Here is a 57671-nt window from a genome sequence, read left to right on the forward strand (position 1 = left end):
CGGCCTCGCTCTGGGTTGGCACCGTTGCATATCCCTTATACCCCTGGGCAAATAAAATCCATTCAGTACTTTCTTTATAATATTCTAAAGGTCAAGGGGAGTTCTGAGACGTTAAGAACGATACTGAAAGATCCGTTTTTCGAATTGAATTCGGATTTGATGCATGTGCTGTTTGAGTACGGCGTTGATATTGACGATTTGCGCAAGTTCTATCCTCGGAACCCGGAGGGCTATATATTTTATGATGAGACTGTCCACGGGGATATCAGCGTCTCTGATTTCAAGGCAAGTAATGGCGGTGCGGAGCCCGTGTATTTATATCATCTGCAGGCGGTTGCAAACCGGTGGAGAGAAGATACAGGCGTGATTGTTTCTGATATTCCTCGATTGATGAGAGTTTACCGGTATGAAGAGCAGGTCAGGCGGACGGTTGGCTTGCTTCGGGCCACGTTTCGCAAACGATTGTTATTGGAGTTCGTCGAAACCCTTCTAACGTCCTCGGTTATTTCAAGTCATTTGGGAGGCCGCTTGCCTGTACCCGTGTTTGCCCGATGGGTGAGTCATCCTTCGCTCAACAAGCGCAAACTCCGTGCTATTGCCAAATATTCCATGACGCGCGTAACTGAGCTGTTCGCGTCTGGAACCATTGATATCAAATGGATCCATCAATTTGACCAAACGAACGCGGCGAAGGTCGTTAATAACCTGGACATGCTCGTGAGTTTCTACAAGTTTCTGGTACCGTCTTCAACCGAGACGGGAATGCCAGCGGCCGTCAGTTTATTCAGTGCTGCCGGCGCGCCTCCGGTGAACTCCAGGGTTAAATTGCTGCTCGACATTCCGGACCTGTTCGATCGCCTCAGGAATAACTTTACCCCTGAGCAAGCGCAGAGTGTCTGGCGGGAGCTGATCAGCCCGAACTATAGCGGTGGCAATATCAACAGTACACTTGCTCAAGAGGGTTCGTTGAATTCCGAGGCGGAATTTACATCCGCATTGATCAACAGTCTTGTGCTCGACGCTCGCCGTGCGGATGGTATCGCTACGAGCATTCTTGCCGATCATTCAACATCCGAACGGTTGAGGAATTCGTTGTACCAATTCGACTTGTCAAACAATCGTGTGGAGTATAACTGGTTGAGTTTCGTCACGTACGTAAGGCGTCACGGACACATACCGTCTTGGGCTTGGCTGTATAAAAAGACCAACGGCTGACGGAACATCGTTATCACGACGGTCGTGGTAGCGATGCCGTTCATATGGCGGTTTGCATGGGTTGTACTTATGATCGTCGTGGGTCCACCCACGAGATTGTCATGAGGAACGCAACGCCGCCATTGTCCTTCAACCCTGCCGGGATCGAACTGGACCGCCGCCAAGGGCTCAGCCGTCAGCTTTACCAGGCGTTACGTGCCCGTGTGCTGGACGGGCGCCTGGCGAGCGGCACGCGGCTGCCGGCCAGCCGTGATTTGGCTGCGGCTTTGTCGATCTCGCGCAACAGTGTGGTGCGGGCATACGACCAGCTCTACGCCGAGGGTTTCATTGACGGACGCATCGGCGACGGTACTTACGTGGCACAACTGTCTTCAGCCATGCTGCCGCTGAAAAACATATCCACAAAACTATCCACAGAGATTCCCACAGGGTTATCCCCAAGCTTATCCACAGATTGGCTCGATTTACCTGTGGGTTCATCCAGTAAAATCGCCCGTAGCAATGCACTGAACCGTGTCGAAGAGCATTATCTGGCGCAGCCATCCGGTGGGCCGCCGCGGGCGTTTCGGGTCGGTGTGCCGGCCTTCGATCTGTTTCCATTCGACGTCTGGGCCAAGCTGAATGCGGCTTTCTGGCGCAAACCGGATCTGGAACAACTCTGCTATGGCGATTCACAAGGGGACGCACGTCTGCGCGGGCTGATCGCAGCTTACCTGCGTAGCTCTCGGGGTTTGCACTGTACGGCTGAGCAAATTGTGATCACCAGCGGTGCGCAGCAAGGCATTAGCCTTTGTGCACAGCTATTGGTGGATCCAGGGGACATCGTCGCGGTGGAAAATCCGGGTTATCGCGCGGCAGGGCATGCGTTTTCGGTAGCGGGTGCCGATGTGAAGGGCGTTCCGGTAGATAGCGAGGGTTTGGACTGCACGGTGCTCGGTACGTTGGCGCATTGTCGGCTCGCTTACGTGACACCGTCCCATCAATATCCAACCGGGGTTGTCATGAGCCTGGCAAGGCGACTGGAACTCCTGGCCTGGGCTGAACGCAACGATGGCTGGATCGTCGAAGACGACTATGACGGTGAATACCGTTACAGCGGCGCGCCGTTGGCGCCCTTGGCTGCGCTCGATAGCCAGGGCCGGGTGCTCTACGTCGGTACGTTCGGCAAGGTCGCCTTTCCGGCGTTGCGACTGGGGTACCTGGTGTTGCCGCCTGGCTTGGTCAATGCATTCGCCCGCCGGCGCGCCGTGGACGTGCGTCACTCGGAAGTCAGTACCCAGGCAGTCATGGCGCAGTTCATGGCTGCCGGCCATTTCCAGCGGCACATCCGACGCATGCGCAGGGCCGCCCTGGCTCGGCGAGATGCGTTGCTCGCGGGTTGGCCAAAGGCTGTGGCGGGTGTCGGCACCCTGCCCACGGTCGTCGCAGGGTTGCACGTCACAGTGCCTGTGGACACTGTCGAACGTGAACACGAGCTGATCGCTCAAGCGGCAAGCGTAGGGGTCGAGATCAATGGCCTGAGCGATTATTGGCTACCCGCCACACCTTCACCCGTGCGAGCCGGCCTGGTGCTGGGGTTTGCCGCGGTCCCGCCTGCGGCGATCGGCACCGCGTTGGCGAGCCTGGCAAAGGTCTGGAAAGCCTGAGGGCCTGCCGCACGGTGCCGACCGCAGGCCCGGCTATGAGCGTACTTTTGGAAAGAACACCTGCTGGGCCTGGTCCACGGCGATTTCGCTGCGGTAGTGATCAATCAATTGCCGTTGGCTGAATCCTGTCGTAGAGACTTCGATGGCTCCTGAATTGACCTGCTCCGCCGTTCTCAGGCGCGCTGAGAGAAATGCCCGATCAGACACCCAATACTGTGAATAATGAAAGTCCGCGAACCAGAGCGTTTTACCGGTTCCCTTTTCCTTGATTTCGTATCGGTCGAGGTAGCCCTTGAACGGGGTTCTGATGCGTTCTCGGTTAGTCCGCTTGCTGATTCGAATCCGGTTTCGGTCGTTGAGCCAGACAACGCCACTCATGGTGGGCGGGCTCTGTTTGATTATGCTCAGTACGGTTTCGAATTCCTCCGCGTACAGTGTCTTCGATTCCTTTTTGAGCTGTAATCGCAAGGCTTCAGCCGTACGCTGCTCTTCCTGTGGAAGTTCTACCGTTTCGTTCGTGACGACACTTTCTGCCAGGTCCAATGCCTTTCTGATCGCCACGCCGACGGTTTCCATTCGGCTTGCATGCGCATTCATGAGCATGGCGATACCGGCAGGCGTGCGGTGGGGGTCTTGTGTATAGGTTTTGATTTGCTTCTTGAAGGCAGCCAGTCCGTCGATCAGGGCTTTACCTTTTTGAACGCTCGCTGCCAACGCAGGGATTGTCGCAGGAATAGAGGGCAGCACGTGGGGCACCCACTCACCGTTTTCCTTGTGATGAAAGGTAGCGATGATTTCATCCGAGAACGGATTTCTCACGTCGAGCCAGCCTGTTTCTTCGCGCGAGCTGGATAGGCGAGGCTCTCCGCTGACAAAGCCCCAGAAGCGCGTCCTGATGAATTTTTTCCTGGAGCGTGGACGCTGCTCATAAGGACGGCCAGATCGTCTCTGGCTGCTTCGCTCATCGAGAGCCTGTGCCAAGTTACGTAGCGCCAGTTTTTTTGAATCGCTTATCCGTCGTCGCAGTCGCGTGAGTTGCAGGGGAACACTGCTGTCTTGATACTCGCGTTGCATGTAGTCGAGGTGTTCCTGGATGGCCGCGAATTGTTCCGTCAGGCTGCCCAGTGCGTCGACTTTTTCATCCAGACGAATCGCGCTTCGCTCATCGATCGCGTCACGCAGGCTTTGGAAGGCCACTGTAGCGTTGTCGACCAAGCGGTTTATTTCTACCCAACCTTCGGGCATCGTCGCGACGCTTTCAACGGAAAGGCAGAGGTGCCGATACATATCCAGTTGGATAAGCCGTAGGTCGTCGCTGGTATAAACGGGCAGCTTTTTACGGTGCTCACGGACCAATTCAAAGCCACCGAAGCCCAGTTGCTTGAGCCGGGTAAATCGAGTCTCGAGGTAATCCAGGCGCTCGATCATCTGGTCGCCGATGCTGATCATGCTATTGGCAGCGTCGATGTGTTGCTGCTCCGACGTCCTGACCAAAGACGTGATCATGCCCTGTGCCTTGGCCATGACGGGGGTAAAACGCTCTTTCAGCAGGTCGATCTCTGCGAAGGTGAAATTTATCTGCGCCCCCAGGTAGCCAATGCTGATCTGAGGGTAATCGGGTCTTGACTGGAAGACTCGCCATTCAACTAACGCCTTCAGTGCTTTTTCATAGTTTTCTCGCTGCTCTCGCAGAGTCGCCAGGTAGGTATTGGCCTGGGTTTCTCTGTCGGCGGGCGAGGTCAGCGCCATGGCTTTAGCCTCCATCGTCAGCATTCGCTCGTTCAACGGTTTCTGTTGTTCAAACGTCCTGAGTTCAGCCAGCAACTGAATGCTGCGGCGTTGTGCGTTGACAACGACTTTTTGCCTGGCGCCTTTGGAACCACTGCCACGTAAACGCAGGCGGCTGTCGACGTGCCATTGGCCGTGCGCATTCCGGGTCAGGGGAGGCCCGGTGCGTTCTCCCTCGATGATGTTGACTTGTTCGCCCGCTATGCTGACCTCGAACCATTTGTCGGCGATGTTCGCGTACCACTTCTCTTCTTTCTGATAGAGCCCCTTGAGTGGTCCTTCGCGCTCGGGCTGGGTAACGTCGGGAGCATTGACACTGAAGCTGCCAAGAAGCGTGGCGTCCTTCCCGGCTTTACCCATCAGGGCGCCGCTGGTATGGACATCGTCGTAGTGCTCTTGTGGCAGCTCAGTTTGGATGAGCGGCGTGAGCGCCTTGATGACCGGTTCGGGTTTGGGCCCTGGCTGGGTTTTCGCCGGGACGACTTCCGGAGCATCGGTCGGACGGCTACGTCTGCTTGTCTTGGTGCGATCTATGGCTATGTTGATGACGCCCAATGCCACGTTGAGCAACACGTCGACGAAGGTTTCCCATTTGGCCTGGCCTTGGGTTGCCCCGTCGTTTTGCGTGAGTTGTTCCAGGTCGTTCAATATCTGCCAGAGCCAGATCGTGGTGTTCGCCGTCGTGCCAAGGTAGGGCAACGCCAGGTTGAAAATCAGCCAGCCCGCTTGCTTGAATGACTCCCAGCGGCTTTCGCTGTTGGAGACGGACTGACGGTCGGCGAGTGTGACCAGCGCGTTAGCGTTGGCCTTGAACAACAGCGACATGAAATCGTCTCCCAGGGCGTCGTCGCTGAGTGTCACGGGGCCGCTGTTGGCCAGAGACATCAGTGGATTCGCCACAAAATCAACAACGGCCCAGGGCGAGGGCATGGTGTTGGGGAAAACGTATCGGCTGTAGTTATCCCGTACCCCATCAGGCAGCCACGCCAGTACCGATTGGCGCAAGTCAGCGTTTTGCTTGATGGCGTACAGCAGGTTGCTGAACGAGGGAAACTGGAGCAGTTGCGGTTCGAGCAAGGGGCGATAAAGCAGGCAAGGTCCGGCACTCGCTGTTTGCGTGCCGATCACGAACATATTGGCAACGATGTCCTCTGATACACCCAGTTGCAGCTCGGGTACAAAGGCTAATTTGCGCAGCACGATAGGTTGTCCATCAACCTTGCGATCGGTCTCCAAAGGCTCCATCAGCGCCGCGACATAACGACAACCGCGATCATCTATATCGCCTTGCCCACGAAGCTTGCCTTCCAGCGCGATCATGGGCAGCTGGATGCGTAGCTGTGAAATGTACAAGCTCTCGCGCAGGGTCGACTCTGCCGGATCATCGAGCAATTTGTGCTTGATCAGCTCGGGATAGACGCGACCGATATCGATTTTGGTGATGAGATTTTCAACGTAGGCCACCGTCATCCAACTCGGCAACTCCGTACCGTCGATGGCGCGAATGGTTTTATTGCCCGATGGGACGGCAATCAGGTTCTGCAAGGCCAACTCGACGAGATTGAACCGCGTGGTATCCAGCTGAAAGGGCACAACGAAGGAGCCCCATACCACGGGACTTTTTATTTCGATCTCAATATTTTCAGGGACCCATGTCGAGGCGTCGGCGTGCTCGGCTTGCATCTGCGTCTTGAGTGCATTCGACGCATAGTTCTTGATAGGCGCAATTCCGTCCAGGTAGGTTTTACCGGCGTGGGAGTTACTCAGCGCCGACAGGCTCTTCATGTACTGAGCGAACAGAACCTGGTCGGCTACCTGCGCGACTTGCAGCCATTCGGGTATCTGTTGGCGGAACCAGTCCTCGCCAGGCCCGTGGGTCAGGCCTGCGGCGGGAGATTCGTTCTCTGCGAGGATCTGTTCTTGCTCGATATTGAGGAGGCCGAGAACCTTGACCTGTGTGGTGATGATTCCGCAGGCCTTGCTGTCAAAGACGTTGCCACTGGGTTCGTAAAGCCGCCATTGCAATACGGTAGGGCGTAACAAGCTGCTCAGATCGGCCAAAAGCGACTTCCCCAACGCCTCGCGAGATTCGTACTTCTGGTAGCCGCTGAGCAGCGAGTGGGCAAGGATGACCTCTTTTTTATCAATTGTGCCAATCAGCACCACCAGCGAGTTATCGCTCACGTGGCTTTTCTGGTTATCGGCGATCGCGTCGATTTCGATCAGATAGGCGTGGCTGTCGTACGCATCCTTTCGGTCCTGTCGATCGGGGTGAAGGTAAAGTTGCCTGGCCATGTCGCATTCAGCCACTGTCCAGCCGTCGACCTGCTTGACGTCCCAGAGTTTGCGCAACGTCAGGGAGAGTTGGTGCCAGCGTGGACCGTAATTGCCAAACGGAATGTTCCAGTACGCCAGTTGTTGTTCCTGGCGGGCTGGCACCATCGCGGGCGCCAATTCATTTATCAATCGTCCAACCTGGTCAATACGCACCGGCAAATGCACTTCGGGCGTGGTGATGGGCAGTTGCGTCAGGAAATGCAGCCCTTCGATCAACAAGGTCGGCTGGCCCTGTTCCTGGTCCATTTGCGCGGCCAGCATATCGCTGAGCGACTCATAAAGAGTGGGGCGCGCAATGATCTCGCTGCCGACAATCTCCCAGGCCGGCTCGCCGACGACGGTTGTGTAGGGGTCGAGATCCAAGTCCGGATAAAGTTGTTTGAGAGCGTCCCGCAGGAGTACGGCGGCCACTTCCGCTGAGGTGGGGCCCGCGAGCAATTGGTTGAACAGCGCGCCCCTGAGGCTTGCTTCGGACGCAGATTCTGTATCGGTAGAGTCGGGTGTCATTTGAATGTCCTCTCTAGCATGAAAAAACCGAAGCCGAACGCTTCGGTTTTTTCATGCTAGAGAGGCAGGGAGCGGGGAAGGTGGTAACTATGTATAGGTTGTCGCGCCACATTGCAGCCCGTCCGAGGCCATCGCCTGCGTGATCACTGGCCGGACTTGATTCGCGTCCAGGCCCGTGTGCGTGCGCGCTCGGCATCCCTGGGCAACGGTTGCAGCGTGTACAGCGAGGCCATGGCGGCTTCAGTTGGATAAAGGTTGGGGTTGGCGCGGATCGCCGGGTCGACCATTTCCGTGGCGTCCTTGTTCGGGTTCGGGTAGCCGACGAAATCGCTGACTGGCGCGATCACCTGCGGTTGCAACAGGTAATTGATGAAGGTGTAGGCATCGTCCGGGTTCTTCGCACCCTTGGGAATCGCGAGCATGTCAAACCAGATCGGTGCGCCTTCCTTGGGCAGTCGCATGTCCACCGTCACGCCATTCTTGGCTTCCTTGGCGCGGTTGGCCGCCTGGGAAAAGCTGCCGGAATAACCGACGGCCACGCAGATGTCGCCATTGGCGATGTCGGCCATGTATTTGGACGAGTGGAAATAGGTGATGTAGGGCCGGATCTTCAGCAGCAGCGCTTCGGCCTTGGCGTAGTCCGCCGGCTTCTTGCTGTTGGGGTCCAGGCCGAGGTGCTGCAAGGCCAGGGGCAGGATCTCCGACGGTGAATCGAGCAAGGCCACGCCGCACTGCTTGAGCTTGCTGATGTTCTCTTCCTTGAAGATCAGGTCCCAACTGTCCACCGGCGCGTTGCCGCCCAGGGCAGCCTTGACCTTGTCCGGGTTGAAGCCGATCAGGATGGTGCCGTACATGTAGGGCACGGCGAATTTATTGCCGGGGTCGTTGGCTTCGATCAGCTTCATCAGCTTGGGATCGAGGTGGTTCCAGTTCGGCAGCTTGCTGCGATCCAGGGGCTGGAACACTCCGGCTTCGATCTGCTTGGCCAGGAACACGTTGGACGGTACCACCACGTCATAGCCGGCGTTGCCCGTCAGCAGCTTGGCCTCCAGTGCCTCGTTGGTGTCGAAGATGTCGTAGATCAGCTTGACCTGGCTGTTCTGCGCCTTGAAATCGTCCAGGGCCTTGGGCGTGATGTAGTCGAACCAGTTGTAGACGCGCAACGTGCGCTCCTCGGCCTGGACAGCGCCGCAAAGCAGCGCGGCGCACAGGGCCGGGGCCATCAGATGCTTGAGTCTGTTCATGCTGTTGTTCCTCATTGGGCGCTTTGGAAACCTTCAAGGACGTTCACGGCATTGATGCCGATTTCTGCCACCGCGTAGCCGCCTTCCATCACGAACAGCGTCGGCTTGCCGAGGGCGGCGATGCGCTTGCCCATCGCCACGTAGTCCGGGCTGTCGAGCTTGAATTGCGAAATCGGATCGTCCTTGAACGTGTCCACGCCCAGGGAGACGACGATGACGTCGGCGTCGTAGCGTTGGACTTCGCCGCAGGCTTGCTCCAGGGCGGCGCTCCAGGTGTCCCAACCTGCGCCGGCCGGCAAAGGGTAGTTGAAGTTGAAACCCGCGCCGGCGCCTTCGCCGCGCTCATCTTCATAGCCCAGGAAGAATGGAAACTCCGCCTCCGGATGGCCGTGGATCGAGGCGAACAGCACGTCGCCGCGGTCGTAGAAAATCGATTGGGTGCCATTGCCGTGGTGGTAATCCACGTCGAGGATGGCGACCTTCTCATGGCCTTGATCGAGGAAAGCCTGGGCAGCGATGGCGGCGTTGTTGAGGTAGCAATAACCGCCCATCAAGTCCCCGGCGGCGTGGTGCCCCGGCGGGCGGCACAGCGCAAAGGCACTTCGCGCACCGCGTTGGATCTCGGCCTGGGCGGTGAGGGCAACCTGGGCTGCGCTATACGCCGCTTGCCAAGTGCCGGCGGTGATCGGCGCACCGCCGTCGAAGCTGTAATAGCCGAGTTGGCCGTGCAGGCTGGTCGGGATCACCGTGCGCAGGGTTCGGGCCGGCCAGGTGTAGGGCAGCAGGTCGCCGTCGCGGTTGAACTCGGTCCAGCGCGCCCACGCGCCTTTGAAGAAGTCCAGGTACGCCGCGCTGTGGATACGCTGGATCGGCGCCAGGCCAAAATCCTTCGGCGCCTCCACCGGCCCCAACGCCCGAGCCTTGACCCACTCCAGCACATGGTCGGCCCGGGACGGCATTTCGAAGCAGGGCATCAACTGCCCGTCCATCAATTCGCAGCGTCCATGGTGCAGGTGGTGATCGTCCGAGTAGATCGTCAGCATTCTTGTTCTCCGCAGGGCTGATTCGTTGGAACACAGTCTTGCGGCGCGCAGGGTTTAGGAGAACGGCAGGAAAGGCCAAAAGGGGATCGAAATGGCCAAAAGGTTTGACCGTAAATCGCCCCTTGTTGGCGCGGGTGTGCGCTGGTTCGGGGCGTAAGTCTACGGCTCCCAAAAATCCCGTGGCGAGGGGATTTATCCCCGCTGGGCTGCGCAGCAGCCCCTAACCAGCCAACCCAATCTGCCTGACCCACCGCGTCGTCTGCATTTTAGGGCCGCTTCGCGCCCCAGCGGGGATAAATCCCCTCACCACAGGTGATGCCGCGGTTATCGAGGATCGACGTTATCCAACACCCGGTTCGCCAGCAGCGAGCTCAGCTCGATCAGTTGTTGGATGCCGAGGAGGACGTGGCGGTTGGAGCCTTCCAGATCGAACGCCAGTTCGTTGACCATCGCATCGGCTGAAGCCAGGGTTTCGCTGAGGTTGGCCAGCAGGCATTCGTTGTCGAGATCTTTTACGACGGTGAATAGCTGGCCGGGCTTGATGGTTTCTTTGGGTTTTGTTGGTTTGGGCTTTAGATAAAAGTCCAATGCGCGGGTAGCGGCTTCTTCGAGTTTTTTGGCGTTTAGGCCGTCCAGGTAAGGAGAGTTGGGATCTGCTTCTGGAGGGTTTGGTGTGATCTTGAACATAGTGAAGCTCCTTTCATATGAGGAACCGTCACCGGCTGCCGCCAAGCAGTTGGGGTGACGGATTACGCAAGGTTGGCGGCCCGGAACGAAAGGAACCCGGTATCCCCGAGGGGATCCTTGCGCAACCCGTCATAACGAATGCCAATGCCAGAAGCATCGCAATAACGCTGAGGGGTATTGTTGCGCCTTTCGAAACCAGGCCGCCAAGCCTATTCGCTGGTGTCAGCGACAGGGAAACGATAGAGCCCGGGTGCAAGGCGCACAAGCCGGCGGATTCTGGCGTAGTTGTAGGCAAAGGCGCAAGGATGCGTGGCTTGGCGGAAGGGGCTGAGCAATCTGTCAGACGCGCCTCACAACTGTGGTGAGGGGATTTATCCCCGCTGGGGCGCGAAGCGGCCCCAAAACAGGACAACCTGGTGTGTCGGGCCGATAGAGTGGCTACTTTAGGGGCTGCTGCGCAGCCCAGCGGGGATAAATCCCCTCGCCACAGGGGCGATGTCGCACAAGCGGCAGGCGGTTCACGCCCTGAACCGACTCGGTGCCACGCCGCTCCAGCGTACGAAGGCATGGCGAAAGCTCGCCGTTTCACTGAAGCCAAGCATTTCGGCAATCCGATAGATCGGCAGTTGATCCTCGCAGAGCATTTGCTTGGCCCGCTCGAAGCGCAGTTCATCGAGCAGTTCCTGGTAGCTGCAACCCAGATCCTTCAAATGCCGGCGCAGGGTGCGTGCCGAGCAGTTCATTTGTTCGGCCAGGCCTTCCAGCCCCGGCGCAGCGTCCAGTTGCGCGACGAGCAGTTGGCGGATGCGTCCCAGCCAGGCCTGGCGGCCGGTGAATTCGGTGTTCTGCCGGCGGCAGCGTTCGGCCATGGCGTGATGGGTGATGGGGTCGGCCAGTGGCAAAGGTTGTTCCAGCCAATGGCGGTCGAAGGCGAAGGCGTTGTCGATGCTGTCGAAGCGCACCGGGCAGTTGAACAGGTTGGCGTAGTGCGCCTGGTAATCCGGTGCCGAATGTTCGAACCGCGCTGCACGCAAGGGCAGCGGGTGACCGAGTAGGTCGTTGCAGATCACCTTCAGCGAGACCATGCAGAACTCGGCGTTGAATACCGCCAGGGCCGGGTTTTCCCGATAGTCGCTGGCGCTGAGCCAGATGTGCTCGCCGTCATCGTCCAAGGCCAGTTCGAAGAGTGTTCCCAACAGCGCCGGATAGCGCAGCGCCAGGCGCAAAGCGTCACCTAAGGTGGCACTGGTGAGCAGGGCATAGCCGAGCATGCCGTAGGACGAAACGTGCATGTTGCGCCCCAGTTCCAGGCCGATATCCCGCTTGAGGGCGACGGCGTTGGCACAGACCTGCATTTCCTGGTTGGTGGTGATGCGCGTGTCGGCCCGGCTCAGATCCGCCGTGCTGATGCCGCTGCCGGCCAGCAATGCATCACGGGGCAGGCCGTCGTGCTTGAAGGCGTCGAGCACCAGGGAGACGGCGTTGAGCGTGGTGAGGTGGGAGTGCAGCATGGTCCGTTTCCAGCCTGGGGAGACGGGAGATGGAGCAAGTTATATGCCGGCCCAGTTTCGCGACGCGAACGCTGGACCCTAGTGGGAGCGAGCTTGCTCGCGATGACGGTGTGTCAGTCGAAGTAGATGTCAACTGTGCCGCCGCTATCGCGAGCAAGCTCGCTCCCACAGGGTTTGGCAGGGTGTCAGATCAACTCACCACACAGATCCAACTCAACCAACCGCCGAACCTCACCCACCGGCAACCCGGCACCAATCAACGCCTGCAACTTGCCGAACGCCGCTTCGCGGGTCATGCCGCCGCCGGACAACACACCAACGCCGCGCAAGCGGCTGCCGGCTTCGTACACGTCCAGCTCGACGCCGCCTTCGTGGCACTGAGTGACCGCGACCACCACCACGCCGCTGTCCCGCGCCCGCTCCAGGCTGGCGAGGAACGCCGGATTGTCGCTCGGCCCGGTGCCGCTGCCGTAGCACTCCAGCACCAGGCCCTGAATGCCACTGCCCAGCAGGCCGTCGAGGATTTCGGCACCGATGCCGGGGAACAGCGGCAGCGCGGCGACGTTCGCCAGGTGTTTCGGCTGGTTGCAATTCAACTGGGTTGGCAGAGAAGCGGCCTTGACGCCACCGCCCTGGCGTTCCAGGCGCTTGAACGGGTGACGACCGAAGCTGCGCACTTTCGCGCAACGGGTCGGCGCCAGCAGTTCACCGTGGAAATAAAGGTGCACGCCCGGCGCCAGGCCTTGGCCGAGGGCGACCAGCGCGCCGCTGAGGTTTTCCCAGGCGTCGCTGTCAGTTACGCCGGCGGGCAGCATCGAACCGGTGAAGCAGACCCGCGCGTGCAGGCCCAGTAACTGGAAGCTCATGGCGGCGGCGCTGTAGGCCAGGGTGTCGGTGCCATGCAGGATCAGCACGCTGTCGCAGCCTTGCACGTCCACGGCGTCGACCACCGCTTCGCGCAGTTGCTGCCAGTAGGCCGGGGTCATGTTGGCGCTGTCGATCAGCGGCGACATCTCCCGGAAGCGCCACTGCGGTACTACCAGCTCAGGCTGGCTGTGCAGGTAGTCGCGCATCCGCGCTTCGAAGCCGGAGGCCGGGGCCAGGCCGCTGGCGCTGGCTTGCATGCCGATGGTGCCGCCGGTGTAGAGCACCATGACGTGCTGGGCGGCAGGGTAGGTCGAGGAATTCATGGATTGTTCTCCGAGGATGAAAACGGCCGCTTGGGTTAGCCGTCACAACATGAGGCCGAGCATGACGCCGACCTCGTGCTGTGTCACGCCGGGCGCAGGGGATGCGCCCGGTTTTTTACGATCAGCCTGCCGCTCAGCGTTGCGCTGCGGCCGCGCCCGCCTGGGCGTTTTCAGGCTTGGCAACCGGTGCCGACGGGGTGGCCGGCCAGGCGTTGCGGTCCAGGTCCAGGTCCGGGAACTTGCTCGAGTCAAAGACCGGAACCTTGATACCGGCCGCACGCTGGTCGTCGTAATCGCGCAGGATGCGCATGCCGACCTTGAACAGCAGGAACAGCGCGATCAGGTTCACGAACGCCAGCAGGGTCATGGTGATGTCGGCGAACGCGAACACGGTACCCAGGTTCTCGATGGCGCCCCAGAAAATCAGCGCCAGGACCAGGGTGCGATACGCCATCAGCGCCTTGCGGTTTTCGCCGAGCATGAAGCGCAGGTTGTTCTCACCCAGATAGTAGTTGTAGAGGATCGAGGTGAACACGAACAACGACAAGGCTACGGAGATGAACACCCGGCCCCAGTCACCGACCACGGCCGCCAGGGAGTTCTGGGTCAGGGCAATGCCGTCGCCTTCGAAGCCCGGGGTGTAGAAGCCCGACAGCAGGATCAGCAACGCGGTGCAGGTGCAGATCACGAAGGTGTCCAGGAACACGCTGAACGCCTGGACCACACCTTGTGCCACCGGGTGCTCGACCGACGCGACAGCGGCGACGTTAGGCGCGCTGCCCAGGCCGGCTTCGTTGGCGAATACGCCACGCTTGACGCCCATGACGATGGCGCTGCCGATCAGGCCACCAAAAGCCTGGTCCAGGCCAAAGGCGCTCTTGACGATGGTCGCCAGCATGCCCGGTACGTGTTCGAACTGCAGCACGATCACGTAGAGGGTCACGCCGATGTACGCCAGGGTCTTGACCGGTACCAGCAGGTCGGCAACCTTGGCGATACGCTTGATCCCGCCAATGAACACCAGGCCCAGCAACACCGCCAGGCCCAGGCCGGTGTAAGTGGTGTCGAGGCCGAAGGCGTTGTTCAGGGAGTGGGTCACGGCGTGGGCTTGCAGGCCGTTGAAGGCGAAGCCGAAGGTGATCAGCAGCAGGAACGCCATGATCATGCCCAACCAGCGTTTCTGCAGGCCGTGCTGGATGTAATAGGACGGGCCGCCACGGAACTGGCCTTCGGAGTCGCAGCGCTTGTAGAGCTGGCCGAGGGAGCATTCGAAGAAGCTGCTGGACATGCCGACCAGCGCGGTCACCCACATCCAGAACACCGCACCCGGACCGCCGAGGGTCACGGCAATGCCGACACCGGCAATGTTGCCCGCGCCGACACGGCCGGCCAGGCTGAGCATCAGGGCCTGGAACGAGCTGAGCTGGTCAGTGCTGCTTTTCAGGCTGTCACGGAATACCGTGAACATGTGGAAGAAATGACGGAACTGGACGAAACGCGAGCGGATCGTGAAGTAGCCACCGAGCCCGACAATGAGCGCGATCAGCACTTTCCCTGAGAGGAAGTCGTTGATGACTTCGAGCATGAGTATTCCTCGCTGTTTTTTGTTTAAGCAATGATGGCCATTTGGAAACATCGTGTTACATCGGTCGGCGCGCGGCTCGACAGATTGGGGATGCTTCGTCCCGGTCCACTTCGCGGGTTTGTTATTAGTTCGGTTTTCGCATGTTGTTGAGGCCTCGTTGACGACGACCACTCATGCGAAGAGGGGCGGCACTATACCTATCAGTGCGACGCCCGTCTGCACAGTTGTGGTGCATGCGACGAAACGAACCCTTGTATCTCCTGGCCTTTCGGTCAGGTTCTTGCGGGAGAGAGCTGGCTCGCGATGGCGAGCGACGCGGGGTACAACGGCAGCGCGGCGCTGTTTATTGCCAGTCGGCTCGGTCCTACAGGTTCTGTCTTGCTTGCATCCTTCTGTCAAAAAAAAGGGCTTGGGGAACGAGTCCCCAAGCCCTCAAAAGGTGAGAGGTGTCTAGTCCCTCGACCTGGTGAGCGGTGGTCGCGTCGATCAAGCCTTCAGTGGGACCAGACGCGGGGCAATCATGTTTTCCGGGCGCAGGATGTCGTCGAGCATGGCGTCGTCGAGCAAGCCTTCTTCGCGCACCAGCTCCAGCACGCCGCGGCCGCTTTCCAGGGCAACACGGGCAATACGGGTGGCGTTTTCATAGCCGATGTACGGGTTCAGGGCGGTGACCAGGCCGATCGAGTGTTCGACCAACTCGCGGCAACGTGCTTCGTTGGCGGTGATGCCGACGATGCAGTGCTCGCGCAGCATGTCCATGGCGCGTTGCAGCAGGCGGATCGAGTCGAAGATCTTGAAGGCGATCAGCGGCTCCATCACGTTCAGTTGCAGTTGGCCGCCTTCGGCCGCCATGGTCAGGGCCAGGTCGTTGCCGATGATCTGGAACGCTACTTGGTTGACCGCTTCCGGGATCACCGGGTTGACCTTGCCAGGCATGATCGAGCTGCCTGGCTGGCGGGCCGGCAGGTTGATTTCGTTGATGCCGGTGCGTGGGCCGCTGGACAGCAGGCGCAGGTCGTTGCAAATCTTCGACAGCTTGACCGCGGTGCGCTTGAGCATGCCGGAGAACAGCACGAAGGCGCCCATGTCGGAGGTGGCTTCGATCAGGTCGGCGGCGGGGACCAGCGGCTGGCCGCTGATGGTCGCCAGGCGCTGCACGGCCAAGGCCTGGTAGCGCGGGTCGGCGTTGATGCCGGTGCCGATGGCGGTGCCGCCCAGGTTCACTTCGGTGAGCAGCTCAGGCGCCAGGGTTTTCAGGCGTGCCAGGTCTTCGCTCAGGGTGGTGGCGAAGGCGCGGAATTCCTGGCCGAGAGTCATCGGCACGGCGTCTTGCAGTTGGGTGCGGCCCATTTTCAGGACGTGGCTGAATTCTTCGCCCTTGGCGGCGAACGCCTGGATCAGGCTGTCGAGGCTGGCCAGCAACGCGTCGTGACCCAGCAGCAGACCCAGGCGGATCGCGGTCGGATAGGCGTCGTTGGTGGACTGCGCCATGTTCACGTCGTTGTTGGGATGCAGGTACTGGTATTCGCCCTTCTGGTGACCCATGGCCTCCAGCGCGATGTTGGCGATGACTTCGTTGGCATTCATGTTGGTCGACGTGCCGGCGCCGCCCTGGATCATGTCTACCACGAATTCTTCGTGGAAATCGCCGCGGATCAATCGTGCACAGGCTTCGCTGATCGCGGCATGCTTGGCTTCGCTGAGCTGGCCAAGTTCGCGGTTGGCGTCAGCGGCGGCTTGCTTGACCATTGCCAGACCGACCACCAGCTTGGGGTAATGCGAGATCGGGACACCGGAGAGACGAAAGTTGTTGATCGCTCGCAGGGTCTGGATGCCGTAATACGCTTGCGCCGGTACTTCGAGTACGCCAAGCAGGTCTTTTTCTGTGCGGAATGATGCAGCGGAGGACATGATGGAAATCATCTCAATAAGGACCCGGTCTAGGCCGGAACGCTGTGAATCCTAGGCTTTCAGAAAAATTTGGGCCAATGCTGTTAAACACTGGGCTATGCATATTCGGCATAATGCCCGTGTGACGCCGACGACACGGCGAACGTGTGACCTGTTTTGGTGCGTCCTTCGGGAGGACGGTGATGAATCTAGAAAGCAAATGGCTCGAGGACTTCAGTGCCCTGGCCGCGACGCGCAGTTTTTCCCAGGCGGCCGAACGACGCTTTGTGACACAGCCCGCCTTCAGCCGGCGGATCCGTAGTCTGGAGGCGGCCCTCGGTCTAACGCTGGTCAATCGCTCGCGCACGCCGATCGAGCTGACCGCCGCAGGGCAACTGTTCCTGGTGACGGCGCGCACGGTGGTCGAGCAGTTGGGCGAGGTGCTGCGGCATCTGCATCATCTGGAGGGCGGGCAGGGCGAAGTCATCCAGGTGGCAGCCGCGCATTCACTGGCGCTGGGGTTCTTCCCGCGCTGGATCGCCCAGTTGCGCAACGACGGCATGAACATCGCCACGCGGCTGGTGGCGACCAACGTGGGCGATGCGGTACATGCCCTGCGCGAAGGCGGCTGCGACCTGATGCTGGCTTTCTATGATCCGGATTCGGCGATGCAGATGGACCCGGAGATTTTCCCGTCCTTGCATTTGGGCCAGACCGAAATGCTTCCGGTCTGTGCCGCCGACGCACAGGGCCGGCCATTGTTCGATCTGGAAGGCGAGGCCAGCGTGCCGCTGTTGGCCTACAGCGCCGGGGCCTTCCTCGGGCGTTCGGTCAATCAGTTGCTGCGCCAGCGCGCGCTGCGTTTTACCACGGTCTACGAGACCGCGATGGCCGACAGCCTGAAAAGCATGGCCCTGGAAGGCTTGGGCATCGCCTGGGTCCCTCACCTGAGTGTGCGCAACGAACTGGCCCGGGGCGAATTGGTGATCTGCGGCGGGGCGCAATGGCATGTCCCGCTGGAGATCCGCCTGTACCGCTGCGCCCTGGTGCGCAAGGCCAACGTGCGGTTGCTGTGGCGCAAGCTTGAGGGTGGCGTGGCGCAGGGTGTGGCCGGTTCTTGAAACCCATGCAGCCCCTTGTGGGAGCGAGCTTGCTCGCGATAGCGGTGTGTCAGCCAGTGTTGATTTGACTGACCTACCGCTATCGCGAGCAAGCTCGCTCCCACAGGGATCTGAGGCGTTTTTCTGCTGACCTGCGAGTCAATAAAACCGCCGCTTCGACGCAAATGACAGATGGTCGGCGAAAGTGCGTTTAATTTACCTTTTTCGGTATACTGCCCGGCCTTCGGTCGGTTAACCCGGCCATCATTCGTACAACAAGCCACGCCGGTTTCCCGCGTGGCTTGTTGTTTTTTGACGCGCCCGAGGGCGCCCAGAGAGAAGAGGCACGACGATGAGTGCACTGGTTGGCGTGATCATGGGCTCCAAGTCCGATTGGTCCACCCTTAGCCACACCGCCGATATGCTGGAAAAGCTCGGCATCCCTTACGAGGTGAAAGTGGTGTCCGCCCACCGTACCCCGGACCTGCTGTTCCAGTACGCCGAAGAAGCCGAGGCACGCGGCATCGAAGTGATCATCGCCGGTGCCGGCGGCGCGGCCCACTTGCCAGGCATGTGTGCGGCCAAGACCCACCTGCCAGTGCTGGGCGTGCCGGTGCAATCCTCGATGCTCTCGGGTGTCGATTCGCTGCTGTCGATCGTGCAGATGCCAGCCGGCATCCCGGTCGCGACCCTGGCCATCGGCAAGGCCGGCGCGATCAACGCGGCCTTGCTGTCGGCGAGTATCCTGGGCGCCAAGCACCCACAGTTTCATACCGTGCTGAAAAAATTCCGCGCTGAGCAGACAGACAGCGTCCTGGACAATCCAGACCCACGCATTGCCTGAGGTTGTTGACGAATGAAGATCGGTGTAATCGGTGGCGGCCAGTTGGGTCGCATGTTGGCCCTGGCGGGAACCCCGCTGGGGATGAACTTCGCTTTCCTGGACCCGGCGCCGGACGCCTGTGCCGCTGCCCTGGGTGAACACCTTCGGGCCGACTACGGCGACCAGGATCACCTGCGCCAGTTGGCCGATGAAGTCGATCTGGTGACCTTCGAATTCGAAAGCGTCCCGGCCGAAACCGTTGCCTTCCTGTCCCAGTTCGTCCCGGTCTACCCGAGCGCCGAAGCCCTGCGCATCGCCCGCGACCGCTGGTTCGAAAAGAACATGTTCAAAGACCTGGGCATCCCGACGCCGGCCTTCGCCGACATCCAATCCCAGGCTGACCTTGACGCCGCTGTCGCGGCCATCGGCCTGCCGGCCGTGCTCAAGACCCGCACCCTGGGTTACGACGGCAAGGGCCAGAAGGTCTTGCGCAACCCTGAAGACGTCGCCGGCACCTTTGCCGAGCTGGGCAGCGTCGGTTGCCTGCTGGAGGGTTTCGTACCGTTCACCGGTGAAGTCTCGCTGATCGCCGTGCGCGCCCGCGACGGTGAAATCCGCTTCTACCCGCTGGTGCACAACACCCACAAGGACGGCATTCTCAAGCTGTCCGTCGCCAGTACCGACCATCCGCTGCAAGCCCTGGCCGAAGACTACTCCAGCCGGGTGCTCAAGCAGCTCGATTACGTCGGCGTCATGGCGTTCGAGTTCTTCGAAGTGGACGGCGGCCTCAAGGCCAACGAAATCGCCCCGCGCGTCCATAACTCCGGACACTGGACCACCGAAGGCGCCGAGTGCAGCCAGTTCGAAAACCACCTGCGGGCGGTGGCCGGGCTGCCGCTGGGTTCGACCGCCAAGGTCGGTGAAAGCGCGATGCTGAACTTCATCGGCAAAGTGCCGCACACCGAGAAAGTCCTGGCGATTGCCGACTGCCACCTGCACCACTATGGCAAGGCGTTCAAAGCCGGGCGCAAGGTTGGTCACGCCAACCTGCGTTGCGCCGATCGGGACACCCTGGCCCAGCAGATCATCAAGGTCGAGACGCTGATCGCCGAACAATAGTCTGCAACACCGGTGGAACCATTCATCGGCTAACCTCTCTCATGGCTAAGTGCCAAAACCTGATCAGGTTTTGGCTTTGCGTCTAATCAGAGGGGAATGCCATGGGAATCATCGGAACCATTTTTATCGGCTTGATCGTTGGCCTGCTCGCGCGCTTCCTGAAGCCTGGCGATGACAGCATGGGCTGGATCATGACCATCCTGCTCGGTATTGGCGGTTCGTTGGCAGCCACTTATGGCGGCCAGGCCCTGGGCATCTACCAGGCCGGTCAAGGCGCGGGTTTCATCGGTGCCCTGGTGGGCGCGATTGTGCTGCTGGTGATCTACGGCCTGATCAAGAGAAACTGATTAAACTTGATTCATCCCTCTCTGCGCGGCGCACAGAGAGGGCTAAACTGCCCGGCGTTTCATTACCCACTCATTGCCGAGCTCTTTCATGCGCCGTCTAGTGTTGACCCTTCTTCTGCTGGGCAGCGGCCTGGCCCACGCCGCCGAACTGCCGGAAACCGACTGGCTCGAACTGATGCCCAAGTCGGACCAGAAAGCCCTCGAGGCCATGCCCGAGATCGATCACAACTCCCCCGAAGCCAACGGCACCTTCACTGAAAAGGGTGGCTTGAAGCAAAGCAAAGGCTTGCCGGCGGTGATGTATTCGACCAAGACCGTGGCGTCGATGAACGACAAGCACATCCGCATCGGTGGCTATCCGGTCCCCCTGGAAAGCGATGCCAAGGGCCGCAGCACGCTGTTTTTCCTGGTGCCTTACCCGGGTGCCTGCATCCACGTCCCGCCACCGCCGCCTAATCAATTGGTGCTGGTGCGCTATCCCAAGGGGCTGAAGCTGGACGACATCTACACGCCGCTGTGGGTGACGGGCACGTTGAAGATCGAGAAGGTCGATAACGACCTGGCGAGCGCAGCGTATGCGCTGGAGGCGGAGAAGGTGAGGGTGGTGCAGGAGGCGGATTTGTAACCAGCTGATTGGCCTGACATAAATCCCAATGTGGGAGCGCGCTTGCTCGCGATGGCGGTGTGTCAGTCGACGCTGAGGGTGACTGTCAGTCCGCTATCGCGAGCAAGCTCGCTCCCACAATGGTTTTTGCGGTGTCAGAGCGGCTTGCTGCAGATGCTCACGCCCAGGGTATGGCTGGCGTCGGGCAACAGCGTCACCACGTCATCCATCACATTCGCCGTCTCGATGCACAACATGCGCTGCCAGCCGTCGTCGGCCATGTCGCTGAAGGCCTTGGCCCGTTCGGTCCAGGGATTCCAGATCACCGCCGAGCGTGAGCCGGTGCTGGTCAGTTGGATTCGGCGTTGCCAGTGCGGGTCAACGATGCTCAGTGTCGGCGGGGTATTGAGGTAGATGCGGTCGGTTTCGCCGGCAAAATGCAGGTCACCGGCCTGGGCGTGGGTCTTCCAATCGTCCAGGGTCTCGATGTAGCTCAAGCCATCCACCCCTTCGACCTGCACGTTGCGCACATCGCTGACAGCGAAATAGCTGTGCAACGCCTGGCTGAGGCTGACGGTTTCACTGCCACGGTTATGGCTGGTGAGGTGGATATGCAGTTGCTCGTTCATCACGATGGTCAACGTCAGGTCGACCTGATGGGGCCAACCCGACAGGCCGTTTTCAGGGTAGGGCAGGACGAATTCGATTTTCAGGCTTTCACCTTCGGCCTCGATGCCCCTCAATTCCCAATCCATCGCCCGCACCAGGCCGTGGGCCGTTGCAGGCTCGTTGCTGACGCGCATGGCCTGGACGCTGTCGGGGTTGCGGGTCAGGTTGCCGAACCACGGCCAGCACACCGGCACACCGGCGCGGATGCTCTTGCCGGCCTTGAAGGTGGCCTGGTCATTGAGCCAGATCAGCGGCGGCTGGCCGTCCACCTGATAACTGAGGATATGCGCGCCTTGCTGGGCCACCAGCAACTCGGCCTGACCGTGGCGGATGCGCCAACCGTTCAGTTCATCCAGTTTGACGGCTTCGACGTTGGGCGTAGGCATGTTGCAAATCTCGTTCAGGAACATGGACTGCAATGGACCGCAAAACGGTTGCCGCGTTTAACGGGCCCGTGGTGGAACCGAACGGGTACGACCGCTACCGTCGATGGCGACGAACACGAACACCGCTTCGGTGACCTTGCGCCATTCACTGGACAGCGGGTCGTCGCTCCACACCTCGACCATCATCTGGATCGAGCTGCGGCCGATTTCCAGCGCCTGGGTATAGAAGGACAACTGTGCGCCCACGGCCACCGGCACCAGGAACGCCATGCGATCAATCGCTACGGTCGCCACGCGCCCACCCGCCACCTTGCTGGCCATCGCGGTGCCGGCGAGGTCCATCTGGGACACCAGCCAGCCGCCGAAAATGTCGCCGAAGCCGTTGGTGTCACGGGGAAGTGCGGTGATTTGCAGGGCCAGGTCGCCTTGCGGAATTGGATCTTCTTGTTCGAGCTCTATCATGCCGGGGGTGCCTCTGACCCGTAACTCTGTCGTGTACTTCAGGTGAATAGCCGTCTTTGAAAAAAACGATTCAGCCCGAACATGCCTCGTTCGTCACGTTTTTCATAAAGGCGTGCCAAAGGGAAACTCTGCGAAACCGGCTGATTTGTACTACATCACCAACGACGTTTTCGCACAGCAACCCCTTACAGAGTGTCGCAAGGTTGCGAGTATATCGGGCGATAGACGTCGATACGACCATCGGGTTCTGATTTTGACTGTCAATTACGCGCCTCTATGTGCTTTTTCGAACAATTTGCTATCGTGCCGAACCGGCCCGGGCTCCCATCCGGTGTTGTCGGGCCGAGAACTGACTATAAGAGAAGCCCTTGCCATGACCACTGCGCCTTCGAGCACGGCGACGCCCGCACAACCCGCCCGTCCGCTGACCCGTAACGACTACAAGACCTTGTCGCTTTCTGCCCTCGGCGGCGCGCTGGAGTTCTACGATTTCATCATTTTCGTGTTCTTTGCCACCGTGGTCGGCAAACTGTTTTTCCCCGCCGAAATGCCTGAATGGCTGCGCCTGATGCAAACGTTTGGCATTTTTGCCGCCGGTTACCTGGCTCGCCCGTTGGGCGGAATCATCATGGCTCACTTCGGCGACCTGCTGGGGCGCAAGAAAATGTTCACCCTGAGCATTTTCATGATGGCCGTGCCGACGCTGATCATGGGCTTGCTGCCGACCTATGCACAGATCGGCATGTGGGCGCCGATCCTGCTGTTGCTGATGCGCGTGATCCAAGGCGCCGCGATTGGCGGCGAAGTACCGGGGGCTTGGGTATTCGTTTCCGAGCACGTTCCGGCGCGGCACATCGGCTACGCCTGCGGCACCCTGACCTGCGGCCTGACGGCGGGGATCCTGTTGGGTTCGTTGGTCGCTACCGCCATCAACAGCATTTATACGCCAGTGGAAGTGGCGGATTACGCCTGGCGGATTCCGTTCCTGCTGGGTGGTGTGTTCGGCCTGTTCTCGGTGTATCTGCGCCGCTGGTTGCACGAAACCCCGGTGTTCGCCGAGCTGCAACAGCGCAAGGCCCTGGCCGAAGAAGTGCCGCTGCGCGCCGTGCTGCGCGACCATCGTGGCGCCATCGCCATTTCGATGCTGCTGACCTGGCTGCTGTCGGCCGGCGTCATCGTGGTGATCCTGATGACGCCAACGGTGCTGCAGACCGTCTACCACTTCAGCCCGACCACGGCGTTGCAGGCCAATAGCCTGGCGATTGTGTTCCTGAGTCTTGGTTGTATCGGCGCCGGTGTATTGGCCGACCGCTTCGGCGCTGGCCGGGTGTTCGTCTTCGGCAGCGGCCTGCTGCTGATCACCTTCTGGACCTTCTACCACAGCCTGTTCGCCCACCCCGAGTGGCTGTTCCCGCTCTACGCCTTGAGTGGCTTGCTGGTGGGTACGATCGGCGCGGTGCCCTACGTCATGGTCAACGCCTTCCCGGCCGTGGTGCGCTTCAGTGGCTTGTCGTTTTCCTACAACCTGGCCTACGCAATCTTCGGTGGCTTGACCCCGATGGTGGTGACGTTGCTGTTGAAGGAGAGCCCGATGGGGCCGGCGTATTACGTGGCGATCATCTGCGGGATCGGGATGGTGATTGGTGGGTATCTCTGGAAGAAAGGGCGCTAAGCAGCGCAGAACAGCCTCTGTGGCGAGGGGATTTATCCCCGCTGGGTCGCGAAGCGGCCCCAACACTGCCAACTCAATCTATCTACCACATCGAGTTATCAGGTTTAAGGGGCTGCTGCGCAGCCCAGCGGGGATAAATCCCCTCGCCACAAGAATCATCTTGCAAAACTCAATACTGGCCTTTCATCCAATTGTCATATTTCAGCCATAGAGTGTTCACACGGCTTACCGATACTTGGCCGACTTAACACACCCTATCTGCTAGGAGTAAGGCATGAAACTGAAGCGTTTGATGGCGGCAATGACCTTTGTCGCTGCTGGCGTTGCGACTGCCAACGCGGTTGCCGCTGTTGACCCTGCGATCCCGAGCTACACCAAGACCACTGGTGTGTCGGGCAACCTCTCCAGCGTCGGCTCCGATACCCTGGCCAACCTGATGACCTTGTGGGCCGAGAACTACAAGAAAGAATACCCGAACGTAAACATCCAGATTCAGGCCGCCGGTTCCTCCACCGCGCCACCCGCACTCACCGAAGGCACCGCCAACCTGGGCCCGATGAGCCGCAAGATGAAGGATAACGAACTGCAGGCCTTCGAACAGAAGTACGGCTACAAGCCAACCGCTATCCCGGTTGCCGTGGACGCCCTGGCCGTGTTTGTGCACAAGGACAACCCGATCCAGCACCTGACTATGGAACAGGTTGACGCGATCTTCTCGTCCACTCGCCTGTGCGGCGCCAAGGCCGACGTGAAGACCTGGGGCGACCTGGGTGTGACCGGCGACCTGGCCAACAAGCCAGTGCAACTGTTTGGTCGTAACTCGGTGTCCGGCACCTACGGCTACTTCAAGGAAGAAGCCCTGTGCAAAGGTGACTACAAGCCAAACGTCAACGAACAACCAGGCTCGGCTTCGGTCGTGCAGTCGATCAGCTCTTCGCTGAACGGTATCGGTTACTCGGGCATCGGCTACAAGACCGCCAGCGTGAAGACCGTGGCCCTGGCCAAGAAAGGCAGCACCGAGTTCATCGAAGACAGCGAAGAGAACGCCCTGAACGGCAAATACCCGCTGTCGCGCTTCCTCTACGTGTACGTCAACAAGGCCCCGAACAAGCCTCTGGCGCCGCTGGAAGCCGAGTTCGTGAAGCTGATCCTGTCCAAGCAAGGCCAGGAAGTCGTGGTCAAGGACGGCTACATCCCGGTTCCAGCCAAAGTCGCCGCCAAGGCACTGGCTGACCTGGGTCTGCAAGAAGGCGGCAACGTCGCCAAGAAGTAACACCTGAACCCGGGCCGACGCCCGGGTTTCCTGTGGGAGTGATGCCTGCTCCCACAGCCCCAATTCCTGTCCGCTGCCGCTCACCGCTGGCGGCGGATTTGTTGCGTCACTGCATTGTCATCTTTCTGTCATACAGGATCGCTAGGGTGTGCGCATGAATGATCTGGCCAACTCCACAATGACTACGACTTCCCCTCCCAAGCGCATTGACTTCAATACGCCTGAGCTGCAACGCAAGCGCCGCATCCGCGCGCTCAAGGATCGCCTGACCCGTTGGTACGTGTTGGTCGGCGGCCTCGCCGTTCTCGCGGCCATTACCCTGATTTTCTTCTTCCTGGCCTATGTGGTGCTGCCGCTGTTCAAGGGCGCGGACCTGACCGCCAAGGATTCGATCACGCCTGCCTGGATGCAAGATGCCGGCAAACCGCTGATGATCTCCATCGAAGAGCAGAACCAGGTGGCCATGCGGGTTTCCGACAAGGGCCAGGCGCTGTTTTTCGACATCACCAGTGGCGCCGAACTGCGCCGCGTCGACCTGCCGATCCCGGCCGGCGCGAGCGTGACGTCCATTGGCGAAGACCAGCCCGGCAGCCCGCTCGTGGCGATCGGCCTGTCCAACGGCCAGGCCTTGGTGTTCCGTCACACCTATAAGGTGTCCTACCCGGACGGCAAGAAAACCATCTCGCCTGCCGTCGAATACCCTTATGGCGAGACGCCGATCGCGTTGAACGAGCAGGGCGCTGCGCTGGAACATGTCAGCCTCAACGCGACTGATTCGACCTTGTTGCTGGCCGGTTCCAGCGGTGCTCAACTGCAAGTGCTGTCGCTGACCAGCGAAGAAAACATGATGACCGGTGAAGTCACCAGCGAGCAGACGCGTATCGATCTGCCGCAAATGACCGAGCCGGTGAAGAACATCTTCGTCGATCCGCGCCAGCAATGGCTGTACGTGGTCAATGGGCGTGCCCAGGCCGATGTGTTCAGCCTGCGGGACAAGAGTCTCAACGGTCGCTACAAGCTGCTCGAGAACGCCGAGGCCCAAGTCACCGCCGCCACCCAGTTGGTGGGCGGGATCTCGCTGATCATTGGCGACTCCAAGGGCGGCCTGGCCCAGTGGTTCATGGCCCGCGACCCGGACGGCGAGCTGCGCTTCAAACAGATCCGTACCTTCCAGATGGGCAACACGCCCATCGTTGAAATCACCGCCGAGGAGCGTCGCAAAGGTTTCGTAGCCCTCGACGCCGCCGGCAAGCTCGGCGTGTTCCACAGCACCGCCCACCGCACCTTGCTGGTGGACCAGGTGGTCGATGGCCAGGGCCTGTTCGGCATGTCGCCACGGGCCAACCGCCTGATCGTGGAGCAGGGCGGCAAGCTGCAACCGCTGACGCTGGAAAACCCGCACCCGGAAGTCTCGTGGAGCGCGCTGTGGAGCAAGGTCTGGTACGAAAACTACGACGAGCCCAAGTACGTCTGGCAATCGACGGCCGCCAACACTGACTTCGAACCCAAGCTGAGCCTGTCGCCGCTGACCTTCGGCACCCTGAAAGCCGCGTTCTACGCGATGCTGCTGGCCGCGCCGCTGGCGGTTGCCGCTGCAATCTACACCGCGTACTTCATGGCACCGGGCATGCGCCGCAAGGTCAAGCCGGTCATCGAGCTGATGGAAGCCATGCCGACGGTGATCCTCGGTTTCTTCGCCGGCCTGTTCCTGGCGCCCTACGTTGAAGGGCACCTGCCGGGTATCTTCAGCCTGCTGATGCTGCTACCGATCGGCATCCTGGTCGCCGGTTTCGTCTTCAGCCGCCTGCCGGAATCCATTCGCCTGAAGGTGCCGGACGGTTGGGAAAGTGCCTTGCTGATCCCAGTGATCCTGTTCGTGGGCTGGCTCTCGCTGTACATGAGCCCGTACATGGAAGCCTGGTTCTTCGGCGGCGATATGCGCATGTGGATCTCCCATGACCTGGGCATCACCTACGACCAGCGCAACGCCCTGGTGGTGGGCCTGGCGATGGGCTTCGCGGTGATCCCGAACATCTACTCCATTGCCGAAGACGCCGTGTTCAGCGTGCCGCGCGGCTTGACCCTGGGTTCGTTGGCCCTCGGTGCCACGCCGTGGCAGACCATGACTCGCGTGGTGATCCTCACCGCCAGCCCGGGCATCTTCTCGGCGCTGATGATCGGCATGGGCCGCGCGGTGGGCGAGACGATGATCGTGCTGATGGCCACCGGCAACACCCCGGTCATGGAAATGAACCTGTTCGAAGGCCTGCGCACCCTGGCGGCCAACGTGGCGGTGGAAATGCCTGAGTCGGAGGTCGGCGGCAGCCATTACCGCGTGCTGTTCCTGTCGGCCCTGGTGCTGTTGCTGTTCACCTTCGTCATGAACACCCTCGCCGAGCTGATCCGTCAGCGTCTGCGCAAGAAATATTCGTCGCTTTAAGAAAGGTAGAAGTCTGTGAAACAGAACTCCCTGAAAGGATGGTTCAAGAGCGGCGCCCCCGGCGTCTGGATCAGCGGCGGCGCGGTGTCCATCGCGGTCATCATGACCATTGGCCTGCTGGCGGTGATTGCCGTGCGCGGCCTGGGCCACTTCTGGCCGGCGGACCTGATCCACGCCAGCTACACCGTGCCGGGCATGCCTGCGCAATTGGTCGTCGGCGAAGTCGTGCAGAAAGAAGAAGTGCCTCGCGAGCGCCTGAAAAGCGCCGGCCTGCCGGTGCCGGACGAAGGCCCGGAGTTCATGACCCGCGAACTGGTCAAGGTCGGCAACCGTGACCTCAACGGCACCGACTTCACTTGGATCGTCGGTGACTGGCTGAAAAACCAGACCACGCCGCCCGAGCTGATGGCCATCGAGCGTCGCGAATGGGGCAATTTCTACGGCTACCTGGTCAACGTCAAGGAAGAAGGCAAGGTCGTAGCCGAAGGCGAAGCAGCCTGGCCGCAATTGCAGGCGCGTATCGAGCGCGTCAACAAGCTCGCCGACGAGCTCAAGACCCTGGAGAAGGTCGACATCGGTGCGATCAACGCCGGTCTCGAACGCATCCGCCTGCACGGCCGCAAGCTGGAACTGGACGGCAAGCTCGACGCCGCCGCCCAGGCCGACCTGGAAAGTGAACGCGCTGAACTCAATGCCCGCTACAAGGACATCGAAGCGCGCCTGGCCGACCTGCATGCGCAGTTCAACCGCGACAGCCTGACGGCCCGTGATGCCAACGGCAAAGAAGTGGAAATCGAAATCGGCAAAGTGGTGCACGCCTACCAGCCAAACGGCATGGGCACGTTCACCAAGATGGGTTTCTATTTCAGCAAGGTCTGGGAATTCCTCAGCGACGACCCCCGTGAAGCCAACACCGAAGGTGGCATCTTCCCGGCGATTTTCGGCACGGTGATGATGACCTTGATCATGGCGATGATCGTGACGCCGTTCGGTGTGCTGGCGGCGGTCTACCTCCGTGAATATGCCCGCCAAGGCCCGATGACCCGACTGATCCGCATCGCGGTGAACAACCTCGCGGGCGTTCCGGCGATTGTCTACGGCGTGTTCGGCCTGGGCTTCTTCGTCTACGTGCTGGGCGGCTCGGTTGACCGGCTGTTCTTCCCCGAAGCCTTGCCGGCGCCGACCTTCGGTACGCCGGGCCTGCTTTGGGCGTCCCTGACCCTGGCGTTGCTGGCGGTGCCAGTGGTGATCGTCGCCACCGAGGAAGGCCTGGCGCGGATTCCTCGGACCGTACGCGAAGGCTCCCTGGCCCTTGGCGCGACCAAGGCCGAGACCCTGTGGAAAATCGTCCTGCCGATGGCGAGCCCGGCGATGATGACCGGCATGATCCTCGCCGTGGCTCGTGCCGCGGGTGAAGTGGCGCCGTTGATGCTGGTGGGCGTGGTGAAACTGGCGCCGTCGCTGCCGCTGGATGGCAACTATCCGTACCTGCACCTGGACCAGAAAATCATGCACCTGGGCTTCCACATCTACGACGTCGGCTTCCAGAGCCCGAACGTCGAGGCAGCCCGGCCGCTGGTCTACGCCACGGCGCTGCTGCTGGTGCTGGTGATCGCGACCTTGAACCTGTCGGCGGTGTGGATCCGTAACCACCTGCGCGAGAAATACAAAGCACTGGATAGTTGATGATCGACGCGGACCTTGTGGGAGCGAGCTTGCTCGCGAAGCTTCTGGCGGCCTCGATGGCCCCATCGCGAGCAAGCTCGCTCCCACACTGATCGGCGTTCACTGGAATTTCATTGGGCCGCCAGAAAAGGCGTTCCGAACCGAATTTGTTAGCACAGGGAGCCTCCCATGCAACACGAAGCACACACTCACGGCATCAACATGTCGGCCCTGGGCCGCGACAAGCAGAGCCTGGACCTGGCCCAGGAAACCGTCGCCATCGAAGTGCCCGGCCTGAACCTGTTCTACGGTCAGAAGCAGGCGCTGTACGACGTCAGCCTGAACATCCCGAAACAACGCGTCACCGCGTTCATCGGCCCGTCGGGCTGCGGCAAGTCGACCTTGCTGCGCACCTTCAACCGCATGAACGACCTGGTGGACGGCTGCCGCGTCGAAGGTGAAATCAACCTCTACGGCAACAACATCTACCGCAAGGGCGAAGACGTCGCCGAGCTGCGTCGCCGCGTGGGCATGGTGTTCCAGAAGCCCAACCCGTTCCCGAAGACCATCTACGAAAACGTGGTCTACGGCCTGCGCATCCAGGGTATCAACAAGAAGCGCATCCTCGATGAAGCCGTGGAATGGGCCCTCAAGGGCGCGGCGCTGTGGGACGAGGTCAAGGATCGTCTGCACGACTCGGCGCTGGGCTTGTCCGGCGGCCAGCAGCAACGCCTGGTCATCGCCCGCACCATCGCCGTGGAGCCGGAAGTCCTGTTGCTCGACGAACCCTGCTCGGCCCTCGACCCGATCTCGACGCTGAAGGTTGAAGAACTGATCTACGAGCTCAAGTCCAAGTTCACCATCGTCATCGTGACCCACAACATGCAGCAGGCGGCGCGGGTGTCCGACTACACCGCGTTCATGTACATGGGCAAACTGGTGGAGTTCGGCGACACCGATACCCTGTTCACCAATCCGGCAATGAAGCAGACCGAAGACTACATCACCGGTCGTTACGGCTAGGAAGCCGTTGTTGCTCATTGTGAATCTACGCTGCGGTCCGCCGCACCTTACCGGACGCTCCAAGGACGCCAAAGATGATTAGTAAAGAAGGCCTTACCCACCACATTTCCGCACAGTTCAACGCCGAGCTGGAAGAAGTGCGCAGTCACTTGCTGGCCATGGGCGGGCTGGTGGAAAAGCAGGTCAACGACGCGGTAACCGCGCTGATCGAGGCCGACTCCGGCCTGGCCCAGCAAGTGCGCGAGATCGACGACCAGATCAACCAGATGGAACGCAACATCGACGAAGAGTGCCTGCGCATCCTGGCCCGTCGCCAGCCGGCCGCTTCCGACCTGCGCCTGATCATCAGCATCTCCAAGTCGGTGATCGACCTGGAGCGGATCGGCGACGAAGCCACCAAGATCGCCCGTCGCGCCATCCAATTGTGCGAAGAAGGCGAAGCGCCGCGCGGTTACGTCGAGGTTCGCCACATTGGTGACCAGGTGCGCAACATGGTTCGTGACGCACTGGACGCCTTTGCCCGTTTCGACGCCGACCTGGCGCTGTCGGTGGCCCAGTACGACAAGATCATCGACCGGGAGTACAAGACTGCCCTGCGTGAGCTGGCGACCTACATGATGGAAGATCCACGCTCCATCTCGCGGGTGTTGAGCATTATCTGGGTGCTGCGTTCCCTGGAGCGCATCGGCGATCATGCACGCAACATCTCGGAACTGGTGATCTACTTGGTGCGTGGTACCGACGTGCGGCACATGGGCCTCAAGCGGATGAAGGAAGAAGTGGAGGGCACCCCGTCCGAAACCGCTAATGTTCCCGGTGAAACTGACGATAAGTAAGATTGCCAAGAAAAGCGCCCGGCCTTCTGGTCGGGCTTTTTTTTGCGGTTTTTTTAATCGAAAGCAGCACCCCGTGAACGAAAAGTCCCGGCGTGACTGAAGGTTTTTGGCAATGTGCCATCAGTAAAGCGGTATGCTTGCCGGGATTTTTTAGAGGTGTATCTGGATGAGTAAGGTCAGTGTGTTGGTCGTGGACGATGCTTCGTTCATTCGTGACTTGGTGAAGAAGTGCCTGCGCAACTACTTCCCAGGCATCCGCATCGAAGACGCGGTGAACGGCAAGAAAGCCCAGGCCCTGCTGGCCCGTGAAGCGTTCGACCTGGTGCTGTGCGACTGGGAAATGCCAGAGATGTCGGGCCTGGAACTGTTGACCTGGTGTCGCCAGCAGGACAACCTCAAGGGCATGCCGTTCGTCATGGTCACCAGCCGTGGTGACAAGGAAAACGTGGTCCAGGCGATCCAGGCCGGCGTTTCCGGCTACGTCAGCAAACCGTTCACCAACGAACAATTGCTGACCAAGGTCAAGCAGGCCCTGAACAAGGTCGGCAAGCTCGACACGCTGATGAACAGCGCCCCGACCAAGATGAACTCGGCATTTGGCAACGATTCGCTCAGTGCCCTGACCGGCGGCAAGGCCGCTCCGGCCGCCGCCGCAGCGCCAGCCGCGAACCCGTTTGCCAAGCCCGCCGCCCCAGCCGCCGCGCCTGCACCGGCTGCCGCCCGTGGTCTGCTCAACAGCCCGCCCGTCAAGGCACCCGCCGCCTCCGCGCCGACCAGCAATCGCGGGCAAGGCCAATTGCGCCTGTCCAGCGGCACCCAGCAATGCGTGATCAAGGCCCTGAGCCTCAAGGAAGCGCTGCTGGTGGTCAAGCGCACCGACACCCTGCCACAAGTACTGGAAAGCTCGGTGCTGGACATGGAGCAGGGCGACAACGCCGAGACCGCTCGTCTGAACGGCTACCTGCACGCCATCGTCGCCCACGAGCAGACGCCGGACAGCGAATGGCTGCAACTGACCTTCCGCTTCGTCGACAAGGATCCGCAGAAACTCGACTACATCTCGCGCCTGATCGCCCGCGGCACCGCGCAGAAACACTTCGTACCGGGTGCCTGATTCGGCGGCGCCCTTGAGTCCGCTATCGCGAGCAAGCTCGCTCCCACAGTTGATCCAGTGAGCGCTGAAGATCCTTGTGGGGGCGCGCTTGCTCCGGGCGGCGATCCGACGATGGGGCCATCAGCTCCAACACCGACCGCTGATCCAATTTTGAAACATCTGCCGACTACGCTGGTCCATCCCAGCTGCTAGGCTGCTTTGCAGGCCTTCATTTCGACAGAATTCTTGCCCATGCTCGTGCCGTTGCTGTTCGCCTGTGGTCTCGTCCTGGCCGCCACCCCGGCCCTGGCCATGACCATCTACAAATCCACCGATGCCAATGGTGTGGTCTCCTATAGCGACCGCCCCAGCAAGGGTTCGCAGGTGTTCGTGTTCCGTGATCGCATGGTCGAGCGCCTCGAGCGCCAGGTGTTCCTCGACATCCAGAAACAGAAGGGCGCGGACGCGGTGTACGTGCGCAACGACCTGTACGCCCCTGTGGAGATCGAGCTGAGTTTTGCCGGGCTGCGTAACGTGAGCGGGGCGCCGAGCCGGCCGATTCGTCGGGTGCTGCCGGCGCGCAGCAACCTGCGCCTGGCGCTGCTGACGGCGACGCGACCGGGAAGGCCGCTGGCGTATACCCCAAGGTTCGAATACTCCCTGGGCGACCCGGCAGACGCCGCGCAGGCCTATCAATATCCGTTGCCGTGGCGTGGCGGGCCGTTTCGGCTGAGCCAGGGCGCCAACGGTCAATACAGCCACTACGGTCCGAAGAACCGCTACGCCATGGACATCGCCATGCCCGAAGGCACGCCGATCATCGCGGCGCGGGGTGGCGTGGTGGTCAAGACCGAGAACGAGCAGACCGGGCGTGGCACCGATCCCTCCGGCAACTTCGTGCGCGTGCTGCACGATGACGGGACCATGGGCGTCTATCTGCACCTGCAGAAGGGCTCGGTGAGCGTCAGGGAAGGGCAACGGGTCATGGTGGGCACGCCGTTGGCGCTGTCGGGCAACACCGGCAACAGCTCCGGCCCGCACCTGCACTTCGTGGTGCAGCGCAACACCGGGCTGGGTTTGGTGTCGATTCCCTACCAGTTCAACCAACCGGTGGGCGAGTTGCCCAACTTTGCGTTGGGCAAGCAGTAGCACTGGATATTCGAGGGGCTTTTTGTGGCGAGGGGATTTATCCCCGCTGGGCTGCGAAGCGGCCCCAAAATCTGCCACCTCGGTGTGTCGGGAGGATTGTGCTCGATCTTATTGGGGCCGCTTCGCGACCCAGCGGGGATAAATCCCCTCGCCACAGGAGAGTGTCGCCGGAAAGCAGGTCGACCCTCAATCGAGCATCAACACCTTCGCCAGGATGATCTTCGGCCCTTTCATCTTCTTGATGATGATCCGCAGGCCTTCGACTTCCAGCACTTCTTCCTCTTCCGGCACCCGCTTGAGGGTTTCATAGACCAACCCGGCCAGGGTTTCCGCCTCGATGTGATCCAGGTCGATCCCCAGCAGGCGCTCGACCTTGAACAGCGGCGTATCACCGCGTACCAGCAGCTTGCCCGGCTGGTAGGCCAGGATGCCGCGTTCGGCCTTGCGGTGTTCGTCCTGGATATCGCCCACCAGCACTTCCAGCACGTCTTCCATGGTCAGGTAGCCGATGATGTTGCCGTCGGCTTCCTCGACCACAGCGAAGTGCGAGCCGCCCTTGCGGAACTGCTCCAGCAATTGCGACAACGGCATGTGCCGCGACACCCGTTCCAGCGGCCGGGTCAGTTCAGCCAGGTTGAACGATTCGGGAATGTGATCCAGGGCGGCCAGTTCCAGCAGCAGGTCCTTGATGTGCAGCAGGCCGACGAACTCCTGTCGCTCGCTGTCGTACACCGGGTAACGGCTGAACTTGTGGCGGCGGAACATCGCCAGGATTTCCTTGAGCGGCGCGTTGAACTCCAGCGTCACCAGGTCTTCCCGGGAGTTGGCCCAGTCCACCACTTCCAACTCGCCCATCTCCACCGCGGAGGCCAGCACGCGCATGCCTTGGTCGCTAGGGTCCTGGCCACGGCTGGAGTGCAGGATCAGCTTCAGTTCCTCGCGGCTGTAGTGGTGTTCATGATGCGGGCCGGGCTCGCCTTGGCCGGCAATACGCAAGATGGCGTTGGCGCTGGCGTTGAGCAGGTAGATCGCCGGGTACATCGCCCAGTAGAACAGGTACAGCGGCACGGCGGTCCACAGCGACAGCAGCTCGGGTTTGCGGATGGCCCAGGACTTGGGCGCCAGCTCACCGACCACGATGTGCAGGTACGAAATGATGAAGAACGCGGTGAAGAACGACACGCCCTTGATCACTTCCGGCGACTGGACGCCGACCGCGCCGAGCAACGGTTCGAGGATGTGGGCGAACGCCGGCTCACCGACCCAGCCCAGGCCCAGGGAAGCCAGGGTGATACCCAGTTGGCAGGCTGACAGGTAGGCGTCGAGCTGGCTGTGGACGGTGCGCAGGATATGTCCGCGCCAGCCGTTCTGCTCGGCGATGGCCTCGACCCGGGTCGAGCGCAGCTTGACCATGGCGAATTCCGCTGCAACGAAAAAACCGTTGAGCAGGACCAGGATCAGAGCAAAGAGAATCATGCCGAATTCGGCGAAGAGTGTAACGAGGGACAAGCCAGGGGAAGGGTCCATGATGGGGTTTTGCGGGTTCCGTATGTTCGTAGGGTTGGAAATCGGCGCCTGAAAAGGCAGGCACAAGTCAGCCAATGTAGCGGCTGACCGGTCGATTGCCTAGAGGGGACGGCCGGTCGGCATCACTCGTCGCGGCTTGAGCGTCGTCCGTGAACCACCTGGGCCGGGGCGAAATGGCAGATAAACGTACTGCCGTGGCCGGGCACGCTGCTGATTTCCATGCGCCCGCGATGGCGTAGCAGAACGTGCTTGACGATGGCCAATCCCAAGCCGGTTCCGCCGGTGTTGGAGTTGCGGCTGGAGTCGACCCGGTAGAACCGTTCGGTCAAGCGCGGCAAATGCTTGCTGTCGATGCCGATGCCGGAATCGCGCACGCTCAGGTGCGCGCCTTGCTCATCGCCCCACCAGCGAACATGGATCCGCCCTTGCTCCGGCGTGTACTTGACCGCGTTGAACACCAAATTGGAAAACGCGCTGCGCAGTTCCGCCTCGCTGCCCTTGAGTTGCACGGCAGGGTCGGCTTCAAGCGTGATCGCCTGCTGCTTGGGGCCGGACAGCTCCTGCGCATCTTCGGCGATGGTCTGCAGCAGCTCCTCGATGGGCACCGGCTGGTTGTCCGATGGGTAATCGGTGGCTTCCAGCTTGGCCAGCAACAGCAGGTCGTTGAGCAGGGTCTGCATGCGTCCGCTCTGCTGATGCATCTGCTGCAAGGCCCGGCTCCAACGGGGATTCACCTCCTCGACGTTGTCGAGCAGGGTTTCCAGATAGCCGCAGATCACCGTCAACGGCGTGCGCAGTTCATGGGAAACGTTGGCGATGAAATCCTTGCGCATCTGTTCCAACTGATGGATGCGCGTCACGTCGCGCACCAGCATCAAGTGTTCATTGTTGCCGTAGCGCGTGATGTAGAGCTGGATGCGCAGCCGATCGTTGGTCGGCGAGGGGATTTCCAGGGGCTCGGCGTAATTGTCCTGCTCGAAATATTCCTTGAAGCGCGGGTGGCGCACCAGGTTGGTCACCGGTTGGCCGCTGTCCTGGGGCGTCTTGAGGCCCAGCAGGGTTTCGGCGGCGCGGTTCCACCATTCCAGGTTGCCTTCGCTGTCGAGCATGATCACCGCGTCTTTCAGCGCGGCGGTGGACTCCTGGACGCGGTCGATCACCGCTTGCAGGCGGCCCCGGACGCGCTGGTCGCGCCGTTGCAGGTGATAGATGCTGTCGAACACCTCGCCCCACAGGCCATAGCCGTCGGGCGGGGCTTCGTCGGGTTGGTGCAGGCGCAGCCACTCGTGCAGGCGCAGCAACTGCTTGAGGGTCCAGGCCAGGTAGAGCCCCAGGCCCGCGGCCAGGCTCCAGCCGTAATACCCGGTGATCAGGCCGATCAACAGGCAACCGGTAACCAGCAACAACATGTGGCGAATCAGGGTGCCATGCCAGTTTTGATTCACGGAAAATCCTTGGGAGAAAAGCAGCTCCAAGCTTCAAGCGGCAAGCTAAGGGCTACGCGGCTTTAACTTGCCGCTTGTAGCTGAAAGCTCGCCGCTGCTCTCAAGCCTTTGTCGAAAAACGATAACCGGTGCCGCGCACGGTTTGTACCAGATTCTCGTAGGCATCGCCGAGGGCTTTGCGCAGGCGGCGGATGTGTACGTCCACGGTGCGCTCCTCGACATACACATTGCCGCCCCAGACCTGGTCCAGCAGCTGCCCACGGGTGTAGGCGCGCTCCTGGTGGGTCATGAAAAACTGCAGCAGGCGGTATTCGGTCGGGCCCATCTCGGCAGGCTTGCCGTCGATGGTCACGCGGTGGCTGATCGGGTCGAGCAGCAGGCCGCCGACTTCGATGGGCGCTTCGCCATCGGTCGGCCCGGCGCGACGCAGCACGGCCTTCAGGCGCGCCACCAGTTCTCGTGGGGAAAACGGCTTGGTGATGTAGTCGTCGGCGCCGACTTCCAGACCCTGGATCTTGTTGTCCTCTTCGCCCTTGGCGGTGAGCATGATGATCGGGATATCACCGGTCAGCTCATCGCGCTTGAGGCGCCGCGCCAGCTCGATGCCGGACGTGCCGGGCAGCATCCAGTCCAGCAGGATCAGGTCGGGCTTGCGGTCGACGATGATGGCGTGGGCCTGTTGGGAGTTCTCTGCTTCCATGCAGTCATAGCCGGCCATCTCCAACGCAACGGCGATCATCTCGCGGATGGGCGCCTCGTCGTCGACGATCAGAATGCTCCTGCCAACCATGGGGTAATCCTCTTGTCATTTAACTGTCTTGCGCCGCATTAGATAACGGAATTATTGCAGTCGTGTGACAGAAATTTCTGTGCGAGGCGGCAAAGGGGATCCTGGACTACGCTTTTCAGTCCGAATCCTGACAACTACAAAGGAAGGTTTCCTATGACGCGCATGACTGTTTCTTTGAAAACCCTGCTGATATCTGCTGCCCTGGCCCTGCCTGGATTTGCGATGGCTGCCGATCCTGCGATGGAGAAGGACGGCATGTTCACCGACCACAAGGGCATGACCCTTTACACCTTCGCCAAGGACTCCGCCGGCAAGTCGATGTGCAACGACAAGTGTGCGGCTAATTGGCCACCGTTGATGGCCAAGGCAGGTGCTAAATCCATGGGTGACTGGACCGTGATCAAGCGCGATGACGGCTCGATGCAGTGGGCCTATGAGGGCATGCCCCTGTACACCTTCGTGATGGACAAGAAGGCCGGAGACATGACCGGCGACGGCAAGATGGACGGTGCCTGGAAAGTTGCCAAGCCCGACTGACAGTTTTTCGCCAAAGTAGCGACAGATCATCTGTGGCGAGGGGATTTATCCCCGCTGGGTCGCGAAGCGGCCCCGGATCTGTCGCCTTGGTGTGTCAGGCGAAACTCATTGACTGTTTTGGGGTCGCTACGCAACCCAGCGGGGATAAATCCCCTCGCCACGGGGCCGCGTGGGGACTCAGCGCAATCCGTAATCCAACACAATCCCCACAAAAATCGCCAACCCGGCCCAGTGGTTGTGCAGGAACGCCTTGAAGCAGCGCATCCGATCCCGGTCGCGGGTATACCAGAACTCCCAGGCGAAGCACGCCGCAGCGACCACCAGGCCGAGGTGGAACCAGCCGCCCAGTTTGAACTGCGCGCCAGCCAGCAACAGGCAACCCAGGGCCAGGCCTTGCAACGTCAGGATGATCACCCGGTCAGCATCGCCGAACAGGATCGCCGTGGATTTCACGCCAATTCTCAGGTCATCGTCCCGGTCGGTCATCGCGTAGTACGTGTCATAGCCCACCGTCCACAGCAGGTTGGCGATGTACAGCAACCACGCAGCGGCCGGCAGATGGCCGGTCTCGGCCGTGAACGCCATGGGCATGCCCCAGGAAAACGCCGCGCCCAGCACCACTTGCGGGTAATACGTATAGCGCTTCATGAACGGGTAACTGCACGCCAGCGCCAGGCCGCCGAGGGACAGCAGGATCGTCGGCGCGTTGGTGCACAGCACCAGCAGGAAACTTACGCTCATCAACACCGCGAAGAACACCAGCGCCTCTTTCGAGCTGATCTTGCCACTGACCAAGGGGCGTTGCTCGGTGCGTTTGACATGACCGTCGACCTTGCGGTCGGCCCAGTCGTTGATCACGCAACCGCCGGCTCGGGTCAGCACCACGCCGAGCACGAAGATCACGATGTTGGTCACGGATGGCGAACCTTCCCCGGCAATCCACAGCGCCCATAACGTCGGCCACAGCAGTAGATAAATACCGATGGGCTTGTCCATGCGCGTCAGTTGCACGAAGTCCCAGGCCCGTGGATTGAGGCGGTTCAAGGATTTGAGCAGTTGCGTGTACATCAGCAATTCTCCGAATAGGCGCGGGCGACCGTCCACAGGCGTGGCAGGAACACCTCCGCCACCAGCACGCTCAATGCGCCGCGATCGAAACGCGAACGACGACCCCACAGCGCATTGGCGCGAATCTCTGACGGCAACCATTCGCTCGGGTAGTGACAGACCTCGATCGCCCGGCGCTGGAACGCCTGGTCACAAAACAGCAGCTCGCCCAGGGAGCGGCTGCCCAGTTCGTCCATGTGCAAGCCGTCGCCCTGCAACGCGCTGCGCGCTGCCACACTACGGGCGAATACCCAAGGCTCGCCGTGGCCGCGCAAGTACACTTCGCGCACCCAACCCTCGCTGCCCTCGGCCAGGTCCAGCGCGGCACACTCATCGGCGCGCAACGGCTGCCAGCCTTCGAACAGCGGCGTCACGCTGAAGTGATCGTTCGACAGGCCTGTCAGGCGCCGGGTCAGGGAACCTTCGTCAAACAGCCAGTCCATGACACACGCATCCGGGCGGGGCGACAGCAGGTGTTGGGGCAGCCATTGAAGTGTAGGAAATATCGAATTTGTCGGCGGCACAGGGGTCTTGAATGGCAGCAAATGAGGTCGCGAGCTTACCATGCCGGTCGGCGATTTTGGCCGAGCCAACCCGCCGTCACGCCGATGCCGCTTGCATCTGTCGCGACCGATCAGTACAAAACGGCCCTGAGCCGGAAAATACCGGCCAAGCCTGACATCTCGAGGAAGTAGTGGAATGAAGAAGTGGCAATGTATCGTCTGTGGCCTGATCTACAACGAAGCTGATGGCTGGCCGGACGATGGCATCGCGCCCGGCACCCGTTGGGAAGATGTACCCGAAGACTGGCTGTGCCCGGACTGCGGCGTCGGCAAGATGGATTTCGAAATGATCGAAATCAACTGATCGTTTCATAAACGGAGAGCAACATGAGCGCACCTGTCGTTATCGTCGGTACGGGCCTGGCCGGCTACAACCTGGCCCGGGAATTTCGCAAGCTCGACAGCGAAACCCCGTTGCTGCTGATTACCGCGGACGATGGCCGCTCCTACTCCAAGCCGATGCTCTCCACGGGCTTTGGCAAGAACAAGGACGCCGATGGCCTGAGCATGGCCGAACCCGGCGCCATGGCCGAGCAACTGAACGCCGAGGTGCGCACCCACACGCGCATCAGCGGCATCGACCCGGGCCACAAGCGCCTGTGGATCGGCGAAGAGGCGGTGAGCTATCGCGACCTGATCCTGGCCTGGGGCGCTGAAACCGTACGTGTGCCGGTGCAGGGCGACGGGGCGGACCTGATCTTCCCCATTAATGACCTCGAAGACTACGCGCGCTTTCGTGCCGCCGCCGCTGGCAAGCGCCGGGTGCTGCTGCTCGGCGCCGGCCTGATCGGTTGCGAGTTCGCCAACGATCTGATCCTCGGCGGCTACGAGGTAGAACTGGTGGCCCCGTGCGAACAGGTCATGCCGACGCTGTTGCACCCGGCTGCCGCCGCCGCGGTACAGGCGGGGCTGGAAAGCCTCGGCGCACGTTTCCACCTGGGGCCGGTGCTCAATCGCCTGCAACGGGTGGCCGACGGCTTGGAAGCGCACCTGTCGGACGGCCAAGTGATCGCCTGCGACCTGGTGGTCTCGGCCATCGGTCTGCGCCCGCGCATTGACCTGGCCGCCGCGGCTGGCCTGGTGGTCAATCGCGGCGTGGTGGTCGATCGTCACCTGAAGACTTCTCACGCCAATATCTACGCCTTGGGCGACTGCGCCGAGGTCGATGGCTTGAACCTGCTCTACGTCATGCCGCTGATGAGCTGCGCCCGCGCCCTGGCGCAAACCCTGGCCGGCAACCCGACTGCGGTCAGCTACGGCGCCATGCCGATCACCGTAAAAACCCCGGTGTGTCCACTGGTGGTTTCACCACCGCCACGGGGCAGCGAAGGCGTGTGGAGCGTCGAAGGGCAGGGCGCCGACATCAAGGCTCTGTGTCGCGATGCCCAAGGCAACCTGCTGGGCTATGCCCTGACCGGCGCCGCGGTGATGGAGAAACTGGCGCTGAACAAGCAGCTTCCAGCGCTGCTGGCGTAAATACCGGTCGTTCTGTCGTAAATACCCTGCTTTTGACCCCACAAACACCCGCCGGCCACTGGCGCCGGTTGCGGCCCCGTGCCATCCTCACTCCCGTCTGCCGCAGAGTAGAGCCTGCGGCGCCTTAGGGGTTGTTCCGAAGAGAACAGCACGGACATAACAACAAAAAAACCGTCAAAGGGGCTTCATTCATGCGTAAACCAGAACTCGCCGCCGCCATCGCGGAAAAAGCAGACCTCACCAAAGAACAAGCCAACCGCGTCCTCAACGCCGTCCTCGAAGAAATCACCGGCGCCCTGCACCGCAAGGACAGTGTCACCCTGGTCGGCTTCGGCACCTTCCTGCAACGCCACCGCGGCGCCCGCACCGGCAAGAACCCACAGACCGGCGAGCCGGTGAAGATCAAGGCCAGCAACACCGTTGCATTCAAACCGGGCAAATCCTTGAAGGACAGCGTCAACCCGTAATTGCAGCGAGTACCTCGGTCGAGGGAAGGAAGCGGCAACAAAAAAGGCATACCGAGGGTGATCGGCATGCCTTTTTTTGTGGCTGTTAGATAGCAACCATCTGTTAATCCACCACAGTGGGTTGCGGTGTGGCGGCTAGCGGGGATCGACGTTATCCAGCGCCCGATTCGCCAGCAACGAACCCAGCTCGATCAATTGCTGGATCCCGAGGAGGACGTGGCGGTTGGAGCCCTCCATATCGAAAGCCAGTTCATTGACCATCGCATCGGCTGAGGCCAGGGTTTCGCTGAGGTTGGCCAGCAGGCATTCGTTGTCGAGGTCTTTCACGACGGTGAATAGCTGGCCGGGCTTGATGGTTTCTTTAGGTCTTGTTGGTTTGGGCTTTAGATAAAAGTCCAATGCGCGGGTAGCGGCTTCTTCGAGTTGCTTGGCGTTCAGGCCGTCCAGATAAGGAGAGTTGGGGTCTGCTTCTGGAGGGTTTGGCGTTATTTTGAACATTTACTAAGTCCTTAAGTGAAGCTGTAACCCTCTAGCTACTAAACAGAAGGGTGGCAGCTGTACGCAGGTTAGTAGACCGGGGACTTAGCAAGCCGGCGCGCCCGAAGGCGCCCTGCGCACAACCGCCATCAAATACAGGCATGAAAACGCCTGATTGATAGGAGCCATACACCTTGCTAAATACACCGAGCTACTAAACCCGACCACTGATGGGCAGTGGCAGGCAAACGATAGAGCCCGGGGGCAAGGCGCACAAGCCGGCGGATTCTGGCGTAGTTGTAGGCAAAGGCGCAAGGATGTGTGGCTTGGTGGAAAGCTAAGGGACAGCGAATAAACACCCCCCCGAACTCACCCAAAAACCCGTGGCGAGGGAGCTTGCTCCCGCTCGGTTGCGCAGCGACCGCAATCGGTTGACGCGATATTTCTGTAGGACCGCGTCGGGCCTTTCAGGGCGACTGCCGAGTTCTTCTACCCCTCGACTAGGGCATGCTCATCAGCGCCATTCTCAGGCGCTTGATCAGTTTCGGCGACTTGAGGCAATCGGCCGGGCGTTTGTCGCCCAGGGCGGGCACGGACCGTTCCAGCCACTGTAGCGCTCTCTCGCGTCCCATTTTCCCGCAGAGCACGACGGCCATGTCCAGATGGTCATCCATGGCCTTGGCCAGTTCCCGGGCGTCATCGTTGAGGTAATCCTCTTCGTACACTTGCACGAAATTCTGCCAATCGGCATCACCGACGTATTCGTCTTCCAAGCCCATTCTAAAAACCTTCGAAAGAGATCAAGTTGCTGCCGGTCGGGTTTCGGGCCGACGGCGCCAGGGATCCCATCATAGCCGTTGGCCTTGGCCCAGGCGCCGATCTGATGGGTCTGGGTGTATTTGTTGCCGGTGATGCTTTTGAGGGATACACCCAGTTGCTTGCGCACATCGGCCCGGGTCAGGTCCAGGACGTTATTGAGTTGCACTTTTTTGCGCACTAGCACCCGCGTGGACAGGTCGACGCCCCCGTGGGCGGGAAAAGAGCATTGCCAATGCCCTCGCATATATTGCTCAACCCCTTGTCAGCCCCGGTCTTGCTCATGGCGAGGCCGACCACGGCGCCCACCACCGCGCCGAGCAGGAAGCAACCCAAGCCGCCGGTTGCAACAGTAATACCCGTGGCCGCCACCACGGCAGCCGTCGCCACCGCGGTGATCGCTATGTTCGCGGCCACTTCCAGGACGCCGCCGAGGATATCGGCCATCATCGAGGTGTGGTTCAGCGCGTCGCCTAGCCGGGCGGCCCAGAGTGCATCAGACATGCAATGTGCTCATCAAGCCGGGACGTCGAATACCAGCGAGCCCTTGATCGTCGCCCAATGCGCCGCTTCGGCATCGCCCAGTTTCTCGGCTTTGACGTAACTCAGGGCAAGCATCTTGCGCGTGCCCGGCAATACCAGCGCCAGTTGATACTGGAAGACTTTTTCGTTGCCCTTGTTGAACTGGCTGCGCAATTCAATGGCTTCGACTTCCTGGTTGGCGCCCACGCGCAGGGTGGCGCCCGGTTGGCAGCGCAAGTCCTGGACTTGTTTTTCCAGGCGCTTGAGCTGGTCGTCGAGGTTGCTTTGCAGGGTTTCGCCCTCGGCCAGCAGGCTGCGGCTGACGATCAGGGAGGTGCCCAGCTCGGGAAACTTGAGGATGTTGATCGAGGCGTCGAGCAACTCGCTGGGCGGCAGTTGAAGCTGGAATTCGTTGAGGCGGTAAGTCATGGCGCATAAATCTCGAAATTAGCCCTTGGGGAACGCGGCGCTGATGTTGGCGTCGATACTGCCCTTGACGCCTTGGCCGTCCGGCGTGGCACCGGGGCCGCCGCCATTGTTCAGGTGCAGCACGCCGCCGGTGTTGAACTCGGCGTCGCCGCTGGCATAGAAGCTGATCTGCACGCCGGTCAGGTTGATCTGGCCGCTGGCGTTGAGCTCCAGAATGCTTTCACCGCACACCAGGCGCAGGTTCTCGCCCACTTCGATGACGTAGCTCTGGCTGATGCTGTCAGTCTTGCGCTGGCCCACCGAGAGGATGTCCTCCTGCTTGACGATGCGCAGGCGGTTGTTGCCGATGGTCACGGTTTCGTTGTGGCCGATGCTCTTGTTGCGGTCGTGGCCCACCGAATGGCTCTCGTCCACCTCGACCACGATGTCCTGGTTGCGCTCGGCATGGATGTAAAGTTGCTCGGCGCCTTTTTTGTCTTCCATGCGGATTTCGTTGAAGTTCGCCGGCGTGCCGCCCTTGCTCGAACGGCTTTTCATGCCGCTCTGGGTGGCGTTCTCGGGCAGATCATAGGGCACGGTCTGCTCGGCGTTGTACACGCGACCGGTGATGATCGGCCTATCGGGATCACCTTCAAGGAAGCTGACAATCACTTCCTGGCCGATGCGCGGAATCTGCATCGAGCCCCAGTTCTTGCCGGCCCAGGATTGCGACACCCGAATCCAGCACGAGCTGTTCTCGTTGGATTGGTCGTGACGGTCCCAATAGAAATGCACCTTCACCCGGCCGAACTGGTCGGTCCAGATTTCCTCGCCCTTGGGCCCGACCACCAATGCGGTTTGCGGGCCCTTGACGATGGGGCGGTGGGTGATCGCCATCGGGCGAAAGCTCTGCTGGGCGTCGATGCAGGTCAGGCTGCTTTCGAATTGCGCCGAAGGCGCGCCGACGCCGCTTTCACCGCTTTCCTGGGAGAGGTAATAACGCGCGCCGACAATCAGGTATTCGCGGTTCTGGTCCTGGCGCGTGAAGCCAGTGAGGCTGAACAGATGCCCCGAGCCCAGGCCCCGGGCGTTGCCCGCCAGCTCGACTTGCTCATGCAGGGTCTGCAAGGCTTCGATGCGGGTGCGGGCGTAGTGTTCGCCGTCTTCGCTCTGCACGTAGGTGCCCGGGTAGTCGAACAGCGGATAGTCGCCAGCGGCGTGCGGCCGGGGCATGGCCGAGCGCACGTCGATGCGTGCGCTGGGGCGCTGGAAATCATAGTCGTTAAGTTCCAGCGAACCCGGCTGGACTTCCTGCGCCAGGTGCCAGTCGTGGATGTGGTCGCGTTCGCGCTGCTGCTCGTTCTTCGGGTAATAAGGCACCGATCCGTAGCCGGGCGCGGTGGTGTGGGCGCCATAGGCGTCGGCCAGGACCAGCACATGGCGACCCTGTTCATGGCGGAAGAAATAATAGATGCCTTCCTGTTCCATCAAGCGACTGACGAAATCGAAGCTGGTCTCGCGATACTGGACGCAATATTCCCACTCGCGATACGGACGGCTGAGGGCATCTTCGAAATCGGAAAAACCCAGGTCGCGGAACACCTGCTTGATGATCTGCGGGATGGTCAGGTTCTGGAAAATCCGGCAATCAGAGGTGCGCGTCAGCAGCCACAGCCAAGGCCGCAGCGTGGCCTGGTAACTGGCGAATTGGCCCTGGTCGACGTTCTGGCTGAAGCGCGCAACGATGCCATGAAAATGTCGCTCGCCACCGCCGTCCAGCTGAACGCTTACGCACATCGGCTTGCCGAGTACCTGGTTGAGGTCGATGGCATTGTCCAGCGAGTGCAGCTGCAACTCGTAGTTGAACAGCCGCCCCAGCTCTTCGCCGCCGCCCATATCCTTGAGCAACAGCACCTCGGGACCCAGGGGGCTGGTGATCTTGGCCAGGCGGGAGGCTTGATTCAATAGCATGGGTCGTCCTTATCGCTGCCGCAGTCCTTTGGATGCTGCGCAAGATTGCCGGCTTTCGAGGCTGAAGATCAAGCGATCGCGCCCTTCGACAGCCCGTGCACAGGCAGGTAATCACCGGAGAAGTGACGCTGATCGCATAATGTAGTTTGTTACGCGGGGCAGAGGAACCCGGTTCTTGATTGTTGCCAGGCATTACTTGAATATCTGCTCCTTCGCGCGTCACCTCACGTCCATGGAAAGCGATTACTGTGACTTCCTACCGCATTCAAGAAGCCGATCTCGACATCCCCGATGCCTGGCAAGACCAGAGCATCAATATTTTCAAGCTGCCGGCTATCGGTCCTGCCAAAGAAGCCAGTTTTGTGATCAGCCGCGACGCCAGCCAGGGCGACGCGCCCTTTGCCGAGTACGTGGATCGCCAACTCAAGAGCGCGGAGCAGCAATTGCCGGGTTTCAAGCTGGTCCAGCGCTGGGACACGGTGTTGCAGGGGCTCACGACCACGTTGCTCGATTACACCTGGCAACGCGAGGGGCGCGACCTGATGCTGCGCCAGGTGTTCATCGAGCGTAAGCCGGCGGTGCTGATCACCACCTTGACCACGACCCCGAACGACTTCCCTTATCACGAGCCGGCCTGGAAGCTTGCGATGCATTCGTTCAAGCCACAGCCTCCGATTGCTTGAGCATCGATACGACCCACTGAGCACTCAGTCACATCAGTAAGGTAGTTGCGCGCAATGGATGCACAGGCAGCAGCACGTCTGGGAGATGAAATCGCCCACGGGTTCGGGTTGGCCGCGATGGTCGCCGGCGCCGTGGCCGGCGCCTTGATCGGCGCGGCGGTCGTTGCCGCGACGGTCGCCACCGGCGGCGTGGCCCTGGCGATCATGGCCGGCTCGATTGCCGCCGGCGGCTTGTCGATGTTCCAGATCGTCAAGGGCCTCTCCACCATCTTCAACCTGCCCGAACCCACCACGGGGGCGTTGATCATGGGCAGCTTCAACGTCTACATCAACGACCGCAATGCCATGCGGGCGGGCGAAGACGTTTCGTCGTCCTGCACCGGGCTGCCGATGAACCATCCGATCTGGCCCTTTCCGGTGCTGATCGCCGAAGGCAGCGCCACGGTGTTCATCAACGGTAAACCGGCGGCGCGCCTGCACAGCAAAATGGTCTGCGGTGCCCACATCAAGACGGGTAGTCCGAACACCTTTATCGGCGGGCCGACGGTGTCGGTGGCGTTTGTGCTGGACCTTGAAGGGTGGATGCATTCCGGGTTGGAAGTGTTGGGGTTGGCGGCGGCGGGCGGAGCCTTGTTGCTCGCGGCTTTTGCCGGCGCTGCCGCTTTCTTCGGCGCCCTCGCCGTCGGTGGTGCGTTGTATGTCGGCATGGAGCTGCTAGGTGATTTGGGCGACCGTCTCGGCCCCGGCTATCGGGACTTGTTCCAAGGCGTGGCAGGCATGGCCCTGCTCGGTGCTGGTCCGAAGCTGGCACGTAAGCCCATGACGGCGGCCGAGCGAACGATCCTGGCTCGTCAGCGACAGGAGCAGATGCTCAAGGACAATCGAGGATTCAACATTAGCCCGACGGCATGGGATACATACCCTACGATTGGCCGGGCCGGTACTTTTGTTTCTGACAAAAAAGGCATCACCGACGTTATCGGGAATTTTGCGGGTCGTTCCAAGATCACCATCAGTGGTAAAAAAGCTGCAGAACTGGAGCGCGCCTTTGGTTTGGAAAAAGATGCGCTTAAAGGCGGATTCAAGATCAGGCAGGTCGATGATGTCGTGGGGCGCATGCCCAGAAGTCCGATGGAGGGGAACCAATATTTCCTGGGACCAGGCAAACACTTGCCAGGTGGAGCTCCAGAAATGGTTGTCGAATCGATTCCAACCAAGGATGCGGACGGTATTACCACTTTAACCGAGGTATTTGTCAGTGATTAATGATGTGTTGAAGGCGTACGTGGAAAAAGCGGACGGTGACGTGATTCATGTTCAAGTCATCGATAACGCCTTGGATTCGCCTTTGCGGACCATTGGTTTTTCGAATGCGGCAGAGAAAGATAGCTACGTTCTGCAGGTCGCGGACAACAAGCAAAAGGCCAAGGTGTTCGATGAACTCCGTTCATTAGGCGTGGCCTTTTCTGCGGGCAAGGAATGGTGCCCGTCCGAAGTGTTCGAATACCTTCGCGATGAGCAATTGCTGAGCGGCAAGTACCTGCGAGTCGCATGGACGCAGCCCGGTCAGTACCGGCTTACGAACGAGTGAAATTTGCGTCCTTGGACAACGTATTACTGCTGGCCCTGGCCAATGACGAGTTGGATAAATTCCTCGTCGGCGAGCCGTTCTATTTTCAAGAAGCCAAGAATGACAATGCTGAACCGCAGAACGTCGTCGCGGCTTTCGATCAACTTGTGCTGCGTTATTGGCAACAAACTCACGACAGTCAGTTTCCCGGGCGCTTCGTGGCGGCTTTGCTCAAGATTCTCGCGACCTACCCTGACCGCAATCGGGCGATTTATGTCGCTGCGGTGTGGGTCTGGTACTACCAGTTTTGCCTGAGCAAAAAGCAGGCACGACCCGAGGGGCTTTATGCCGACCTCTTCGAGATCGACATGGGCGCCGTGGCGCTGGCCCTTCAGAGGCAGCTTGAGCTCAACAAGGCTGAGTTGGTCCAGGATACGCGTTGGACCGGTGCCAGTTGGAACAGCCAGAACGGTTTGTGGGGGCCACTGATGCGCACAGCCCTGGTCGTCCGGGACAAGCTGGGCGGCCCTGATTTTGTGCCGGCCAATCTCTGAGCGATTGATTCTGTATTCGGGGCTATCGGTGAATCCGTGGCGAGGGAGCTTGCTCCCGTTTAACCGGGCTGGCGCTCCAGTGCGAAGCGCTCACAAAAGGGGCTGCTACGCAGCCCAGCGGGAGCAAGCTCCCTCGCCACGGTGAACCTCAGGGCTTAGCCTTCGCCGGGAACAGCGCCTTCACCGCCGCGTCGATAACGCCCTTGATGCCCTTGCCCTTGGGATCCACTTCGCTGGCGCCACCGGAGTTGAGGTCCAGGCGCCCGCCGGTGTCGATGTTGCCGTTGCCACTGGCGTAGATGTTGAACGCGGTGCCCGAGATGTTGATCTCGCCACTGGCGTTGAACTCCAGCACGCTCTTGCCACACACCAGTCGAATCTGCGAGCCCGCCTCCACGAGGTATTGGGTGCTGATGCTGTCGCTCTTGGTTCCGCCGACGAGCAGGGCATCGTTGCACTGCACGGCCCGCAGTCGGTCTTCGCCAATCCGCACGGTTTCATTGCGGTCGATGTTCTTGCGCCGGTCGCGGCCCACCCAGTGGCTTTCATCCACTTCCACGGCAATGTCCTGGTTGCGCTCGGCGTGGATGTACAGCTGCTCGGCGCCTTTCTTGTCTTCCATGCGGATTTCGTTGAAGTTCGCCGGCGTGCCGCCCTTGCTTGAACGGCTTTTGGTGCCGCTCTGCGTAGCATTGGCGGGCAGCGCATAAGGTACGGTTTGCTCGGCGTTGTACACCCGACCGGTGATGATCGGCCGATCGGGGTCGCCTTCGAGAAAGCTGACGATCACTTCCTGGCCAATGCGCGGGATCTGTACCGAGCCCCAATTTTTCCCGGCCCAAGCCTGCGACACTCGAATCCAGCAAGAGCTGTTCTCGTTGGATTGGTCGTGACGGTCCCAGTAGAAATGCACCTTCACCCGGCCGAACTGGTCGGTCCAGATTTCCTCGCCCTTGGGGCCGACCACCAATGCGGTTTGCGGGCCCTTGACGATGGGGCGGTGGGTGATCGCCATCGGGCGAAAGCTCTGCTGGGCGTCGATGCAGGTCAGGCTGCTTTCGAACTGTGCCGACGGCGCGCCGACGCCGCTCTCGCCGCTTTCCTGGGACAGGTAATAACGCGCGCCGACGATCAGGTATTCGCGGTTCTGGTCCTTGCGACTGAAGCCAGTGAGGCTGAACAGATGCCCCGACCCCAGGCCCCGGGCATTACCCGACAACTCGATCTGCTCATGCAATGTCTGCAGGGCTTCGATGCGGGTGCGGGCGTAGTGCTCGCCATCCGAGCTTTGCACATAGGTGCCGGGATAGTCATACAGCGGATAGTCGCCAGCGGCGTGCGGGCGGGGCATGGCCGAGCGCACGTCGATGCGGGCGCTGGGCCGCTGGAAGTCGTAGTCGTTGAGCTCCAGCGAACCCGGCTGGACTTCCTGGGCCAGATGCCAATCGTGGATGTGATCGCGCTCGCGCTGTTGCTCGTTCTTCGGATAGTAGGGCACCGATGCATAGCCGGGCGCACGGGTGTGGGCGCCATAGGCGTCGGCCATCACCAGCACATGGCGACCCTGCTCATGACGGAAAAAGTAGTAGATGCCTTCCTGTTCCATCAGGCGACTGACGAAGTCGAAACTCGTCTCGCGGTACTGCACGCAGTATTCCCACTCGCGATAGGGATGACTCAAGGCATCTTCGAAATCGGAAAAGCCCAGGTCGCGGAACACCTGCTTGATGATCTGCGGGATGGTCAGGTTCTGGAAAATCCGGCAATCGGAGGTACGAGTCAGCAGCCACAGCCAAGGGCGCAGTGTGACTTGGTAACTGGCGAACTGGCCCTGGTCGACGTTCTGGCTGCAACGGGCGACGATGCCATGGAAATGCCGTTCGCCGCCGCCGTCCAACTGCAGGCTGACGCACATGGGTTTGCCGAGCAGTTGGTTGAGATCGATGGCGTTGTCCAGCGAGTGCAGCTGCAACTCGTAGTTGAACAGCCGCCCCAGCTCTTCGCCGCCGCCCATGTCCTTGAGCAGCAGTACCTCAGGTCCGAGGGGGCTGGTGATCTTGGCCAGGCGGGAGGCTTGGTTGAATAACATCGAGGTTCTCATGCTGATTAGTAACTGAAGGAGCGCAATCTAATGTGGGAGCGGGCTTGCTCGCGAAGGCGGTGTGTCAGGCAACATCAATGGCACTGACAGATTGCATTCGCGAGCAAGCCCGCTCCCACAGGGGTTATGCGGTGTTCCTTCGGGTCAGGCCGCGTCGCTGAAATCGTACTTCAGTTCGTTGTCCACGGCACTGATCCGCACACCGGCCAGGGCCTTGCCTTCGAGCATGCGAGTCAGGAACTCGCGGCTCATGTCCGGCAGCAGGCTGTTGGTCAGGATGGTGTCGATCATGCGCCCACCGCTTTCGGTTTCGGTGCAACGCGAGACAATCAGGTCGATCACCGCGTCGTCGTAGTCGAAGGCCACTTTGTGTGTGCTCTCCACGCGCTTCTTGATGCGGTTGAGTTGCAGGCGGGTGATGGCCTTGAGCATCTCGTCGCTGAGCGGGTAGTACGGGATCGTCACCAGGCGACCGAGCAGCGCCGGCGGGAAGATCTCCAGCAACGGCTGGCGCAGGGCCTTGGCAATTTCTTCCGGCTCTGGGACGTTTTGCGGGTCCTTGCAGACCTGGGCGATCAGCTCGGTGCCGGCGTTGGTGGTCAGCAGGATCAGGGTGTTCTTGAAGTCGATCACCCGGCCTTCGCCGTCCTCCATCACGCCTTTGTCGAAGACCTGGAAGAAAATCTCATGCACGTCCGGGTGGGCTTTTTCCACCTCGTCCAGCAGCACCACGCTGTACGGTTTGCGCCGCACGGCTTCGGTCAGCACGCCGCCTTCGCCGTAGCCGATGTAGCCCGGTGGCGCGCCCTTGAGGGTGGACACGGTGTGGGCTTCCTGGAACTCGCTCATGTTGATGGTGATGACGTTCTGCTCGCCGCCGTACATGGCTTCGGCCAGGGCCAGGGCGGTTTCGGTCTTGCCCACGCCGGAGGTGCCGGCGAGCATGAACACGCCAATCGGCTTGCTCGGGTTATCGAGGCCGGCGCGGGAGGTCTGGATGCGCTTGGCGATCATCTGCAAGGCATGGTCCTGGCCGATGATGCGTTTCTTCAGGTGCTGGTCGAGGTTGAGCACGGTTTCCAGTTCGTTGCGGGCCATGCGGCCCACCGGGATACCGGTCCAGTCGGCGACCACCGAGGCCACGGCCTGGTAATCAACGGTTGGCAGGATAAGCGGGTTCTCTCCTTGCAGGGCGGTCAGGCGCTGTTGCAGGTCCACCAGTTTCTCGCGCAGTTCGTGACTTTCGTTGTCGCAAGCGTCGCTGCTGTCTTCGCTGTCCACCACGCCAACGCGTTCGCGCAGGGTGGCGCGGGTTTCCAGCAATTCGTCCACCAGGGTTTTCTCTTCGGCCCAGCGGCTTTCCAGTTCGGCCAGGCGTTCGCGCTCAGCGCTCAGCAGGCTTTCGCTGTGGGTCTGGCGAGTGCCGATGACCACGCCAATCGCGTGTTCGCGGGCGATGATCTGCAGCTCGGTTTCCAGTGCTTCGATGCGCCGGCGGCTGTCGTCCACTTCGGCCGGCACGGCGTGCAGGCTGATGGCGACGCGGGCGCAGGCGGTGTCCAGCAGGCTCACGGATTTGTCCGGCAGCTGGCGTGCGGGAATGTAGCGGTGGGACAGCTTGACCGAGGCTTCCAGGGCTTCGTCGAGGATCTGCACCTGATGGTGTTTTTCCATGGTCGAGGCCACGCCGCGCATCATCAGCAGGGCTTTGTCTTCCGACGGCTCGGCCACTTGCACCACTTGGAAACGACGGGTCAGGGCCGGGTCTTTTTCGATGTGCTTCTTGTACTCGGCCCAGGTCGTGGCGGCCACGGTACGCAAGGTGCCGCGGGCCAGCGCCGGCTTGAGCAGGTTGGCCGCGTCGCCCGTGCCGGCGGCGCCACCGGCACCCACCAGGGTGTGGGCTTCGTCGATGAACAGGATGATCGGCTTCGGCGAGGCCTGGACGTCTTCGATGACCTGGCGCAGGCGCTGTTCGAATTCACCTTTCATGCTCGCGCCGGCCTGCAACAGGCCTACATCGAGGCTGCGCAGTTCCACGTCCTTGAGGGACGGCGGCACGTCGCCGGCGACGATGCGCAGGGCGAAGCCTTCGACCACGGCGGTCTTGCCCACGCCGGCCTCACCGGTGAGGATCGGGTTGTTCTGCCGGCGGCGCATGAGAATGTCCACCAGTTGGCGGATCTCTTCGTCACGGCCAACTATGGGGTCGAGCTTGCCGCTGCGGGCCTGCTCGGTGAGGTCGACGGTAAAGCGCTTGAGGGCTTCCTGTTTGCCCATCGCACTGGGGGCCATGGCGCCGCTGGCTTCGCCCGGCACGCTGCCCGCGTTGAAACCGTCGCTGGCGGTCAAGGCGTTTTCCGGCGAGTCGCCGACGTATTCGTCAAAGCGTTCGCTCAGGGCTTCGACCTTGACCTTGTCGAACTCCGACGACAGGCCCAGCAGCGCATGGCGCAGGCTCGGCGTCTTGAGGATGCCGAGCACCAGGTAACCGGTGCGCACCTGGCTTTCGCCGAACATCAGGCTACCGTAGACCCAGCCGCGTTCCACGGCTTCTTCGACATGGGAGGACAGGTCGGTGATCGACGTCGAACCCCGTGGCAAACGGTCCAGGGCCTCGGTCAGGTCACGGGCCAGGCGCGCCGGCTCGATGTTGAACTGGCGGATGATGCGGTGCAGGTCCGAGTCCTGCAATTGCAGCAACTGATGAAACCAGTGGGCCAGTTCCACGTAAGGGTTACCGCGCAACTTGCAGAATACGGTGGCGGCTTCGATGGCTTTGTAGGCCACGCTGTTGAGTTTGCCGAACAACGCGGCGCGACTGATTTCACCCATGCTCATGGCTCCTTGAGGTCTGTGAGGTGTTGGCCTGTTCGGCGTAATGCCTGGCCAGTATTAGATCGTTGGCATCTTTTTCAGGACGTCCCAGCCAGGTGTTGAAGCCCAGGCGGAAACGGCCATTGAGTTGTAGTGCGGGCACTTCGGGCTGTTCCAGGACCAGGTTGAGGTCCCAGTCCAGCTCGTGGCCCAGGTATTCGGCGACCCAGGCCACCAGCTCGTTGAACGGTTGGCTGCCGGGCAGCATGCCCATGTAGTCGACGAGCTTGAGCGGCCCCAGGCGAATGCGGAATTTGTGCTGGCGATCCCAGACGAACCGGCCCAGGCAGAAGTCCACGCCCAGTTGAGCGTTGACGCCCACGCGGCTGCGTTCCGGTAGTTCCAGCCATTGACCGACGTATTCTTCGATCTCCACCGGCAGGCCGAAGTACTCGCTGAGGATCGCCTTCAAACCGTCCGGGTAGCGGGTTTGTGCCGACAGGTGGCCGCTGTAGTGCAGCTTCGCCGTGTCAGGGATCAGCCCCTGGTTGAGCAGGCTCGGCATGCCCCGGCCGCTGAGTGCCGCCAGGCGCGCCGACCAATAGTCATCGTCCGGGCGGTCGTGGCTGACCGTTGGCCGTGCTTCGGCCCAGGCCCGGTAGAACAGGCTGAGCAGGCGATGGTGGAACACGTCGAGGAAGCGCTTGCTGGTGCTGTCGCCGTTGTTGCGCTGGCGCTCGCGTACGTACTCGGTGATGTGCAGCGGCATCGGGCCGTTGGGGCCGCCGAGGCCGAAGAAGAACTGCTCCAGGCGCGCGGGCGTACCGTCGCCGCCCGGTTGCACCGAGGCAAGGGTGGCCGGGGCGAAGGTGCAGTCGGCTTGTTGCCCGAGGCGCAACGGGTCATCGGCCAGGCGCAGGGAATGGCCCAGGCGCGGCAGCTCGGGGGTTTCGCATTCGATGCGCCGCAACGCCTGGAAGAAGTCGTATTCCCAGGGTTCCTGGTGCATCGCTTCCAGGGTACTCACAGGGTCGGACGACGTCCGGGCTTGGCTTTCCATCGCATGATCTCGCCGCGTTCGGTGGTACGGATCACCGTCTCGGTAAAACTGTTGATCGACACGTAGCGTGCCAGGAAGCGTTCCAACACCGCGCCGAGCAGGAACACCCCGGTGCCGCGAAACGCGTTTTCATCGAATTCCAGGGTGATCTCCAGGCCTCGTCCGAAGACGATCGGGCCAGGCATCGGCAGGCGTCGGGTGCAGGGCTTGCTGCTGACCTCGCGCAAGCCTTCGATCTGCAATTGCAGCGCCGCGTCGTTGCTGTCGCCATACAGGCGCAGCAGTTCGCGCAGGGCGGCGGCGCCTTGGCCTTGTTCGCTCAACGACAAGTAGTTCAGCGACAACTGGCTGATCAGCCGCCAGGCCTTGGCGTCGTGGGCGTGGCTGGCCCGCGGCCGACTGGGCCCGGCGACGCAGCGCACCGCGCCCACCGGGGCACTGTCGGCGAGGGTGAAGTCGGTCTTGCCGTTGCCCACGCTCATGAACAGCGGCAGGTCGCGGTTGGTGCACAACGCGGTCACGCCCAGCTGGCGCAGGTCGTGGCGGTAGGGCGCTTGCTGGCTGTCCACCAGGCTGACAAAGGTCTCGCTGCCGACATAGGTCGAGCGCGGCCCGTTGCGGCGCTGGTCGCTGGACAGCACGCGGGGTTCGCGCCGTACGGTGTAATAGGCCTTGTCGCGCCCATAGCGGGACGGATCGCGCACGGCATAGAACGGCAGGAACGGTTGCTCTGGCCCGGTGCCGTGGCCGGTCAGCCCGGTCAGCGAATGCACTTCGAAATCCATCGGCCGGGTGCGGTCGGCAATCACGTGGTGTTCGTTGACCCGGTCCGACAAGTGAATGCGGTCCAGGCGCTTGGGAAACAGGTTGATCGCCGGGGTGCAGAACGGCAGGAACTGCGAGGCGCCGACGCTGCCTTCCAGGCTCGGATCGTGACGGTCGAACAGCACGATCAACTCCAGTTCCTGGCCGTCGCAGCGCTTGACTGCGCGACTCAACTGGGTGAAGTCGACAAACAGGAAACGGTGGGGCAGGGCGAAGTATTCCTGCAACAGGCGATAGCCCTGGAACGCCCGCGACACCACTGGCAGGGCGGCTTCGGCGTCATCGAAACCCTGGGAGCGCAACGCATCCTGCGGCAGCCGCTCGACCCAATTGCCGCCCGGCTGGCGCGCAAACACCGCGCAGGCGTTACCCAGCAGTTGCTCGTAAAGGCGGAAAGGTTGCTCGTCTGCACCGCTGAGGTACAGCGGCAGGTTGTCCAGGGCCAGGCTGTTGAACGGCAGCTCGGCGCCGGTGCGCAGGGTCAGGCGCAGGCCAGCCTTGGCTTTCGGTTCGCTGGCGGCCAGGCGTCCAAGCACGGCGGACGGGTTGCCGAAATACTCGGCCTGGCTGACCTGCAGCGGCCACAACGTCACCGCGTGGGCAGTGCGGTACTCGCAGCAGGTCTGGGATTCGCGACCCAGGGCGGCGCGCATGATGGTGTCGCGGGGCAGCGGGAAACCACTGCTCAGGGAGCCTTCGTCCGGGTCGGCCTGCATCTGCACCACGGTCATCGACGGTGTCGGCGCCAGGTAGTGCGGGTAGGCGATCTCCAGCAGGTTGTGAGTGAACGTCGGGTATTCGGCGTCGAGCTTGAGTTGCACCCGCGCCGTCAAATAGGCGAAGCCTTCCAGCAGGCGCTCGACGTACGGGTCGGCGCAATCCATGCCGGCCAGGGTCAGCCGACTGGCGATCTTGGGGTATTCCTTGGCGAACTCCGCGGCGCTTTCGCGCACGTGGTGCAGTTCCTGGTTGTACAGCTCCAGCAGGCGCGGGTTCATGGGCGTCTCCGCTGGTCGGCGTTGACCACGCGCACGTGGCCGGTTTCCAGGTCCAGGTCGGTTTGCAGCATCAGGCGCAACGGCACCGGCTGCGCCCAGAGGTCGCCTTCGATCTCGAAGCTCAGGGCGTTGTGGTTCATCTCGGCCGTCGCCCGGGCCCGCACGCGCAAGGTGTGGCGCAGGATGCGCGGCTCGAACGTGGCGATGGCCTGGTGGATCAGGGTTTCCAACGCGGGGACGTCAACGTTCGAAGCACTGTTGCCCGCCAGCGCCGGCAGCCCGAAATTCACCACTGAGGTACCCGCCGGGGTATGCAGCGTGGCATCGGCGTCGAGCAGCGAGGTGGTGTTGAGCAGCCATGCCAGGTCACGCAGCACCGAGGCTTTCAACTGGGTCAGGGAGAGCACGCGCTTGTCGGCGCTTTCCTTGGGGTTGGTCGGATCGTCGTCGGTCAACCGGTCCAGCAGGGACGGTTGCAGGCGATCGCGGGTGGCGATTTCGGTTACCACGTGAAAAGGCCCGTGTAATCCTTCTGGTCACCTGTGCCAGTCATGCAGCTGGCAGTACGAGCGATTATCGAGGGTTCGAGTTGTCCATTGATCTGGCGTATGGCGCGATACTCGGAGCGACACTCCTGATTGTTATGGGGGCCAGCAGATACATGGACAACGATGACAATAGGCACCTCGCCGAAGGTCTCGACGTGGGGTTTGCCTTGTCGATCGACCCTGAACTGGCAGGGCCAGGCCAAGTCGAGTGGCATCAGGGTCTGGTCGGGTTTGCGCAGCGCGCAGCGCGCCTGGTCGTTCGCCAGCTTCAGCGTTTGCCCGCCCATCGAGACGATCTGCTCCACCGCTAGGGAGGGCGTTGCCGAGGGGGATTGCTCCTGGGCACAGGCGGTCAGGCTGGTCAACAGGCAGCCGACCCATATCGCGCAATGGGCCTTGATCATACGAGCTCCCAGAACCAGATCGCTCGGGCTCGATAGGCCGGATCGTCATAACCTAGGGTCAGGCCACGGTTCCAGAGGTCGATATGATCTCCGGTGCGACCTTCCGAGGCTTCTCCCACTTGCTGGAAACAATCCTTGAAGAAAATCAGGCCAGTCTTGTCTTGCAGCTTGCGCCGGTCCGCGGCCGTTCCGCCAAGGATCAACGGGCGGCCCAGATGATGTTTCCACAGCCAATTTGCCAATGACTCGGCCCCACGTGCATGCCCATGGGCGCATTTGGGTTCGGTGTAGGTGGACTTGTTGACCTTGATGGTCAGTTCAGTATTGAGCGTGATGCTCATGCGAATCGCGCACTGGTTTGCCCAATGGCCGTCGCAAGGTTTCGCGTCGGGATAGGTCACCAGCAAATCGGAATACGCTTTCCACAAATTGATAAACGAAGGCTTGGCCATGACTCAGACACCGGACAGAAAGGGATGGGATGCGAGCAAGCACCAAACACCCCCGGCGCGAGGCACCGGGGGTGTGTTCGATTACACCTTGACGTTCTGACGGATGTTCCAGCCGAACTTGACCGGGCCGCCTTCCTTGGTGCCGTCGGCTTTCTGCGGCTGGTAGTCGACCAGCACCTTGGCGAAGTTCAGGGTGATGTTTTCAGTCAGGCGATCATCGCTGCCCGAGCCACCGGTGCTCAGGGAAGT

At 61.1% G+C, this 57671-nt stretch carries 50 protein-coding genes and 1 pseudogene (2 of these 51 running past the window's edge); 23 read left to right on the forward strand and 28 right to left on the reverse strand.

The window, feature by feature from the left end; translation table 11 throughout:
- Together Q7C33_RS04095 and pdxR are read left to right on the forward strand one after the other, a co-directional pair.
- A protein-coding gene (locus Q7C33_RS04095) for a dermonecrotic toxin domain-containing protein (protein WP_407682891.1) crosses the window boundary here: on the forward strand, positions 1–1215 show its 3' portion. Its footprint begins 4152 nt before the window's first position; only the last 1215 of its 5367 coding nucleotides appear in the window; its start codon lies off the left edge, out of view; the stop codon is at positions 1213–1215.
- A 101-nt stretch (positions 1216–1316) separates the two neighbouring features.
- Positions 1317–2861, forward strand: a complete 1545-nt coding sequence (pdxR, locus tag Q7C33_RS04100) for a MocR-like pyridoxine biosynthesis transcription factor PdxR (protein WP_407682892.1) — start codon at positions 1317–1319, stop codon at positions 2859–2861.
- Between the two features lie 33 nt (positions 2862–2894).
- Here the strand turns inward: pdxR and Q7C33_RS04105 are convergent, their stop codons facing one another.
- The 8 genes from Q7C33_RS04105 to aspA all read right to left on the reverse strand — a co-directional run bounded on the left by Q7C33_RS04105 (position 2895) and on the right by aspA (position 16664).
- Positions 2895–7493, reverse strand: a complete 4599-nt coding sequence (locus Q7C33_RS04105; protein WP_407682893.1) for a dermonecrotic toxin domain-containing protein — start codon at positions 7491–7493, stop codon at positions 2895–2897.
- Between the two features lie 143 nt (positions 7494–7636).
- Positions 7637–8737, reverse strand: a complete 1101-nt coding sequence (locus tag Q7C33_RS04110) for a polyamine ABC transporter substrate-binding protein (protein ID WP_030139101.1) — start codon at positions 8735–8737, stop codon at positions 7637–7639.
- 11 nt (positions 8738–8748) lie between these two features.
- Positions 8749–9780 (reverse strand): histone deacetylase family protein, encoded by a 1032-nt coding sequence (locus Q7C33_RS04115; RefSeq protein WP_407682894.1) that lies wholly within the window; start codon positions 9778–9780, stop codon positions 8749–8751.
- A 324-nt stretch (positions 9781–10104) separates the two neighbouring features.
- Positions 10105–10467 (reverse strand): DUF6124 family protein, encoded by a 363-nt coding sequence (locus tag Q7C33_RS04120; RefSeq protein WP_198796179.1) that lies wholly within the window; start codon positions 10465–10467, stop codon positions 10105–10107.
- 518 nt (positions 10468–10985) lie between these two features.
- Positions 10986–11978 (reverse strand): AraC family transcriptional regulator, encoded by a 993-nt coding sequence (locus tag Q7C33_RS04125; protein WP_407682895.1) that lies wholly within the window; start codon positions 11976–11978, stop codon positions 10986–10988.
- A gap of 185 nt (positions 11979–12163) precedes the next feature.
- On the reverse strand, positions 12164–13168 hold the full coding sequence (locus tag Q7C33_RS04130) for an asparaginase (protein WP_407682896.1): 1005 nt from the start codon (positions 13166–13168) through the stop codon (positions 12164–12166).
- Positions 13169–13301: 133 nt separating this feature from the next.
- On the reverse strand, positions 13302–14753 hold the full coding sequence (locus Q7C33_RS04135; RefSeq protein ID WP_198796182.1) for an alanine/glycine:cation symporter family protein: 1452 nt from the start codon (positions 14751–14753) through the stop codon (positions 13302–13304).
- A gap of 486 nt (positions 14754–15239) precedes the next feature.
- Positions 15240–16664 (reverse strand): aspartate ammonia-lyase, encoded by a 1425-nt coding sequence (gene aspA, locus Q7C33_RS04140; RefSeq protein WP_030139110.1) that lies wholly within the window; start codon positions 16662–16664, stop codon positions 15240–15242.
- Between the two features lie 182 nt (positions 16665–16846).
- Here aspA and Q7C33_RS04145 point away from each other — a divergent pair, with 182 nt between their 5' ends.
- The 5 genes from Q7C33_RS04145 (at position 16847) to Q7C33_RS04165 (ending at position 20657) form a co-directional block, all read left to right on the forward strand.
- Positions 16847–17764 carry a LysR substrate-binding domain-containing protein gene (locus Q7C33_RS04145; RefSeq protein WP_198796183.1) on the forward strand — a complete coding sequence of 306 codons (918 nt, stop codon included), beginning with the start codon at positions 16847–16849 and terminating at the stop codon, positions 17762–17764.
- Positions 17765–18095: 331 nt separating this feature from the next.
- The gene (gene purE / locus Q7C33_RS04150) at positions 18096–18587 is read left to right on the forward strand and encodes a 5-(carboxyamino)imidazole ribonucleotide mutase (RefSeq protein ID WP_003196369.1); all 492 of its coding nucleotides are present in this window, start codon (positions 18096–18098) and stop codon (positions 18585–18587) included.
- 12 nt (positions 18588–18599) lie between these two features.
- The gene (locus tag Q7C33_RS04155) at positions 18600–19685 is read left to right on the forward strand and encodes a 5-(carboxyamino)imidazole ribonucleotide synthase (protein WP_217860655.1); all 1086 of its coding nucleotides are present in this window, start codon (positions 18600–18602) and stop codon (positions 19683–19685) included.
- Between the two features lie 101 nt (positions 19686–19786).
- On the forward strand, positions 19787–20032 hold the full coding sequence (locus Q7C33_RS04160; RefSeq protein WP_003187057.1) for a GlsB/YeaQ/YmgE family stress response membrane protein: 246 nt from the start codon (positions 19787–19789) through the stop codon (positions 20030–20032).
- An 88-nt stretch (positions 20033–20120) separates the two neighbouring features.
- Positions 20121–20657 carry a DUF3299 domain-containing protein gene (locus Q7C33_RS04165; protein WP_030139124.1) on the forward strand — a complete coding sequence of 179 codons (537 nt, stop codon included), beginning with the start codon at positions 20121–20123 and terminating at the stop codon, positions 20655–20657.
- Positions 20658–20791: 134 nt separating this feature from the next.
- Here Q7C33_RS04165 and Q7C33_RS04170 read toward each other — a convergent pair whose 3' ends face one another.
- Positions 20792–21691: a D-hexose-6-phosphate mutarotase gene (locus Q7C33_RS04170; protein WP_030139125.1), complete on the reverse strand. Its 900-nt coding sequence runs from the start codon at positions 21689–21691 to the stop codon at positions 20792–20794.
- Between the two features lie 57 nt (positions 21692–21748).
- Positions 21749–22153 (reverse strand): acyl-CoA thioesterase, encoded by a 405-nt coding sequence (locus Q7C33_RS04175; protein ID WP_030139126.1) that lies wholly within the window; start codon positions 22151–22153, stop codon positions 21749–21751.
- Between the two features lie 373 nt (positions 22154–22526).
- On the opposite strand from Q7C33_RS04175, the gene Q7C33_RS04180 reads away from it, so the two are divergent.
- The 8 genes from Q7C33_RS04180 (at position 22527) to Q7C33_RS04215 (ending at position 33304) form a co-directional block, all read left to right on the forward strand.
- Positions 22527–23825, forward strand: a complete 1299-nt coding sequence (locus Q7C33_RS04180) for an MFS transporter (RefSeq protein WP_030139127.1) — start codon at positions 22527–22529, stop codon at positions 23823–23825.
- Positions 23826–24099: 274 nt separating this feature from the next.
- Positions 24100–25098 (forward strand): phosphate ABC transporter substrate-binding protein PstS, encoded by a 999-nt coding sequence (locus Q7C33_RS04185; RefSeq protein ID WP_030139128.1) that lies wholly within the window; start codon positions 24100–24102, stop codon positions 25096–25098.
- A 406-nt stretch (positions 25099–25504) separates the two neighbouring features.
- A complete protein-coding gene (locus Q7C33_RS04190; protein ID WP_334598824.1) occupies positions 25505–27538 on the forward strand; it encodes an ABC transporter permease subunit in 2034 nt (677 codons plus the stop codon).
- A gap of 15 nt (positions 27539–27553) precedes the next feature.
- Positions 27554–29224 carry a phosphate ABC transporter permease PstA gene (gene pstA / locus Q7C33_RS04195; RefSeq protein ID WP_030139130.1) on the forward strand — a complete coding sequence of 557 codons (1671 nt, stop codon included), beginning with the start codon at positions 27554–27556 and terminating at the stop codon, positions 29222–29224.
- A gap of 168 nt (positions 29225–29392) precedes the next feature.
- Positions 29393–30226 carry a phosphate ABC transporter ATP-binding protein PstB gene (pstB, locus tag Q7C33_RS04200; RefSeq protein WP_030139131.1) on the forward strand — a complete coding sequence of 278 codons (834 nt, stop codon included), beginning with the start codon at positions 29393–29395 and terminating at the stop codon, positions 30224–30226.
- A 74-nt stretch (positions 30227–30300) separates the two neighbouring features.
- Positions 30301–31062 (forward strand): phosphate signaling complex protein PhoU, encoded by a 762-nt coding sequence (phoU, locus tag Q7C33_RS04205; protein ID WP_030139132.1) that lies wholly within the window; start codon positions 30301–30303, stop codon positions 31060–31062.
- A 166-nt stretch (positions 31063–31228) separates the two neighbouring features.
- Entirely contained in the window at positions 31229–32176 is a 948-nt protein-coding gene (locus tag Q7C33_RS04210) for a response regulator (RefSeq protein ID WP_198796185.1), read from the forward strand.
- A gap of 231 nt (positions 32177–32407) precedes the next feature.
- Entirely contained in the window at positions 32408–33304 is an 897-nt protein-coding gene (locus Q7C33_RS04215) for a peptidoglycan DD-metalloendopeptidase family protein (protein ID WP_407682897.1), read from the forward strand.
- A 186-nt stretch (positions 33305–33490) separates the two neighbouring features.
- Here Q7C33_RS04215 and Q7C33_RS04220 read toward each other — a convergent pair whose 3' ends face one another.
- The 3 genes from Q7C33_RS04220 to phoB all read right to left on the reverse strand — a co-directional run bounded on the left by Q7C33_RS04220 (position 33491) and on the right by phoB (position 37066).
- Positions 33491–34831, reverse strand: a complete 1341-nt coding sequence (locus tag Q7C33_RS04220; protein ID WP_030138217.1) for a hemolysin family protein — start codon at positions 34829–34831, stop codon at positions 33491–33493.
- A gap of 122 nt (positions 34832–34953) precedes the next feature.
- Complete coding sequence (gene phoR, locus Q7C33_RS04225; protein WP_407683036.1) at positions 34954–36240, reverse strand: phosphate regulon sensor histidine kinase PhoR; 1287 nt, start codon at positions 36238–36240, stop codon at positions 34954–34956.
- 136 nt (positions 36241–36376) lie between these two features.
- On the reverse strand, positions 36377–37066 hold the full coding sequence (gene phoB, locus Q7C33_RS04230) for a phosphate regulon transcriptional regulator PhoB (protein ID WP_003177195.1): 690 nt from the start codon (positions 37064–37066) through the stop codon (positions 36377–36379).
- Positions 37067–37219: 153 nt separating this feature from the next.
- On the opposite strand from phoB, the gene Q7C33_RS04235 reads away from it, so the two are divergent.
- Entirely contained in the window at positions 37220–37603 is a 384-nt protein-coding gene (locus Q7C33_RS04235) for a COG4315 family predicted lipoprotein (protein WP_030138219.1), read from the forward strand.
- A gap of 177 nt (positions 37604–37780) precedes the next feature.
- Here the strand turns inward: Q7C33_RS04235 and ubiA are convergent, their stop codons facing one another.
- Together ubiA and Q7C33_RS04245 are read right to left on the reverse strand one after the other, a co-directional pair.
- Entirely contained in the window at positions 37781–38671 is an 891-nt protein-coding gene (ubiA, locus tag Q7C33_RS04240; protein WP_407682898.1) for a 4-hydroxybenzoate octaprenyltransferase, read from the reverse strand.
- Positions 38671–39234 (reverse strand): chorismate--pyruvate lyase family protein, encoded by a 564-nt coding sequence (locus tag Q7C33_RS04245; protein ID WP_407682899.1) that lies wholly within the window; start codon positions 39232–39234, stop codon positions 38671–38673. Before Q7C33_RS04245 ends, ubiA begins: the two co-directional genes overlap by 1 nt.
- Positions 39235–39409: 175 nt before the next feature.
- On the opposite strand from Q7C33_RS04245, the gene Q7C33_RS04250 reads away from it, so the two are divergent.
- The 3 genes from Q7C33_RS04250 to Q7C33_RS04260 all read left to right on the forward strand — a co-directional run bounded on the left by Q7C33_RS04250 (position 39410) and on the right by Q7C33_RS04260 (position 41216).
- Complete coding sequence (locus Q7C33_RS04250; RefSeq protein WP_030138222.1) at positions 39410–39577, forward strand: rubredoxin; 168 nt, start codon at positions 39410–39412, stop codon at positions 39575–39577.
- 23 nt (positions 39578–39600) lie between these two features.
- Positions 39601–40749: an NAD(P)/FAD-dependent oxidoreductase gene (locus tag Q7C33_RS04255; RefSeq protein ID WP_198796189.1), complete on the forward strand. Its 1149-nt coding sequence runs from the start codon at positions 39601–39603 to the stop codon at positions 40747–40749.
- Positions 40750–40940: 191 nt separating this feature from the next.
- A complete protein-coding gene (locus Q7C33_RS04260; RefSeq protein WP_003213368.1) occupies positions 40941–41216 on the forward strand; it encodes an HU family DNA-binding protein in 276 nt (91 codons plus the stop codon).
- A gap of 135 nt (positions 41217–41351) precedes the next feature.
- On the opposite strand, the gene Q7C33_RS04265 is transcribed toward Q7C33_RS04260, so the two are convergent.
- From Q7C33_RS04265 to Q7C33_RS04285, 5 genes and pseudogenes are all read right to left on the reverse strand, one after another.
- A complete protein-coding gene (locus Q7C33_RS04265; RefSeq protein WP_198796190.1) occupies positions 41352–41714 on the reverse strand; it encodes a DUF6124 family protein in 363 nt (120 codons plus the stop codon).
- 479 nt (positions 41715–42193) lie between these two features.
- Positions 42194–42472, reverse strand: coding sequence for a hypothetical protein (locus Q7C33_RS04270; protein ID WP_407682900.1), 279 nt, complete (start codon positions 42470–42472; stop codon positions 42194–42196).
- A gap of 247 nt (positions 42473–42719) precedes the next feature.
- Positions 42720–43013, reverse strand: a pseudogene (locus Q7C33_RS04275) (hypothetical protein); the annotation flags it as partial.
- Between the two features lie 12 nt (positions 43014–43025).
- Positions 43026–43460: a DcrB-related protein gene (locus tag Q7C33_RS04280; protein ID WP_030138226.1), complete on the reverse strand. Its 435-nt coding sequence runs from the start codon at positions 43458–43460 to the stop codon at positions 43026–43028.
- 18 nt (positions 43461–43478) lie between these two features.
- Positions 43479–45410, reverse strand: coding sequence for a type VI secretion system Vgr family protein (locus Q7C33_RS04285; RefSeq protein ID WP_323155767.1), 1932 nt, complete (start codon positions 45408–45410; stop codon positions 43479–43481).
- A 248-nt stretch (positions 45411–45658) separates the two neighbouring features.
- Here Q7C33_RS04285 and Q7C33_RS04290 point away from each other — a divergent pair, with 248 nt between their 5' ends.
- The 4 genes from Q7C33_RS04290 to Q7C33_RS04305 are packed head-to-tail and all read left to right on the forward strand — an operon-like array spanning position 45659 to position 48217.
- On the forward strand, positions 45659–46093 hold the full coding sequence (locus Q7C33_RS04290; RefSeq protein ID WP_030138228.1) for a DUF1795 domain-containing protein: 435 nt from the start codon (positions 45659–45661) through the stop codon (positions 46091–46093).
- A gap of 54 nt (positions 46094–46147) precedes the next feature.
- Positions 46148–47359, forward strand: a complete 1212-nt coding sequence (locus Q7C33_RS04295; protein ID WP_334598530.1) for a PAAR domain-containing protein — start codon at positions 46148–46150, stop codon at positions 47357–47359.
- Positions 47352–47684: a hypothetical protein gene (locus Q7C33_RS04300; RefSeq protein ID WP_198796195.1), complete on the forward strand. Its 333-nt coding sequence runs from the start codon at positions 47352–47354 to the stop codon at positions 47682–47684. Before Q7C33_RS04295 ends, Q7C33_RS04300 begins: the two co-directional genes overlap by 8 nt.
- Entirely contained in the window at positions 47645–48217 is a 573-nt protein-coding gene (locus Q7C33_RS04305; protein WP_051065892.1) for a hypothetical protein, read from the forward strand. Before Q7C33_RS04300 ends, Q7C33_RS04305 begins: the two co-directional genes overlap by 40 nt.
- 148 nt (positions 48218–48365) lie before the next feature.
- Here Q7C33_RS04305 and Q7C33_RS04310 read toward each other — a convergent pair whose 3' ends face one another.
- From Q7C33_RS04310 to Q7C33_RS04345, 8 genes are all read right to left on the reverse strand, one after another.
- On the reverse strand, positions 48366–50306 hold the full coding sequence (locus tag Q7C33_RS04310; RefSeq protein ID WP_407682901.1) for a type VI secretion system Vgr family protein: 1941 nt from the start codon (positions 50304–50306) through the stop codon (positions 48366–48368).
- Positions 50307–50462: 156 nt separating this feature from the next.
- Complete coding sequence (gene tssH, locus Q7C33_RS04315) at positions 50463–53153, reverse strand: type VI secretion system ATPase TssH (RefSeq protein WP_198796198.1); 2691 nt, start codon at positions 53151–53153, stop codon at positions 50463–50465.
- Positions 53146–54195, reverse strand: coding sequence for a type VI secretion system baseplate subunit TssG (tssG, locus tag Q7C33_RS04320; protein ID WP_030138234.1), 1050 nt, complete (start codon positions 54193–54195; stop codon positions 53146–53148). Before tssG ends, tssH begins: the two co-directional genes overlap by 8 nt.
- Complete coding sequence (gene tssF, locus Q7C33_RS04325; RefSeq protein WP_030138235.1) at positions 54159–56018, reverse strand: type VI secretion system baseplate subunit TssF; 1860 nt, start codon at positions 56016–56018, stop codon at positions 54159–54161. Before tssF ends, tssG begins: the two co-directional genes overlap by 37 nt.
- A complete protein-coding gene (gene tssE / locus Q7C33_RS04330) occupies positions 56015–56527 on the reverse strand; it encodes a type VI secretion system baseplate subunit TssE (protein ID WP_323155761.1) in 513 nt (170 codons plus the stop codon). Before tssE ends, tssF begins: the two co-directional genes overlap by 4 nt.
- Positions 56521–56970, reverse strand: coding sequence for a hypothetical protein (locus tag Q7C33_RS04335; RefSeq protein ID WP_030138237.1), 450 nt, complete (start codon positions 56968–56970; stop codon positions 56521–56523). The genes tssE and Q7C33_RS04335 overlap by 7 nt, the downstream gene beginning before the upstream one ends.
- Complete coding sequence (locus Q7C33_RS04340; RefSeq protein WP_030138238.1) at positions 56967–57422, reverse strand: T6SS effector amidase Tae4 family protein; 456 nt, start codon at positions 57420–57422, stop codon at positions 56967–56969. The genes Q7C33_RS04335 and Q7C33_RS04340 overlap by 4 nt, the downstream gene beginning before the upstream one ends.
- 81 nt (positions 57423–57503) lie before the next feature.
- Positions 57504–57671, reverse strand: the 3' portion of a protein-coding gene (locus Q7C33_RS04345) for an Hcp family type VI secretion system effector (RefSeq protein ID WP_030138239.1). 321 nt of this gene lie beyond the right edge of the window; only the last 168 of its 489 coding nucleotides appear in the window; the start codon falls outside the window, past its right edge; its stop codon occupies positions 57504–57506.

This window comes from Pseudomonas sp. BP11-1-1, from assembly GCF_052112105.1.
Taxonomy (GTDB): Bacteria; Pseudomonadota; Gammaproteobacteria; order Pseudomonadales; family Pseudomonadaceae; genus Aquipseudomonas; species Aquipseudomonas alvandae.

Bases quoted from the DNA above. Each gene is read 5' to 3' on its own strand.
- Q7C33_RS04185 (WP_030139128.1), top strand. From the start codon at position 24,100: ATGAAACTGAAGCGTTTGATGGCGGCAATGACCTTTGTCGCTGCTGGC.
- Q7C33_RS04295 (WP_334598530.1), top strand. From the start codon at position 46,148: ATGGATGCACAGGCAGCAGCACGTCTGGGAGATGAAATCGCCCACGGG.
- pdxR (WP_407682892.1), top strand. From the start codon at position 1,317: ATGAGGAACGCAACGCCGCCATTGTCCTTCAACCCTGCCGGGATCGAA.
- Q7C33_RS04265 (WP_198796190.1), bottom strand. From the start codon at position 41,714: ATGTTCAAAATAACGCCAAACCCTCCAGAAGCAGACCCCAACTCTCCT.
- Q7C33_RS04190 (WP_334598824.1), top strand. From the start codon at position 25,505: ATGCAAGATGCCGGCAAACCGCTGATGATCTCCATCGAAGAGCAGAAC.
- Q7C33_RS04235 (WP_030138219.1), top strand. From the start codon at position 37,220: ATGACGCGCATGACTGTTTCTTTGAAAACCCTGCTGATATCTGCTGCC.
- phoR (WP_407683036.1), bottom strand. From the start codon at position 36,240: ATGTTGTTGCTGGTTACCGGTTGCCTGTTGATCGGCCTGATCACCGGG.
- Q7C33_RS04305 (WP_051065892.1), top strand. From the start codon at position 47,645: ATGGACGCAGCCCGGTCAGTACCGGCTTACGAACGAGTGAAATTTGCG.
- Q7C33_RS04335 (WP_030138237.1), bottom strand. From the start codon at position 56,970: ATGATCAAGGCCCATTGCGCGATATGGGTCGGCTGCCTGTTGACCAGC.
- Q7C33_RS04180 (WP_030139127.1), top strand. From the start codon at position 22,527: ATGACCACTGCGCCTTCGAGCACGGCGACGCCCGCACAACCCGCCCGT.
- tssF (WP_030138235.1), bottom strand. From the start codon at position 56,018: ATGAACCCGCGCCTGCTGGAGCTGTACAACCAGGAACTGCACCACGTG.
- Q7C33_RS04340 (WP_030138238.1), bottom strand. From the start codon at position 57,422: ATGGCCAAGCCTTCGTTTATCAATTTGTGGAAAGCGTATTCCGATTTG.
- purE (WP_003196369.1), top strand. From the start codon at position 18,096: ATGAGTGCACTGGTTGGCGTGATCATGGGCTCCAAGTCCGATTGGTCC.
- Q7C33_RS04270 (WP_407682900.1), bottom strand. From the start codon at position 42,472: ATGGGCTTGGAAGACGAATACGTCGGTGATGCCGATTGGCAGAATTTC.
- Q7C33_RS04255 (WP_198796189.1), top strand. From the start codon at position 39,601: ATGAGCGCACCTGTCGTTATCGTCGGTACGGGCCTGGCCGGCTACAAC.
- Q7C33_RS04210 (WP_198796185.1), top strand. From the start codon at position 31,229: ATGAGTAAGGTCAGTGTGTTGGTCGTGGACGATGCTTCGTTCATTCGT.
- Q7C33_RS04110 (WP_030139101.1), bottom strand. From the start codon at position 8,737: ATGAACAGACTCAAGCATCTGATGGCCCCGGCCCTGTGCGCCGCGCTG.
- Q7C33_RS04105 (WP_407682893.1), bottom strand. From the start codon at position 7,493: ATGACACCCGACTCTACCGATACAGAATCTGCGTCCGAAGCAAGCCTC.
- tssG (WP_030138234.1), bottom strand. From the start codon at position 54,195: ATGGAAAGCCAAGCCCGGACGTCGTCCGACCCTGTGAGTACCCTGGAA.
- Q7C33_RS04120 (WP_198796179.1), bottom strand. From the start codon at position 10,467: ATGTTCAAGATCACACCAAACCCTCCAGAAGCAGATCCCAACTCTCCT.
- Q7C33_RS04170 (WP_030139125.1), bottom strand. From the start codon at position 21,691: ATGCCTACGCCCAACGTCGAAGCCGTCAAACTGGATGAACTGAACGGT.
- phoB (WP_003177195.1), bottom strand. From the start codon at position 37,066: ATGGTTGGCAGGAGCATTCTGATCGTCGACGACGAGGCGCCCATCCGC.
- Q7C33_RS04160 (WP_003187057.1), top strand. From the start codon at position 19,787: ATGGGAATCATCGGAACCATTTTTATCGGCTTGATCGTTGGCCTGCTC.
- Q7C33_RS04145 (WP_198796183.1), top strand. From the start codon at position 16,847: ATGAATCTAGAAAGCAAATGGCTCGAGGACTTCAGTGCCCTGGCCGCG.
- Q7C33_RS04115 (WP_407682894.1), bottom strand. From the start codon at position 9,780: ATGCTGACGATCTACTCGGACGATCACCACCTGCACCATGGACGCTGC.
- Q7C33_RS04130 (WP_407682896.1), bottom strand. From the start codon at position 13,168: ATGAATTCCTCGACCTACCCTGCCGCCCAGCACGTCATGGTGCTCTAC.
- Q7C33_RS04165 (WP_030139124.1), top strand. From the start codon at position 20,121: ATGCGCCGTCTAGTGTTGACCCTTCTTCTGCTGGGCAGCGGCCTGGCC.
- Q7C33_RS04280 (WP_030138226.1), bottom strand. From the start codon at position 43,460: ATGACTTACCGCCTCAACGAATTCCAGCTTCAACTGCCGCCCAGCGAG.
- Q7C33_RS04220 (WP_030138217.1), bottom strand. From the start codon at position 34,831: ATGGACCCTTCCCCTGGCTTGTCCCTCGTTACACTCTTCGCCGAATTC.
- ubiA (WP_407682898.1), bottom strand. From the start codon at position 38,671: ATGTACACGCAACTGCTCAAATCCTTGAACCGCCTCAATCCACGGGCC.
- pstB (WP_030139131.1), top strand. From the start codon at position 29,393: ATGCAACACGAAGCACACACTCACGGCATCAACATGTCGGCCCTGGGC.
- Q7C33_RS04310 (WP_407682901.1), bottom strand. From the start codon at position 50,306: ATGTTATTCAACCAAGCCTCCCGCCTGGCCAAGATCACCAGCCCCCTC.
- Q7C33_RS04175 (WP_030139126.1), bottom strand. From the start codon at position 22,153: ATGATAGAGCTCGAACAAGAAGATCCAATTCCGCAAGGCGACCTGGCC.
- phoU (WP_030139132.1), top strand. From the start codon at position 30,301: ATGATTAGTAAAGAAGGCCTTACCCACCACATTTCCGCACAGTTCAAC.
- tssH (WP_198796198.1), bottom strand. From the start codon at position 53,153: ATGGGTGAAATCAGTCGCGCCGCGTTGTTCGGCAAACTCAACAGCGTG.
- Q7C33_RS04285 (WP_323155767.1), bottom strand. From the start codon at position 45,410: ATGCTATTGAATCAAGCCTCCCGCCTGGCCAAGATCACCAGCCCCCTG.
- Q7C33_RS04125 (WP_407682895.1), bottom strand. From the start codon at position 11,978: ATGCTGCACTCCCACCTCACCACGCTCAACGCCGTCTCCCTGGTGCTC.
- Q7C33_RS04215 (WP_407682897.1), top strand. From the start codon at position 32,408: ATGCTCGTGCCGTTGCTGTTCGCCTGTGGTCTCGTCCTGGCCGCCACC.
- aspA (WP_030139110.1), bottom strand. From the start codon at position 16,664: ATGTCCTCCGCTGCATCATTCCGCACAGAAAAAGACCTGCTTGGCGTA.
- Q7C33_RS04250 (WP_030138222.1), top strand. From the start codon at position 39,410: ATGAAGAAGTGGCAATGTATCGTCTGTGGCCTGATCTACAACGAAGCT.
- Q7C33_RS04260 (WP_003213368.1), top strand. From the start codon at position 40,941: ATGCGTAAACCAGAACTCGCCGCCGCCATCGCGGAAAAAGCAGACCTC.
- Q7C33_RS04155 (WP_217860655.1), top strand. From the start codon at position 18,600: ATGAAGATCGGTGTAATCGGTGGCGGCCAGTTGGGTCGCATGTTGGCC.
- Q7C33_RS04135 (WP_198796182.1), bottom strand. From the start codon at position 14,753: ATGCTCGAAGTCATCAACGACTTCCTCTCAGGGAAAGTGCTGATCGCG.